Origin of the sequence: Bradyrhizobium iriomotense (assembly GCF_018129405.1) — a bacterium.
Lineage (GTDB): Bacteria > Pseudomonadota > Alphaproteobacteria > Rhizobiales > Xanthobacteraceae > Bradyrhizobium > Bradyrhizobium iriomotense_B.
Genome location: NZ_JAFCLP010000003.1, coordinates 340001 through 397310 on the forward strand (window position 1 = coordinate 340001; position 57310 = coordinate 397310).

49 protein-coding genes, 2 tRNA genes, 2 rRNA genes and 1 riboswitch (2 of these 54 cut by a window edge) are annotated in these 57310 nt (G+C 64.7%); of the genes, 24 read left to right on the plus strand and 29 right to left on the minus strand.

The window, feature by feature from the left end:
- The 4 genes from JQ592_RS10720 to JQ592_RS10735 all read right to left on the minus strand — a co-directional run.
- Nucleotides 1-1139 (minus strand): 23S ribosomal RNA (locus tag JQ592_RS10720); it reaches 1707 nt to the left of the window's first position.
- A gap of 406 nt (nt 1140-1545) precedes the next feature.
- Nucleotides 1546-1621 (minus strand) — tRNA-Ala (locus JQ592_RS10725).
- A gap of 33 nt (nt 1622-1654) precedes the next feature.
- Nucleotides 1655-1731, minus strand: a tRNA-Ile gene (locus tag JQ592_RS10730).
- A 190-nt stretch (nt 1732-1921) separates the two neighbouring features.
- A 16S ribosomal RNA gene (locus tag JQ592_RS10735) occupies nt 1922-3410 on the minus strand.
- Together the 16S and 23S rRNA genes with 2 tRNA genes alongside form the textbook arrangement of a ribosomal RNA operon.
- A gap of 1026 nt (nt 3411-4436) precedes the next feature.
- On the opposite strand from JQ592_RS10735, the gene JQ592_RS10740 reads away from it, so the two are divergent.
- The 3 genes from JQ592_RS10740 to JQ592_RS10750 all read left to right on the plus strand — a co-directional run bounded on the left by JQ592_RS10740 (nt 4437) and on the right by JQ592_RS10750 (nt 8618).
- A complete protein-coding gene (locus JQ592_RS10740) occupies nt 4437-6500 on the plus strand; it encodes a M23 family metallopeptidase (protein WP_211402824.1) in 2064 nt (687 codons plus the stop codon).
- A 142-nt stretch (nt 6501-6642) separates the two neighbouring features.
- Nucleotides 6643-8262, plus strand: a complete 1620-nt coding sequence (locus JQ592_RS10745) for an SMP-30/gluconolactonase/LRE family protein (RefSeq protein WP_211402825.1) — start codon at nt 6643-6645, stop codon at nt 8260-8262.
- Nucleotides 8263-8351: 89 nt separating this feature from the next.
- Nucleotides 8352-8618, plus strand: coding sequence for a hypothetical protein (locus JQ592_RS10750; RefSeq protein WP_211402826.1), 267 nt, complete (start codon nt 8352-8354; stop codon nt 8616-8618).
- Nucleotides 8619-8704: 86 nt separating this feature from the next.
- Here JQ592_RS10750 and clpB read toward each other — a convergent pair whose 3' ends face one another.
- A complete protein-coding gene (clpB, locus tag JQ592_RS10755; protein WP_211402827.1) occupies nt 8705-11344 on the minus strand; it encodes an ATP-dependent chaperone ClpB in 2640 nt (879 codons plus the stop codon).
- Between the two features lie 240 nt (nt 11345-11584).
- Here clpB and JQ592_RS10760 point away from each other — a divergent pair, with 240 nt between their 5' ends.
- Nucleotides 11585-12388, plus strand: a complete 804-nt coding sequence (locus JQ592_RS10760) for an MOSC domain-containing protein (RefSeq protein ID WP_211402828.1) — start codon at nt 11585-11587, stop codon at nt 12386-12388.
- A 209-nt stretch (nt 12389-12597) separates the two neighbouring features.
- On the opposite strand, the gene JQ592_RS10765 is transcribed toward JQ592_RS10760, so the two are convergent.
- Nucleotides 12598-13257, minus strand: a complete 660-nt coding sequence (locus JQ592_RS10765; RefSeq protein ID WP_211402829.1) for a TIGR02594 family protein — start codon at nt 13255-13257, stop codon at nt 12598-12600.
- A gap of 214 nt (nt 13258-13471) precedes the next feature.
- Here JQ592_RS10765 and JQ592_RS10770 point away from each other — a divergent pair, with 214 nt between their 5' ends.
- Nucleotides 13472-14335, plus strand: a complete 864-nt coding sequence (locus JQ592_RS10770; protein ID WP_211402830.1) for an alpha/beta fold hydrolase — start codon at nt 13472-13474, stop codon at nt 14333-14335.
- Nucleotides 14336-14456: 121 nt separating this feature from the next.
- On the opposite strand, the gene metW is transcribed toward JQ592_RS10770, so the two are convergent.
- A complete protein-coding gene (gene metW, locus JQ592_RS10775) occupies nt 14457-15119 on the minus strand; it encodes a methionine biosynthesis protein MetW (protein ID WP_018646552.1) in 663 nt (220 codons plus the stop codon).
- A gap of 1 nt (nt 15120) precedes the next feature.
- Nucleotides 15121-16323, minus strand: a complete 1203-nt coding sequence (gene metX / locus JQ592_RS10780) for a homoserine O-acetyltransferase MetX (RefSeq protein ID WP_211402831.1) — start codon at nt 16321-16323, stop codon at nt 15121-15123.
- Nucleotides 16324-16413: 90 nt separating this feature from the next.
- A riboswitch (SAM riboswitch) is annotated at nt 16414-16493 on the minus strand.
- Between the two features lie 217 nt (nt 16494-16710).
- Here metX and JQ592_RS10785 point away from each other — a divergent pair.
- From JQ592_RS10785 to JQ592_RS10795, 3 genes are read left to right on the plus strand one after another with little or no spacing between them, the layout of a single operon-like run.
- The gene (locus JQ592_RS10785) at nt 16711-17559 is read left to right on the plus strand and encodes a chorismate mutase (RefSeq protein ID WP_211402832.1); all 849 of its coding nucleotides are present in this window, start codon (nt 16711-16713) and stop codon (nt 17557-17559) included.
- Between the two features lie 35 nt (nt 17560-17594).
- Complete coding sequence (gene hisC, locus JQ592_RS10790) at nt 17595-18692, plus strand: histidinol-phosphate transaminase (RefSeq protein ID WP_211402833.1); 1098 nt, start codon at nt 17595-17597, stop codon at nt 18690-18692.
- On the plus strand, nt 18689-19624 hold the full coding sequence (locus tag JQ592_RS10795) for a prephenate/arogenate dehydrogenase family protein (protein ID WP_211402834.1): 936 nt from the start codon (nt 18689-18691) through the stop codon (nt 19622-19624). Before hisC ends, JQ592_RS10795 begins: the two co-directional genes overlap by 4 nt.
- A gap of 119 nt (nt 19625-19743) precedes the next feature.
- Here the strand turns inward: JQ592_RS10795 and JQ592_RS10800 are convergent, their stop codons facing one another.
- Complete coding sequence (locus tag JQ592_RS10800) at nt 19744-20928, minus strand: DUF2125 domain-containing protein (protein WP_211402835.1); 1185 nt, start codon at nt 20926-20928, stop codon at nt 19744-19746.
- 110 nt (nt 20929-21038) lie between these two features.
- On the opposite strand from JQ592_RS10800, the gene JQ592_RS10805 reads away from it, so the two are divergent.
- Nucleotides 21039-21647, plus strand: a complete 609-nt coding sequence (locus JQ592_RS10805; protein ID WP_211402836.1) for a gamma-glutamylcyclotransferase — start codon at nt 21039-21041, stop codon at nt 21645-21647.
- A 118-nt stretch (nt 21648-21765) separates the two neighbouring features.
- Here the strand turns inward: JQ592_RS10805 and JQ592_RS10810 are convergent, their stop codons facing one another.
- The 4 genes from JQ592_RS10810 to ftsE form a co-directional block, all read right to left on the minus strand.
- Nucleotides 21766-22539, minus strand: a complete 774-nt coding sequence (locus JQ592_RS10810; RefSeq protein ID WP_211402837.1) for a lysophospholipid acyltransferase family protein — start codon at nt 22537-22539, stop codon at nt 21766-21768.
- A gap of 34 nt (nt 22540-22573) precedes the next feature.
- Entirely contained in the window at nt 22574-23278 is a 705-nt protein-coding gene (locus JQ592_RS10815) for a YdcF family protein (protein ID WP_211402838.1), read from the minus strand.
- Between the two features lie 334 nt (nt 23279-23612).
- A complete protein-coding gene (locus tag JQ592_RS10820) occupies nt 23613-24581 on the minus strand; it encodes a cell division protein FtsX (RefSeq protein ID WP_211402839.1) in 969 nt (322 codons plus the stop codon).
- Complete coding sequence (gene ftsE, locus JQ592_RS10825; RefSeq protein WP_018646542.1) at nt 24574-25233, minus strand: cell division ATP-binding protein FtsE; 660 nt, start codon at nt 25231-25233, stop codon at nt 24574-24576. Before ftsE ends, JQ592_RS10820 begins: the two co-directional genes overlap by 8 nt.
- Before the next feature lie 170 nt (nt 25234-25403).
- On the opposite strand from ftsE, the gene JQ592_RS10830 reads away from it, so the two are divergent.
- Both JQ592_RS10830 and JQ592_RS10835 read left to right on the plus strand, forming a co-directional pair.
- Nucleotides 25404-26282, plus strand: coding sequence for an MJ0042-type zinc finger domain-containing protein (locus JQ592_RS10830; protein WP_211402840.1), 879 nt, complete (start codon nt 25404-25406; stop codon nt 26280-26282).
- A gap of 35 nt (nt 26283-26317) precedes the next feature.
- Nucleotides 26318-26692, plus strand: a complete 375-nt coding sequence (locus tag JQ592_RS10835) for a response regulator (protein ID WP_211402841.1) — start codon at nt 26318-26320, stop codon at nt 26690-26692.
- Nucleotides 26693-26930: 238 nt separating this feature from the next.
- Here the strand turns inward: JQ592_RS10835 and JQ592_RS10840 are convergent, their stop codons facing one another.
- Together JQ592_RS10840 and JQ592_RS10845 are read right to left on the minus strand one after the other, a co-directional pair.
- A complete protein-coding gene (locus JQ592_RS10840) occupies nt 26931-28082 on the minus strand; it encodes a DUF4175 family protein (RefSeq protein WP_211402842.1) in 1152 nt (383 codons plus the stop codon).
- Complete coding sequence (locus JQ592_RS10845) at nt 28070-30001, minus strand: TIGR02302 family protein (protein WP_211402843.1); 1932 nt, start codon at nt 29999-30001, stop codon at nt 28070-28072. Before JQ592_RS10845 ends, JQ592_RS10840 begins: the two co-directional genes overlap by 13 nt.
- Nucleotides 30002-30169: 168 nt before the next feature.
- On the opposite strand from JQ592_RS10845, the gene JQ592_RS10850 reads away from it, so the two are divergent.
- Nucleotides 30170-30553, plus strand: coding sequence for a carboxymuconolactone decarboxylase family protein (locus JQ592_RS10850; protein WP_211402844.1), 384 nt, complete (start codon nt 30170-30172; stop codon nt 30551-30553).
- Between the two features lie 262 nt (nt 30554-30815).
- Nucleotides 30816-31724, plus strand: a complete 909-nt coding sequence (locus JQ592_RS10855; RefSeq protein WP_211402845.1) for an NAD(P)-dependent oxidoreductase — start codon at nt 30816-30818, stop codon at nt 31722-31724.
- A gap of 202 nt (nt 31725-31926) precedes the next feature.
- Here JQ592_RS10855 and lysA read toward each other — a convergent pair whose 3' ends face one another.
- The 3 genes from lysA to argH form a co-directional block, all read right to left on the minus strand.
- Nucleotides 31927-33192 (minus strand): diaminopimelate decarboxylase, encoded by a 1266-nt coding sequence (gene lysA / locus JQ592_RS10860; protein WP_211402846.1) that lies wholly within the window; start codon nt 33190-33192, stop codon nt 31927-31929.
- A 23-nt stretch (nt 33193-33215) separates the two neighbouring features.
- Nucleotides 33216-33497, minus strand: a complete 282-nt coding sequence (lptM, locus tag JQ592_RS10865) for an LPS translocon maturation chaperone LptM (RefSeq protein ID WP_211402847.1) — start codon at nt 33495-33497, stop codon at nt 33216-33218.
- A gap of 93 nt (nt 33498-33590) precedes the next feature.
- Complete coding sequence (argH, locus tag JQ592_RS10870; protein ID WP_211402848.1) at nt 33591-34988, minus strand: argininosuccinate lyase; 1398 nt, start codon at nt 34986-34988, stop codon at nt 33591-33593.
- A gap of 105 nt (nt 34989-35093) precedes the next feature.
- Here argH and tlpA point away from each other — a divergent pair, with 105 nt between their 5' ends.
- The gene (tlpA, locus tag JQ592_RS10875) at nt 35094-35759 is read left to right on the plus strand and encodes a thiol:disulfide interchange protein TlpA (protein WP_211402849.1); all 666 of its coding nucleotides are present in this window, start codon (nt 35094-35096) and stop codon (nt 35757-35759) included.
- On the opposite strand, the gene JQ592_RS10880 is transcribed toward tlpA, so the two are convergent.
- From JQ592_RS10880 to JQ592_RS10905, 6 genes are all read right to left on the minus strand, one after another.
- Nucleotides 35756-35950, minus strand: coding sequence for a putative motility protein (locus JQ592_RS10880; protein WP_027562813.1), 195 nt, complete (start codon nt 35948-35950; stop codon nt 35756-35758). The two genes, tlpA and JQ592_RS10880, sit on opposite strands and share 4 nt — an antisense overlap.
- Before the next feature lie 195 nt (nt 35951-36145).
- Nucleotides 36146-37027 carry a 3-hydroxybutyryl-CoA dehydrogenase gene (locus JQ592_RS10885; RefSeq protein ID WP_211402850.1) on the minus strand — a complete coding sequence of 294 codons (882 nt, stop codon included), beginning with the start codon at nt 37025-37027 and terminating at the stop codon, nt 36146-36148.
- A gap of 209 nt (nt 37028-37236) precedes the next feature.
- Nucleotides 37237-38181, minus strand: coding sequence for an electron transfer flavoprotein subunit alpha/FixB family protein (locus JQ592_RS10890; RefSeq protein ID WP_211402851.1), 945 nt, complete (start codon nt 38179-38181; stop codon nt 37237-37239).
- Nucleotides 38181-38930: an electron transfer flavoprotein subunit beta/FixA family protein gene (locus JQ592_RS10895; protein WP_130363342.1), complete on the minus strand. Its 750-nt coding sequence runs from the start codon at nt 38928-38930 to the stop codon at nt 38181-38183. Before JQ592_RS10895 ends, JQ592_RS10890 begins: the two co-directional genes overlap by 1 nt.
- 126 nt (nt 38931-39056) lie before the next feature.
- Nucleotides 39057-39629: a cob(I)yrinic acid a,c-diamide adenosyltransferase gene (locus tag JQ592_RS10900; protein ID WP_211402852.1), complete on the minus strand. Its 573-nt coding sequence runs from the start codon at nt 39627-39629 to the stop codon at nt 39057-39059.
- A gap of 2 nt (nt 39630-39631) precedes the next feature.
- Nucleotides 39632-39826: a twin transmembrane helix small protein gene (locus tag JQ592_RS10905; RefSeq protein ID WP_183246976.1), complete on the minus strand. Its 195-nt coding sequence runs from the start codon at nt 39824-39826 to the stop codon at nt 39632-39634.
- 345 nt (nt 39827-40171) lie between these two features.
- Between JQ592_RS10905 and JQ592_RS10910 the strand changes: the two genes are divergently transcribed.
- Nucleotides 40172-41065 carry a YihY/virulence factor BrkB family protein gene (locus tag JQ592_RS10910; protein WP_211402853.1) on the plus strand — a complete coding sequence of 298 codons (894 nt, stop codon included), beginning with the start codon at nt 40172-40174 and terminating at the stop codon, nt 41063-41065.
- Here JQ592_RS10910 and JQ592_RS10915 read toward each other — a convergent pair.
- Both JQ592_RS10915 and gluQRS read right to left on the minus strand, forming a co-directional pair.
- On the minus strand, nt 40992-42251 hold the full coding sequence (locus tag JQ592_RS10915; RefSeq protein WP_211402854.1) for an ATP-binding protein: 1260 nt from the start codon (nt 42249-42251) through the stop codon (nt 40992-40994). The two genes, JQ592_RS10910 and JQ592_RS10915, sit on opposite strands and share 74 nt — an antisense overlap.
- Before the next feature lie 103 nt (nt 42252-42354).
- Entirely contained in the window at nt 42355-43224 is an 870-nt protein-coding gene (gluQRS, locus tag JQ592_RS10920) for a tRNA glutamyl-Q(34) synthetase GluQRS (RefSeq protein WP_211402855.1), read from the minus strand.
- A 126-nt stretch (nt 43225-43350) separates the two neighbouring features.
- Between gluQRS and JQ592_RS10925 the strand changes: the two genes are divergently transcribed.
- Nucleotides 43351-44001 carry a DNA-3-methyladenine glycosylase family protein gene (locus tag JQ592_RS10925; RefSeq protein ID WP_211402856.1) on the plus strand — a complete coding sequence of 217 codons (651 nt, stop codon included), beginning with the start codon at nt 43351-43353 and terminating at the stop codon, nt 43999-44001.
- Nucleotides 44002-44056: 55 nt separating this feature from the next.
- Here the strand turns inward: JQ592_RS10925 and JQ592_RS10930 are convergent, their stop codons facing one another.
- Nucleotides 44057-44944 carry a LysR family transcriptional regulator gene (locus JQ592_RS10930; RefSeq protein ID WP_211402857.1) on the minus strand — a complete coding sequence of 296 codons (888 nt, stop codon included), beginning with the start codon at nt 44942-44944 and terminating at the stop codon, nt 44057-44059.
- A 182-nt stretch (nt 44945-45126) separates the two neighbouring features.
- Between JQ592_RS10930 and JQ592_RS10935 the strand changes: the two genes are divergently transcribed.
- From JQ592_RS10935 to JQ592_RS10965, 7 genes are all read left to right on the plus strand, one after another.
- On the plus strand, nt 45127-46101 hold the full coding sequence (locus JQ592_RS10935) for an NAD(P)H-dependent flavin oxidoreductase (protein ID WP_211402858.1): 975 nt from the start codon (nt 45127-45129) through the stop codon (nt 46099-46101).
- Between the two features lie 51 nt (nt 46102-46152).
- Nucleotides 46153-47337, plus strand: coding sequence for an ABC transporter substrate-binding protein (locus JQ592_RS10940; RefSeq protein ID WP_211402859.1), 1185 nt, complete (start codon nt 46153-46155; stop codon nt 47335-47337).
- The gene (locus JQ592_RS10945; protein WP_283816119.1) at nt 47249-48877 is read left to right on the plus strand and encodes an acyl-CoA synthetase; all 1629 of its coding nucleotides are present in this window, start codon (nt 47249-47251) and stop codon (nt 48875-48877) included. The genes JQ592_RS10940 and JQ592_RS10945 overlap by 89 nt, the downstream gene beginning before the upstream one ends.
- A gap of 89 nt (nt 48878-48966) precedes the next feature.
- Nucleotides 48967-50052 (plus strand): DUF2855 family protein, encoded by a 1086-nt coding sequence (locus tag JQ592_RS10950; RefSeq protein WP_211402861.1) that lies wholly within the window; start codon nt 48967-48969, stop codon nt 50050-50052.
- A 78-nt stretch (nt 50053-50130) separates the two neighbouring features.
- Nucleotides 50131-51918: a flavin-containing monooxygenase gene (locus JQ592_RS10955; protein ID WP_211402862.1), complete on the plus strand. Its 1788-nt coding sequence runs from the start codon at nt 50131-50133 to the stop codon at nt 51916-51918.
- Nucleotides 51919-52091: 173 nt separating this feature from the next.
- Nucleotides 52092-53069: a peptidyl-alpha-hydroxyglycine alpha-amidating lyase family protein gene (locus tag JQ592_RS10960; protein WP_211402863.1), complete on the plus strand. Its 978-nt coding sequence runs from the start codon at nt 52092-52094 to the stop codon at nt 53067-53069.
- Between the two features lie 202 nt (nt 53070-53271).
- Nucleotides 53272-53829 carry an HNH endonuclease gene (locus tag JQ592_RS10965; RefSeq protein WP_027522133.1) on the plus strand — a complete coding sequence of 186 codons (558 nt, stop codon included), beginning with the start codon at nt 53272-53274 and terminating at the stop codon, nt 53827-53829.
- A 9-nt stretch (nt 53830-53838) separates the two neighbouring features.
- Here JQ592_RS10965 and JQ592_RS10970 read toward each other — a convergent pair whose 3' ends face one another.
- Together JQ592_RS10970 and JQ592_RS10975 are read right to left on the minus strand one after the other, a co-directional pair.
- Nucleotides 53839-55299, minus strand: a complete 1461-nt coding sequence (locus JQ592_RS10970) for a GH1 family beta-glucosidase (protein ID WP_211402864.1) — start codon at nt 55297-55299, stop codon at nt 53839-53841.
- A 2-nt stretch (nt 55300-55301) separates the two neighbouring features.
- Complete coding sequence (locus tag JQ592_RS10975) at nt 55302-56303, minus strand: glycoside hydrolase family 16 protein (RefSeq protein ID WP_211402865.1); 1002 nt, start codon at nt 56301-56303, stop codon at nt 55302-55304.
- A gap of 320 nt (nt 56304-56623) precedes the next feature.
- Between JQ592_RS10975 and JQ592_RS10980 the strand changes: the two genes are divergently transcribed.
- Nucleotides 56624-57310: the 5' portion of a glycosyltransferase family 87 protein gene (locus JQ592_RS10980; RefSeq protein ID WP_211402866.1), read on the plus strand. It continues 576 nt past the right edge of the window; 687 of the gene's 1263 nt are visible here — the first part of the coding sequence; the start codon lies at nt 56624-56626; the stop codon falls past the right edge of the window.

Genomic DNA, 57310 nt, shown 5'->3' on the forward strand with positions numbered 1-57310 from the left:
CTCCTGGTTGTTTTGGGATTTCCACATCCTTTCCCACTTAGCCACGAATTAGGGGCCTTAGCTGTAGGTCCGGGTTGTTTCCCTCTCCACGACGGACGTTAGCACCCGCCGTGTGACTCCCGGATAGTACTCTCAGGTATTCGGAGTTTGGTTGGGTTTGGTAAGACGGTAAGTCCCCCTAGCCCATCCAGTGCTCTACCCCCTGAGGTATTCATCCGAGGCGATACCTAAATATCTTTCGCGGAGAACCAGCTATTTCCCAGTTTGATTGGCCTTTCACCCCTAACCACAAGTCATCGGAGCCTTTTTCAACAGGCACCCGTTCGGTCCTCCAGTGAGTGTTACCTCACCTTCAACCTGCTCATGGCTAGATCACTAGGTTTCGGGTCTAATACAACGAACTTGGCGCCCTATTCAGACTCGCTTTCGCTACGCCTTCGCCTATCGGCTTAAGCTTGCTCGTTAAATTAAGTCGCTGGCCCATAATACAAAAGGTACGATGTCACCCAGAACGAATCTTGGGCTCCATCTGTTTGTAGGTGTCCGGTTTCAGGTCTATTTCACTCCCCTCGTCGGGGTGCTTTTCACCTTTCCCTCACGGTACTGGTTCGCTATCGGTCGCTGAGGAGTACTTAGGCTTGGAGGGTGGTCCCCCCGTGTTCAGACAGGATTGCACGTGTCCCGCCTTACTCGTGGATACATCATCGCATTACTCGTACGGGGCTATCACCCTCTGAGGCCCAGCTTTCCTGACTGGTTCCGATTGTCTTTGATGTATCACTGGCCTGGTCCGCGTTCGCTCGCCACTACTAACGGAGTCTCTGTTGATGTCCTTTCCTCCAGGTACTTAGATGTTTCAGTTCCCTGGGTTTGCTTGAAACCTCCTATGTATTCAGAAGTCTCATACCTTCTCTTGATAACCGGAAATCCAAAACCTCGCGGTCATGGTCCCGATCATTTCTGGTCGAACACCAAGACACAAGGTCTTGGAGTTCCGGCTATCGAAGGTGGGTTTCCCCATTCGGAAATCCGCGGATCAAAGCTTCTTCGCAGCTCCCCACGGCTTATCGCAGCGTAGCACGTCCTTCATCGCCTCTCAGCGCCAAGGCATCCACCGAACACCCTTAAGGCACTTGATTGCTCTCATTATCAATGTCCACACACTCGGCAGAATGTTGTCTGCAGAATTGCCTTGCGGCACGCGCCCTCGATGAACGCTATCTGCAGCCGGACATTGACTAGAAAGACCAGCTTGCTTCGTAAGATCGTTCCGATAGCGAGGCGGTCAAGCTTCGCTAAAAGGATCATTTTACAACTCGCTCGTTCTTCAGATGCAGCCTTGTGAGCCACACTTGAAAAGCGTGCGAGCGCCGAAAATGATCCGGAGATAATGAAGGCCCGCGCAACGATATGCTGCACGACCCAACTCGGATCGATCTCCTCTTTACGATGTCAGAAAACACGCAGTTCACTGTCTATCCAGACTAGTGAATGCGAAGTGATGTTTCGCGGACGACGGTACATGACCTCGGTGATCAAACCATCTGGTGGAGCCAGACGGGATCGAACCGACGACCTCATGCTTGCAAAGCACGCGCTCTCCCAGCTGAGCTATGGCCCCGTAACCAGAAGACGAATGCTCACTCGATGTAAGTGGTGGGCCTGGGAAGACTTGAACTTCCGACCTCACGCTTATCAAGCGCGCGCTCTAACCAACTGAGCTACAAGCCCCTAACGCATATCCCGTTAAGGACCCTGGATCCTGCCGTAACAGGCCCAGCGCGTGTTCGTCCGCGAAGAAAGAGAAACGAAGACGGCGAAATCCCGCCAATGCAGCTCAACGATCTGGCGATCTGTTGGCCACTGATGTTTCTAAAACGATCCGATAGTGAGCCGAAGCTCGCTGAAGGATCATCCTTAGAAAGGAGGTGATCCAGCCGCAGGTTCCCCTACGGCTACCTTGTTACGACTTCACCCCAGTCGCTGACCCTACCGTGGCCGGCTGCCTCCCTTGCGGGTTAGCGCACCGTCTTCAGGTAAAACCAACTCCCATGGTGTGACGGGCGGTGTGTACAAGGCCCGGGAACGTATTCACCGTGGCGTGCTGATCCACGATTACTAGCGATTCCAACTTCATGGGCTCGAGTTGCAGAGCCCAATCCGAACTGAGACGGCTTTTTGAGATTTGCTAGGACTTGCGTCTTCGCATCCCATTGTCACCGCCATTGTAGCACGTGTGTAGCCCAGCCCGTAAGGGCCATGAGGACTTGACGTCATCCCCACCTTCCTCGCGGCTTATCACCGGCAGTCTCCTTAGAGTGCTCAACTAAATGGTAGCAACTAAGGACGGGGGTTGCGCTCGTTGCGGGACTTAACCCAACATCTCACGACACGAGCTGACGACAGCCATGCAGCACCTGTGTTCCAGGCTCCGAAGAGAAGGTCACATCTCTGCGACCGGTCCTGGACATGTCAAGGGCTGGTAAGGTTCTGCGCGTTGCGTCGAATTAAACCACATGCTCCACCGCTTGTGCGGGCCCCCGTCAATTCCTTTGAGTTTTAATCTTGCGACCGTACTCCCCAGGCGGAATGCTTAAAGCGTTAGCTGCGCCACTAGTGAGTAAACCCACTAACGGCTGGCATTCATCGTTTACGGCGTGGACTACCAGGGTATCTAATCCTGTTTGCTCCCCACGCTTTCGTGCCTCAGCGTCAGTATCGGGCCAGTGAGCCGCCTTCGCCACTGGTGTTCTTGCGAATATCTACGAATTTCACCTCTACACTCGCAGTTCCACTCACCTCTCCCGAACTCAAGATCTTCAGTATCAAAGGCAGTTCTGGAGTTGAGCTCCAGGATTTCACCCCTGACTTAAAGACCCGCCTACGCACCCTTTACGCCCAGTGATTCCGAGCAACGCTAGCCCCCTTCGTATTACCGCGGCTGCTGGCACGAAGTTAGCCGGGGCTTATTCTTGCGGTACCGTCATTATCTTCCCGCACAAAAGAGCTTTACAACCCTAGGGCCTTCATCACTCACGCGGCATGGCTGGATCAGGGTTGCCCCCATTGTCCAATATTCCCCACTGCTGCCTCCCGTAGGAGTTTGGGCCGTGTCTCAGTCCCAATGTGGCTGATCATCCTCTCAGACCAGCTACTGATCGTCGCCTTGGTGAGCCATTACCTCACCAACTAGCTAATCAGACGCGGGCCGATCTTTCGGCGATAAATCTTTCCCCGTAAGGGCTTATCCGGTATTAGCACAAGTTTCCCTGTGTTGTTCCGAACCAAAAGGTACGTTCCCACGCGTTACTCACCCGTCTGCCGCTGACGTATTGCTACGCCCGCTCGACTTGCATGTGTTAAGCCTGCCGCCAGCGTTCGCTCTGAGCCAGGATCAAACTCTCAAGTTGGACTTGAACTTTGAACCGGCTGATCACAACGTTTGACGAGGTCCCACCATTTTTCATCGACCGAAATCGACGAGCTGCCTGCGATTCACATCGCGGGCAACGATGGTGTTTCCTTTAAAACGTGTACCGCCGAAGTCTTTCGTCCGGTCTCGATCAGAAAAGCCGAAGCTTTTCAGAAGCGAGACCCGCAAGGACTCCGCCGTCCACGTTTCTCTTTCTTCATCTTCACTTGTCAAACAGCCCGGAACCGGAGAGGTCCCAACCTTCCTGAGAGGAAGGGTTCCGACACCCTTACCGACGATGGATGAACTCCAACCGACTGGTGTCGGCTGTTGTGTTCACTCAACAAGGTGAGGAGCATCAGTGGCGCGTTCGCTCGCCTTGGTCAGTGACCCGGCGGCGCCGCGCTCAGTGGTTGGGGTTATAGGCCCCACCTTCCGGGCTGTCAACGCCAATCGTCAACAAATCGTCGCACAGTGGATCAGCTAAGAAAATCACGCGTTTCCAGACAGTTAGCGGACCGCAGAGCGCACCAGATCGACCGACCCGGCAAAAAAACTGAAAAAAAGTTTGGTCCCCGGCGGCCTCCTAAGGGGCTCCGGAGGGGCCCTGGGGACAGCTTCCGGCGCCCCCCTCCAGGGAGGTCCCGGGGCCCGGCCGTTCAGGAAACTTTTTCCATATTAGGCGCCGTACTTGAGCCACAATCCCGCGGCGTTCTGATAAGAGACAAGCTTGAATCGCGGGATGCCAGTGGGGGCTGCCGGCGATTTTCGTGGGGTCAGAGGAAGGCGATCAGACGATGAAGCGGCCTTCTTCGGACATTCGAGAGACATCGAGAGATCTTTTTCCGCTTAGCTGTTCGTAATTTCGGCCGGCCCGTCATCGGGCCTTCTGACCGCGGACGCCTGTGCGGCTTGCCCATTTCTGCGATGCCCCTCGAAGAGGGCGGTCAGGAAGGGGCTCGAAACCGGGCTCTTGGAATGGGGCTCTTGGAATGCTCTTGGGTCGTTGATTGGGGGACTTAGGTTGAACCACAGGACGTCACGCGGCGCTTATGGGCGTGAGACCGGGATCATCGATCTCGGCCACGAGCCGCCGCTGTCCGTTGATGGTTCGGAAGCTGCCGTCATCGACCGCCGTCGCGTCTCGGTACAATGGTTCAGCGGGACAATTCTGACCGGACTTTGCGGCGCGGCCCTGATCGGCGGCGCCGTTTTCGCGTCGCTCGACGGCGAGATGACCTTCGCCAAGGTTCCGGAACGGGTCGAAGGCGCGCTGCGTGGGGCGTTCGGCGCAGCTGATCGCGCCGCCACACTGCACAAGAGCGATCGCCTGCCGCCCCCCAGCGAATCCACGGCCTCGCGCAACATCATGCGCGTCTCGACGGTCGCCCGCGTCGGCAACCGCGACGTGATGCGGGTGCGCCCCTTCGTCCGGATCGCCGGCAATCTGTCGATGACGACGAGCGATCTGTCGGCGAAGATTCCGCCGTTCAACGCCCAGCGTCTTCTCACCGACGTCGGCTCCGATCCGAAGACGGCATCGGACGATCCGAACAATCCGGAAGCCGTCGAGCCCGACGCCGAGGTCTCCTTCGTGACCAAGGATTTGTCGCCGGTGCTGCCGAAAGCCAAGATTTCCGCGGTGGTGGCGCTCGACGACATCCTGATGCGGGTGCGCGATGCCGCCAACTGGCGCGGCAATGGCGGGGTGCGCTACGCCTCGCTGGCCAATGCCGCCGCCGACGTCTCCGGCGCGACCGGCCCCTCCGACATCAAGATGGCCTACGCCACCGAGGTGTCGCCGTCCGATCCCTATGCCGGCTTCGAGACGCGCGTGGTACCGGAAAACGTCACGCTGCTACCGAAGACCAAGGAACAGATCACCGGCGGCAATCCCAATGGCGAACGCGTCCATCTGGTCAAGAAGGGCGACAGCGTCGGCTCCGTGCTGCGCGACCTCGGCGCCACCGCTGACGAGATCAAGGCGATCACCGCGACGCTCGGCCCGCGCGGCCGCGACGGCGGCCTGAAGGAAGGCGAAAAACTCCGCATCCTGATGGCGCCCGCAAGCCCCGGCGCCCGTCTCCAGCCCTATCGCGTCGTGGTTGCAAACGACACCATGGTGGAAGCCATCGCGGCGCTATCCGATCTCGGCAAATACGTCGCGGTCGACGTCTCCAGCATGAACACCGTCGCGGATACCGCGGCCAACGCCAACAGCGACGACGATGACGACGATGACGGCACTGGCGTCCGGCTCTACCAGAGCATCTACGAGACCGCGATGCGCAACAAGGTGCCGATGCCGGTCATCGAGGACATGATCAAGATCTACTCCTACGACGTCGATTTCCAGCGCAAGGTGCAGCCGGGCGATTCCTTCGACGTCTTCTATGCCGGCGAAGAAGAGGGCGTGACGTCGAGCGAGAAGAACGACGTGCTGTTCGCCTCGCTCACCGTCGGCGGCGAGACCAAGAAATACTACCGCTACCAGAGCCCCGACGACGGCGTCGTCGACTACTATGACGAGACCGGCAAGAGCGCGAAGAAGTTCCTGGTCAGGAAGCCCGTCAACAACGCCATCATGCGCTCCGGCTTCGGCGGCCGCCGCCACCCGATCCTCGGCTTCGTGAAGATGCATACGGGCGTCGACTGGGCCACCGCCTATGGCACGCCGATCTTCGCCTCCGGCAACGGCGTGATCGAAAAGGCCGGCCCCGAAGGCGGTTACGGCAAGTACATCCGCATCAAGCATTCCAACGGCTACGAGACCGCCTACGGCCACATGTCGGCCTTCGCCAAGGGCATGGAGCTCGGCAAGAAGGTGCGGCAGGGCCAGGTGATCGGCTTCGTCGGCTCGAGCGGCATGTCGACCGGTCCGCACGTCCATTACGAGATCCTGGTCAACGGCCGCTTCGTCGACCCGATGCGCGTCAAGCTGCCACGCGGCCGTTCACTGGAAGGTCCGATGCTCGCCGGCTTCGAGAAAGAGCGCGATCGGCTCGACGGCATGATGAGCGGCCGGGGTGCTGCCATCGCCCGCATGTCAGACGCAACCGGCGGGCCGTTGCAGGTCACCAACCGCTAAGTCCGACGCCAACCAACATCATCAAACGCGATCGAACGGAACACTGCGAGGCGCAGCCCGCTTCGCCGCGATACAATTTCAAGTTTCGTTTGCCAAAGCCGCATGACGGGCGAATACTTTCCAAAAAACGGGAGGTCTCGCCATGAAGAACAGGCTCGCCTGCGCGGCCCTGATTGCTGCGGTTTTCTGCATTCCGCGTGTATCCGCAGAGAACTGGGAGGTGAGCAAGCTCGTTCCGGGCTCGGCATTCCATGGCGTGCACGGGCTTGCGATCGACAAGGGCGGCCATTTGTTTGCCGGCAGCGTCGCGGGCGCCGCGCTCTACGAGGTCGATATCGCCGCTGGTACCGCCAAGGTTGCAATCCCCGCCCCGGTCGGAATGGCCGACGACATCGCGTTCGCGCCCGACGGCACCATGGCCTGGACCGGTTTCCTCGCCGGCGATCTCTATGCGCGCAAGGGCGACGGCCCGATCAAGAAGCTGGCTTCCGGCCTTCCCGGTATCAATTCCCTCGCCTTCCGCAAGGACGGCAGGCTCTACGCCACCACCGTCTTTCTCGGCGACACGCTCTATGAGATCGACGTCGAAGGCGTCAAGCCGCCGCGCCAGATCATGGAGAAGATGGGCGGCCTCAACGGCTTCGAATTCGGTCCCGACGACAAGCTCTACGGTCCGCTCTGGTTCAAGGGACAAGTCGCAAAGGTCGACGTCGACAAGGCCGAGCTGACCGTCGTCGCCGACGGCTTCAAGGTCCCGGCCGCGGTGAATTTCGATTCCAAGGGCAACCTCTTTGTGGTCGACACCGCGCTCGGCCAGCTCGTGCGGGTCGATCCCAGGTCGGGCGCCAAGACTGTGGTCGCGCAGCTGCAGCCGTCGCTCGACAACCTCGCGATCGATGACAAGGACCGCATCTACGTCTCCAACATGGCTGACAACGGCATCCAGCAGGTCGATCCCGCGACCGGACAGGCCAGGCAGATCATCATCGGCAAGCTCGCCCTGCCCGGCGGCATCGGTGTCACCTCGGAGAATGGCAGGGACACCATCCACGTCGCCGACGTGTTTGCCTATCGCACGGTGGACGGTGCAACCGCCGAGGTCAGCGAGAAGGCGCGCATGCATGCCGCCGACGTCACGCTCGAATATCCGATGAGCGCGACGGCGAAGGGCAACGACGTGGTCCTGTCGAGCTGGTTCACCGGCACCGTGCAGGTGATCGACGGCAAGACCGGCGCAACGCGCAACATGCTGCACGACTTCAAGGCGCCGCATGACGCCATCGTGCTCGCGGACGGCAGCATCCTGGTGGCCGAGCTCGGCACCAAGTCGCTGGTCCGTGTCAGCGGCGAGCACGGCAAGGATCGCACCACGCTGATTGGCGACCTCGAGGGACCGGTCGGGCTCGTTGGTGGGAAAGCCGACGAGGTCTATATCACCGAGGCCTTTGCAGGCGCCGTGTCCAGGATCGACAGCAACGGCGAGAAGACCGTGCTCGCCAGGGAGTTGAAGATGCCCGAAGGCATCGCGCGAAGCCGCGACGGCAAGCTGATCGTGGCGGAAGTCGGCGCCAAGCGGCTGATCGAGATCGAGCCGGAAACCGGCAAGATCACCGAGATCGCGGCCGATCTCCCGATCGGGCTGACAGGCGCGCCGGGCGGCCTGCCGACGCATATTCCGACGGGGGTGGCGATCGGCGCGAGCGGCGTCATCTACTTCACCTCCGACATCGAGAATGCGATCTACAAGGCGACGAAGAAGTAGCGTCTGCCAGCGGAATCCGGCGCGAGGGAACCGGTCCGCCGGTTCCCCGGTTAGAGGCTAACGGGACCGACCAGCAGGAGGATCGCCCCATGACGCGCCTCTCACGCGACGATGTCATCAAGGCCGTGGACCGGGCCGACGACGTCACCATTGCCCAAATCATCGGGACCGGCGCGACCGTCGAGGAACTTGCCGAAGCCCAAGCCTGGCTCGCCAATGACGAGCCGATGATCAACGATTTGCGACCGCTGGCGCAGGGACGGGTGCGCGAGCTGGTGGATATTCTTTCGGAGCTGGAGGAGGACGACGAGGAGGTTGGACCGGCCGAGCCCGGCTCCACGTCCGCCGTCGGCTAGGACGTCAGCCGGATCCGACGAAAACAATTCGCCCCGGAGAAGCAAACTTCTCCGGGGCGATTTGTCGTTTCAGGCCGCGATGACGCTCAGTTCAGCTTCCGCTTCGACACCGGCGCCTCGAACTGAGCGATCTCGGCGGTCTGCGGCGCCTTGCCGTTGAAGGTCAGCACGTTGCCTTCGGAGGAGATCGCGACCTTGTCGCCGTCCCTGACGTCGCCGGCCAGGATCATCTCGGCGAGCGGATCCTGGAGGTAGCGCTGGATCACCCGCTTCAGCGGCCGTGCGCCGTAGGCGGGGTCCCAGCCCTTGGCAGCTAACCAGTCGCGGCCGGCCGCATCGAGCGCCAGCACGATCTTGCGATCGGTCAAAAGCTTCTGCAGCCGCGCGAACTGGATCTCGACGATCCGGCCCATCTCGCTCTTCTGCAGGCGGTGGAACAGGATGATCTCGTCGACACGGTTGAGGAATTCGGGGCGGAAATGCGCCCGCACCGTTCCCATCACCTGCTCGCGCACGGCGGACGTATCCTCGCCCTCGGGCTGGTTCACCAGGAATTCCGAACCGAGGTTCGAGGTCATGATGATCAGCGTGTTGCGGAAGTCGACGGTGCGACCCTGGCCGTCGGTCAGGCGGCCGTCGTCGAGCACCTGCAGCAGAACATTGAAGACGTCGGGGTGCGCCTTCTCGATCTCGTCGAACAGCACGACCTGGTAGGGCCGGCGCCGCACCGCTTCGGTGAGCGCGCCGCCCTCGTCATAGCCGACATAGCCCGGAGGCGCGCCGATCAGCCGCGAGACCGAGTGCTTCTCCATGTATTCGGACATGTCGAGGCGGACCATCGCGGTCTCGTCGTTGAACAGGTACTCCGCGAGCGCCTTGGTCAGCTCGGTCTTGCCGACGCCGGTGGGCCCTAAGAACATGAACGAGCCGGTGGGGCGGTTCGGGTCCTGCAGGCCCGCACGCGAGCGGCGCACGGCGGTTGCGACCGCACGCACGGCCTCGGCCTGGCCGACGACGCGGGTGCCGAGCTGCTCCTCCATCTTCAGGAGCTTCTCCTTCTCGCCCTCCAGCATCTTGTCGACGGGCACGCCGGTCCACCGCGAGACCACCTGCGCGATGTGGTTGGCGGTGACCGCCTCCTCCATCATCTCGCCGGAGCCTTCACGCGCCTCGATGTCCGCGAGCTTCTTCTCCAGCTCCGGAATGCGGCCATAGGCCAGCTCGCCGGCCTTCTGGAATTCGCCGCGACGCTGCGCATTGGCGAGCTCGACACGAAGGGCGTCGAGTTCGGACTTCAGCTTCTGGGCGTTGGAGAGCTTGTTCTTCTCCGCGCTCCAGCGTGATGTCAGCGCCGCCGACTTCTCTTCCAGCTCAGCCAGCTCCTTCTCGAGCGATTCGAGACGGGTCTTGGAGCCCACATCGCTTTCCTTCTTGAGCGCCTCCTGCTCGATCTTGAGCCGGATGATCTCACGATCCAGCGAATCCAGCTCTTCCGGCTTGGAATCGACCTGCATCTTCAGCCGCGCCGCCGCCTCGTCCATGAGATCGATCGCCTTGTCGGGCAGGAAGCGGTCGGTGATGTAGCGGTTGGACAGCGTCGCGGACGCCACCAGCGCGGAATCGGTGATCCGCACGCCATGGTGCTGCTCGTACTTGTCCTTCAGGCCGCGCAGGATCGAGATGGTGTCCTCGACCGAGGGCTCGCTGACGAAGATCGGCTGAAAGCGCCGCGCCAGTGCCGCATCCTTCTCGACGTGCTTCTGGTACTCGTCGAGCGTGGTCGCGCCGATGCAGTGCAGCTCGCCGCGGGCGAGCGCGGGCTTGAGCAGGTTGGAGGCGTCCATCGCGCCGTCGCCCTTGCCGGCGCCGATCAGCGTGTGCATCTCGTCGATGAAGAGGATGAAGGTGCCTTCGCTTCCGGTCACCTCCTGGAGCACGGCCTTCAGCCGCTCCTCGAACTCGCCGCGGTATTTCGCACCGGCAATCAGTGCGCCGAGGTCGAGCGACAGCAGCTTCTTGTCCTTGAGGCTCTCGGGCACGTCACCGTTGACGATGCGCAGCGCGAGACCTTCCGCGATGGCGGTCTTGCCGACGCCGGGCTCGCCGATGAGCACGGGATTGTTCTTGGTCCGGCGCGAGAGCACCTGGATGGTGCGGCGGATCTCCTCGTCGCGGCCGATGACCGGGTCGAGCTTGCCGTCGCGCGCAGCCTGGGTCAGGTCGCGGGCATATTTCTTCAGCGCGTCGTAGGCGTTCTCGGCGGTCGCGGAATCCGCGGTCCGGCCCTTGCGCAGCGCCTCGATCGCCGCATTGAGGTTTTGCGGGGTGACGCCGCCCTTGCTCAGGATCGCACCCGCCTCGCTGGTCTTCTCCAGCGTGAGGCCGAGCAGCAGCCGCTCGACGGTGACGAAGCTGTCACCGGCCTTCTCGCCGGCCTTTTCGGCCGCATCAAAAGTGCGGGCGAGCTCGGGCGCGAGATAAATCTGGCCGGCACCGCCGCCGGAGACCTTCGGCACCTTGTTGAGGGCCTCCTCGGTCGCCTTCAGGATCGCGCGGGAGTTGCCGCCGGCGCGGTCGATCAGGCCGGCCGCGAGCCCCTCATTGTCGTCCAGCAGCACTTTGAGGACGTGCAGGGTGGAAAACTGCTGGTGCCCCTCGCGCACTGCGAGCGACTGCGCGGACTGGATGAAGCCCCTGGAGCGTTCGGTATATTTGTCGATATTCATGTCTTTTCTATCCCTCGGCCTGCCCCTGGGGCCCCTAAGGCACCCCAAACGGCATCTTCATTGGGTTTCCGATTACCGCATTGACGTTTCTCAACCGGTAACGGTCGTCGTGGACCGGCGTGGCCGCCGGCCTGAGGCAGATGTGGGAAGCGGGTTGCGGATGCGAAAGAGGCGACTTCACAATTTCGTGCGCTGATCCGCCGGCTTGGCGGAGCTGCGTCGAATCCCCTAAGTAGCGGCATGACCCTTAGTGCAAAGTCAGCCAGCCAGACCGCCGAGATCACCGGCCTCTACCGCTACCCGATCAAGGGCCTGACACCGGAGCCACTGCCCCGCGTCCCCTTGCGGCGAGGGGAGACGCTGCCCGCCGACCGCCGCTACGCCATCGAGAACGGCCCGAGCGGCTTCGACCCCGATGCGCCCGAATGGAAGCCGAAAATCCTGTTTCTGATGTTGGCGCGCAATGAGCGCCTGGCCTCGCTCGACAGCCGCTTCGAGGACGCGACCAACCGCCTGACCATCCGCAAGGACGGCCAGATCGTCGCCAGCGGCGATCTCGAGACCGCGGCGGGGCGCTCCGCCATCGAGAGCTATTTCGCCGAGAACTTCCAGCCGGAGTTGAAGGGCCCGCCAAAAGTCCTGTCCGGCCGCGACCACAGCTTTTCCGACGTCGCCCGCAAGGTCGTGTCCATCATCAATCTCGACAGCGTCCGCGCCATCGAGGCCATGCTCGGCGGCACCGCCGTGCATCCGCTGCGCTTCCGCGCCAATCTCTACGTGAACGGCTGGCCGGCCTGGTCCGAGCTCGACCTCGTCGGCCAGACGCTCGCGATCGGCGAGGCCCGGCTGAAAGTCGTCAAGCGCATCGTCCGCTGCCCGGCCACCAATGTCGATCCCGTGACCGCCAAGCGCGATCTCGAGATCCCACCGACGCTCTCGCGCCATCTCGGCCATATGGACTGCGGTATCTATGCCGAGGTGATCGCCGATGGCGAGATCGGCGTCGGCGATGCGGTTGCGGTGGAGCAGCCGCGATTGGTGTGAGCCCTCTCTCGTCGTCCCGGACAAGCGCGCCCTAAGCGCGCGCCGATCCGGGACCCATAGCCACAGGGAGTGGTTTGGCGAAGACTCGTGGTCACCGGCTCGCGCGACGACACGCGCCTGTGGTTATGGGTCCCGGATCCGCGCTAACGCTTGCCCGGGACGACAACCTCACATGACGCGAGGGTCCACCCACCCCACGCACCGTCACCTCAATTCGGCATCACATAGGCATAGATCCGGCCGCGCGAGACCGGCGCCTCGCGGACGCGGTTGCCGTTGTTGCCGGAAATCATGATCGGATTGCCCTGCGCATCCATGCCGGTGATGATGCCGACATGGCCGCCGCGGCGACCGCGCGACATCACCGCGATGGCGCCGACCTGCGGGCCGGAGACGCGCGTGCCGTAATGCGCGAACGAGCTGGCCATGTCGGAGCCGGTGCCACGGTGGCCGCTGTGCTCCAGCACCATGTTCATGAAGCGCGCGCACCACAGGCTGCCGCGCCCGGTCGGATTGCCGCCGAGATAGCGGCGCGCCTCGGACACGAGGCCCGATCCGCCGCCGAAGCCGCCGCTCGCAGCCATGCCGTTATTGCCGATGCCGACGCTGTTGGCGTTCGGATCGTAGCTGGCCTGGGTGTCGGCGAAGCCGCTCGCCCGCAACTGCGCCGCGCTGCGCTCGAAGCGCGAGCTGCGTGCATGATGGCGGGAGTGATGATGTCTGGCATGGTGCACGTAAGTGTGCCGCTCTGCGCTATGACGATGATGCGGCCGCGCCGAGGCCGGAGAAACGAATGCGGCGACCGCCGCGAAGAAGACCGCCAGCGCGACAACACAACGCGACAGGCGAAACGCAAACAACTCAAACATTCTTCATCCTTGGTTGACACCCCACTTCCCGTCGGCCCGTGCAATGGCCGACATCCGCCGGGGCGTAAAGCTTCCGGATGTGGCGAGAAAAAGACGCAACGTCGGCGAATGGCTGCGATGATTTTGTGTTGGTGCTGGTGCGATGCTGCCGCATTGCGGACATCAGCATTAACTGCGATCCTGCAAAGGCGGCTCGAAGAGAGGGAAACAGTTAATGCCCCACGCCACGACCTGGGATGACGTCCGCATCTATTTCGAAGAGGCGGGTCAGGGAACGCCGATTATTTTTCTGCACGAGTTCGCGGCCGACTACTCCAATTGGGAGCCGCAGATGCGCTACTTCTCGCGCGGCCACCGCTGCATCACCTATTCGGCGCGCGGCTATACGCCGTCGGACGTGCCTGATGGCGATGTCTACACCTACACGCATTTCTATACCGACGCGCTCGCCGTGCTCGATCATCTCAAGATCGAGCGCGCGCATCTCGTCGGGCTCTCGATGGGCGCCTACTCCTCGCTCCAGATCGGATTGAACGCGCCGCATCGCGCGCTGTCGATGACGCTGGCCGGCGTCGGCTCTGGCTCGGAGCTCGAAAGTCTCGACAATTGGCGCAAGCAGTGCCGTGCCAATGCCGAGCAGTTCGAGTCGCTGGGCTCAGCCGAGGTCGCCAAGGTCACGCGCGAGGCGCCGAGCCGGATTCCCTTCCTGGTGAAAGATCCGCGCGGCCACGCCGATTTCTACGCCGCGCTGGCGCGGCACGATGCGAAGGGTTCGGCCAACACGATGCGCGGCTTCCAGGGCGGCCGCCCGTCGATCTACACGATGGCGGATGCGATCGCGAAGGTGGCAACGCCCGCGCTGATCATCTGCGGCGATGAGGACGATCCTTGCGTCGGTCCGAGCCTGTTCCTGAAGAAGCATCTGCCGGCCGCAGGGCTCGCGATGTTTCCGAAATCGGGCCATGTGCTCAATCTCGAGGAGCCCGCGCTGTTCAACGAGAGCGTGGAGCGGTTCGTGACGCTGGTGGAAGCCGGCCGCTGGCCGGTGCGCGATCCCAGGTCGCTGGCTGCGCATTAGAGCGAAGGCGTAGCCAAACGCTCCGTCTCGTAGCCCGGATGGAGCGCAGCGTAATCCGGGATTCTCGAGCGCGGCACGACCTGCCCCGGATTGCGCTGCGCTCCATCCGGGCTACGGAGAGCTATTTCCCCCCACCCCGACTGAGCAGAAACACGCCCTGTTCGCCGAACATGTTCCACACCCACCAGGGCAGGTTCAGCGGCACCGGGCGACCGTAGAGATCGAGTGCCACCGAGCGCTCCATCTTGACGTTGATCGCGTCGCAGAGCTCGACGAAATCCTTGATGGTGCAGAAGTGGATATTGGCGGTGTCGTACCAGGTCGCGGGCAAATTCTCCGTGCGCGGCATGTGGCCGCCGATCAGGAGCTGCAGCCGCATCTTCCAGAAGCCGAAATTCGGGAACGACACGATGGCGCGGTGGCCGATGCGCAGCAGGTTCTCCAGCACGACCTTCGGCTGCCGCGTCGCCTGCAGCGTCTGCGACAGGATCACATAGTCGAAGGCATCGTCGGGATAGTTGACGAGGTCGGTATCGGCGTCGCCCTGCACCACCGCGAGGCCCTTGGCGACGCAGCGGTTGACGCCCTCGCGCGACAGCTCGATGCCGCGGCCGTCGATGCCGCGGGCCTCGAGCAGCTGAAGCAGGTCGCCGTCGCCGCAGCCGACGTCGAGCACTTTCGAGCCTGGCTTGACCATCTCGGCCACCAGCAGATGGTCGGCGCGAACCTGGCCGGACTGCCCGGCCGCAACGCCGCCCAGCGGCAGCACTTCCTGCACTGACATCCTAGCCACCCCCGCTGTTCAGTCCGCGTGCCTTGCCGGCCGATTGCAGGAAGGCGCGGGAGATATCGAAGAACTCGGGCACGTCGAGCAGGAAGGCATCGTGGCCGCGATCGGTCTCGATCTCGGCGAACGACACCCGCGCGCTCGAGGCGTTCAGCGCATGCACCAGCGCGCGCGATTCCGAGGTCGGAAACAGCCAGTCGCTGGTGAAGGAGACGACGCAGAAGCGGGTCTTAATGCCTGCGAACGCCTTCGCCAGCACGCCGCCATGGTCGGCGGCGATGTCGAAATAGTCCATCGCGCGCGTCAAATAGAGATAGGCGTTGGCGTCGAAGCGCTCGACGAAGGACGAGCCCTGGTAGCGCAGATAGGACTCGACCTGGAAGTCGGCATCGAACGAGAAGGTCGGCAAATCGCGATCCTGCATGCGCCGGCCGAACTTGCGATGCAGCGCGGCGTCCGAGAGATAGGTGATGTGCGCCGCCATGCGCGCCACCGCGAGGCCGCGATGCGGATGGATGCCGCGATCGGCATAGCCGCCATTGTGCCAGTCGGGATCGGCCATCACGGCCTGGCGGCCGAGCTCGTGGAAGGCGATGTTCTGCGCCGAGTGCCGCGTCGAGCAGGCGATCGCCAGCGCGGAGAACACGCGCTCGGGATAGGCCGCGGTCCATTGCAGCACCTGCATGCCGCCCATCGAGCCGCCGACGACGGCGAACAGCGTGTCGATGCCGAGCCGGTCGATCAGCATCGCCTGCGCGCGCACCATGTCCGGAATGGTGATGACGGGGAATTTCAGGCCCCACACCTTGCCGGTGGCGGGATTGATCGAGGCGGGGCCGGTCGAGCCCATGCAGCCGCCGATCACGTTGGAGCAGATGATGAAGTACCTGTCGGGATCGAGCGGCCGGCCCGGGCCGACCAGGGTCTCCCACCAGCCCGGCTTGCCGGTGACGGGATGCACATTGGCGACGTGCTGATCGCCGGTCAGCGCATGACAGATCAGGATCGCGTTGGAGCGATCGGCGTTGAGCTCGCCATAGGTCTGGTAGGCGATCTGGAACGGGGTGAGATCGACGCCGCAATCGAGCGGCAACGGCTGCTCGGTGCCGAAATGCGCGATGAGCGAGCTCGGATGATCAACCTCATGCGACCGATCGTCGGCACTGATCGCAGGGCTCGGAATCGACTTGACGCCAACCATCTGACCATCGACCTCGTTTGCGATCGGACTTCGGACCGCATTGACATCAGGCCATGAAAAACCCGGCCTGAACGATAGGTTCGGCCGGGATCGGAAGCGTCCCCGGCCTGTTTAGCGAGTTTTTTAACGTGGCTGCAAGCCGGCCGGCTCAAATGACCACGGAACAGGCAAAAACCTACCGGCTTGGGCGGTTTTCGTCAAGTCGCGGTCCGGATCAGCCAAATTCGTCCCTGCCTCGCCGGCCCAACAGGCCTAATTTCCCTTTGCATTTCTCTTTGCTTTCGTCGCCCTGACTGCCTAATCAGGACGTTGATCGCAGCGGATCGGACCTTACCAGTCTCTTTGGCCGGCCCGCATTGGAACGCCTCTCAACAACCACCGCCAGATATGTCCCAACGTCCGCCCGCGCCACCATCATTGCAGGAATTGCGCAAGGAGATCGATGCGATCGACGAGGCAATGCATCGCCTGCTGATGCAGCGCGGCGACATCATCGACCGCCTGATCCAGGTGAAGCAGACCCAGGAGGTCGGCTCGGCCTTCCGCCCGGCGCGCGAGGCCTCCATGATGCGCGAGATCGTGCAGCGTCATCGCGGCATCCTACCGCTCGACACCGTCGAGAGCATCTGGCGCGTCATCATATCGACCTTCACCTATGTGCAGGCGCCGTTCTCCGTGCATGCCGACATCTCGGTGAGCGAGCCCGCGATGCGCGATTCCGTCCGCTTCCATTTTGGCTTTACGGTGCCGTATGTCGCGCATTTCAGCGCGCAGGCTGCGGTCGAGGCGGTGGCGAAGTCCAAGGGCGATCTGGCCCTGGTCTCGGCGACCTCCAGCCGCACACCGTGGTGGCTGGAGCTGGAGGCAGAAGGCGCACCGAAGATCATCGCACGGATGCCCTTCGTCGAGCGCGCCGACCATCCGGCCGCGCTGCCCGTGTTCGCGATCTCGCGCGTCGCCGACAGCGCCCTGGTGACGGAGGTCGAGACCTTCAGCGTTCGCGTGTCGGGGTGGAATGCCGAGGTCGCGCGCACCCTGTCGCCGCTCGCCGACATCGTGGCGGTGCCCGATACCGCCTTCGACGGCGCGGCGCTGCTGGTCTCGGTCACGGCTGCGAGCAGCATCGACAAAATCAAGGCTGCCCTGATCGAGGCGGGGGCCTCGGTGCGCTCCACGGCCCTCGTCGGCAGCCACGCAACGCGCTATACGGTGGCCCCGACCGGGTCGAAATCGTAAATCGCGTACCGCCTAAAGCCTATCCGGAGTTGAAGATGTCCCGCCCCGTGCCGAACCCCGGCATTCTCGATATTGCGCCCTACACGCCCGGCAAGACCCCGGTGCCGGAGCCGGGCCGCAAGGTGTTCAAGCTCTCGGCCAACGAGACGCCGTTCGGGCCCTCGCCCAAGGCGATCGAGGCCTTCAAGCGCGTGGCGGATCATCTGGAAGACTATCCGGAAGGCACCTCGCGCGTGCTGCGCGAAGCGATCGGCCGCTCGTTCGGGCTCGATCCGAACCGCATCATCTGCGGCGCCGGCTCGGACGAGATCCTCAACCTGCTCGCCCACACCTATCTCGGTCAAGGCGACGAGGCGATCTCCACCACGCACGGCTTCCTGGTCTACCCGATCGCGACCATGGCGGTCGGCGCCAGGAACGTGATCGCGGAGGAGACCAACCTCACCTGCAACGTCGACGCCATCCTCAAGGCGGTGACGCCGAAGACGAAGCTGGTCTGGCTCGCCAATCCGAACAACCCGACCGGCACCTATATTCCGTTCGACGAGGTCAAGCGGCTGCGCGCCGGCCTGCCCTCGCACGTGCTGCTGGTGCTGGACGCCGCCTATTGCGACTACGTCTCGCGCAACGATTACGAGATGGGGATCGAGCTCGTCGCCACCACCGAGAATACGGTGGTGACCCACACCTTCTCCAAGATCCACGGCCTTGCCGCGCTGCGCATCGGCTGGATGTTCGGCCCCGAGCACATCATCGACGCGGTCAACCGCATCCGCGGTCCCTTCAACGTGTCGACGCCGGCGATGTACGCCGCGGTTGCCGCGATCGAGGACACCGCGCATCAGGCGATGTCGAAGCAGTTCACCGAGACCTGGCGCAACTGGCTGACCGAGGAGATCACCAAGCTCGGCCTGAAGGTGACGCCGAGCGTTGCCAATTTCGTGCTGATCCACTTCCCGACCGACAAGGGCAGGACCTCGGACGATGCCGACGCCTTCCTCACTAGGCGGGGCCTCGTGTTGCGCGCGCTGAAGAACTACGGCCTGCCGCATTCCCTGCGCATGACCATCGGCACCGAGGAGGCCAACCGCCTCGTCGTCGATGCCTTGCGCGACTTCATGGCCGGCAAATGAGCGCGAACCCGCATTTCCAGCGCGTTGCCCTGATCGGCTTCGGCCTGATCGGCGGCTCGATCGCGCGCGCTGCGAAGCTCCAGGGCCTGGCTTCCGAGATCGTCACCACCGCGCGCTCGGAGAAGACGCGCGCGCGAGTGACCGAGCTCGGCATTGTCGACCAGGTCGTGGCCACCAATGCGGAAGCGGTGAAGGATGCCGACCTCATCATCCTCTGCATTCCCGTCGGGGCCTGCGGACCGGTCGCGCAGGAGATCGCGCCGCATTTGAAGCCCGGCGCCGTTATCTCCGACGTCGGCTCGGTCAAGGGTGCAGTCGTCAGGGACATGGCGCCGCATCTGCCGCAGGGCGTCCATTTCGTGCCGGCACATCCGGTCGCGGGCACCGAGCATTCGGGTCCGGATTCCGGCTTCGCCGAGCTCTTCATCAACCGCTGGTGCATTCTGACGCCGCCGGAGGGCACCGATGCCGACGCCGTCGCTCACTTGCGCGCCTTCTGGGCCGCGATGGGCGCCAAGGTCGAGGTAATGACGCCGGATCATCATGATCTCGTGCTCGCGATCACCAGCCATCTGCCGCATCTAATCGCCTACACCATCGTCGGCACCGCCGACGAGCTGGCGCAGGTGACGGAATCGGAAGTGATAAAATTCTCCGCCGGCGGCTTTCGCGACTTCACCCGCATCGCCGCCTCCGATCCGACGATGTGGCGCGACGTGTTCCTCGCCAACAAGGAAGCCGTGCTGGAGATGCTCGGCACCTTCACCGAGGATCTCGCCAAGCTCACCCGCGCCATCCGCCGCGGCGACGGCGACGCACTGTTCGATCACTTCACCCGCACCCGCGCCATCCGCCGCGGCATCGTCGAGATCGGCCAGGATTCGGCGGCAGCAGATTTCGGCCGGCCCCATGCGGCGCTGAAGAAGCCGTGAGCTTGTAGCCCGGACAAAGCTGCGTAGCCCGGATGGAGCGCGAGCGTAATCCGGGAGAGTGCCAGCTATGATCAAGAACCCCGGATTGCGCTTCGCTCCATCCGGGCTACGGGAGCCAACTAATACAGCGGCGGGATCTGCCCGACCTTGACCGGGCCGAGCAGCACGGCACCGTCGACGAACTTCAGCGGGAAGCTTCTCGCTTTCTTGCCCTCAAGCGTGCTCTCGGTGCCGATCGAGTTGATGCCGGCGGCAACGCCGGCGTTGGCGTTCTGCTTGATGACCTTGCCGAGGCCGGGAACGGCGCGGTCGAGCGCGCCAAAGAGATTGTTGAGGTCCTGCGACTTCACGCCGGGCGCGACGCGATCCAGCGTTGCCTGCGGCACGCCCTCCTCCAGCATCTTCTCGATGCCGAGCGCCGGGATCACGCGCTCAAGGCCGGTCACCGTCATCTGCAGCTCGCCGTCCAGTCGGCCATTGGCCGAGAGGCCGAGCGTGCCGGCCGCGACCGCGATCATCTCGCCCTGCTGGATCCGCGACTGCACGATCTCGATATGACCGCCGGCGGCCTGGATCTCGCGGAAGCGCTGCGGCCAGGGCTTCGGCGTGAGGTCGGAAAGGCCGGTGACCTTGGCGCGCGTATCGGCCTCGAACGGCTCGGCGAGCAAGGGATGAACGCCCTGGATGCTGCCCTGCGCGATGTGGAGCACGGTCTCGATCACGGGATGATCGGCAGGCGAGCCCTCCGCGAGGCGGCCATGCAGCTCGATCTGCTTGGCGCGCGCGAGCGGCACCTGCACCGAGCCATCAACGCGATTGATGCTGGGATCGTCGAACACGATCGAGGCGCGGTCCGGCACGGCCGGCAGGCCGACCACGCTGCTGCGGCCCTTGCTCCAGTTCACCACGAAGGTGTTCTGCGTGACGCCGTCGATCAGCGTCGCCGGCGCCGAGAACTCGGCGATGACGAGCTTGGGATCGTAGACCTGGGCGACGACCAGGATGTTGTCGAGCTTCGCCGTGAACGGCGTCTTGCTGGCGTTCTGCGAGACCAGGGCGACGCTGGCGCCGGAGCACTGGACCTCGAAGCGGAACGGGAAGCCTGCGATCGAGCGCTTGGCGCAGTCATAGATGCGGCCAGACTTGGCCTCCTGCGCGCGCCAGGCGTCTGCGGCCACCTCGGCCTGCGAAGCGGCATAGAACCAGAAGCCGGTCCACGCGAGGGCGAGGATCAGCAGGAGAACGGGTGCAATGAAAAGGCCCCAACGGGAGCGGCGGCCTGTGGCAACGGTCATATCGGACATGCGGCGACCCTTTGGCCCCAGATTCAGGCAAATGTAAGCGGGGCCGGCCCCCGACGAAAGACTGAGAAATCGCTTCGCTTGGAGCCTTCATTCTGGTAGCCGTGCCCGAAATGTCGGAAATCACCCTCCCCTCCGTCACCACAGCCAAGGACGACCTCTGGGTGTTCGGCTACGGCTCGCTGATGTGGCGGCCGGGCTTCGAATTCGAGGAACGCGTCCCGGCCCGGCTGGTCGGCGAGCATCGCGCGCTCTGCGTCTATTCCTTCGTGCATCGCGGCACGCCGGAAAAGCCCGGCCTGGTGCTCGGGCTCGATCGCGGCGGCGCCTGCCGCGGCATCGCCTTCCGCGTCGCCGAGAAGAACCGCACCGACGTCGTCGCCTATTTGCGAGAGCGCGAGCAGGTGACGTCGGTCTATCGCGAGGTGATGCGCTCGGTGTGGCTGGAAAACGATGCGCGGCAGCGCGTCTCCGCGCTCGCCTATGTCGTCGACCGCGGCCATGTGCAATATGCCGGCCGCCTGTCGCTCGCCGATCAGCACCGCCATGTCGTCCAGGGCCATGGCCAGTCCGGCGCCAACCGCGACTACGTCACGGCGACGGTGAAAGCCATCGAGGCCGAAGGTTTTCGCGACACGCAATTGCATCAGCTCGCGACGATGCTGCATAGGGAGGCACATTCGCTGCACGCGCCGGCTCCCGAAGATCGAGAGAGCCGCTAAAGCGCGATGAGATTTGGATGAATTGTCATCGCGCTTTAGGTTGTTGTTTGCGCATGATCTTTCCGGAAAACCGCTTCGCACTTTGCGCTAACGCGGCCCTGCGGGTCCGGATCATGCTTTAGCTCTCCGACGGCGCGTAGCTCGGCGCGGTGCCGATCAACTGCTCCTGCTCTTTCCGCCCCGCTTCGACGAGGCGACCGGTCGCATCTTCGATGACCGTTTGCACGCGGGAAAGAAACTCGTCCTTCGGCAGGCCTGATGGCAGCGGATCGAGGAACTCGACCACCAGCGTGCCGGGATAGCGCATGAAGGTGCGGCGCGGCCAGAACAGGCCGGAATTGAGCGCGATCGGCAGGCACGGCACGCCGCAGGACGAATAGATCTGGGCGAAGCCGGTCTTGTAGTCGGGCGGCGCACCCGGCGCGCGGCGCGTGCCTTCCGGAAAGATCACGAGCTGCTTTCCACTGCGGACCGCTTCGCGCGCGCGCCGCGTCATGTCCAGCAGCGCCTTCACGCCGGCATTGCGATCGATCGCGATCATCCCGGTCTTGACCAGGAACTGGCCGAACACCGGAATCTGCACGAGCTGGCGCTTGAGGATGAAGATCGGGCGGTTGAAGAAACCCGGCAGCACGAACGTTTCCCAGAACGACTGGTGCTTCGCTGCGATCACCAGCGGCCCCTGCGGGATCTTCTCGACACCCCGGAATTCCACCTTGATGTTGCAGATCACGCGCATCAGGACCAGCGTCGCCTTCGCCCACCATTCGGCAACCGTGAGCATGGCGCGCGGCGGCAACGCGAAGGTCGGCAGCGCCACGATCGCAAGGCAGACCAATACGGCGTAGAACAGCACGTTGAACACGAGCGAGCGCAGGAAAATCAGAAACATCGACGGTCCGATCAATTTGCCGATCAATAGCCGGTCAATTGGCCTGGGCGGTGGCGGGCCGCCTCGGCTGCTGGCCTGCAGGCTGCTCCGACATCTCGGGCGAAAGGTCAATCCCGAAATCCTCCAGCCGCACCCTGAGCTCGGCCGCGATGTACTTGACATATTCGGACAACAGCAGCCGCAGGGTGGACGCCGAGGTCCACCACGGCTCCTCGCGCCATTTATCGCCGACCACCGCGAACGGGATCAACGTCGTCTCCGGCATCGCATGCGAGAATTCCACCAGCGCGCGCGGCATGTGGTAATTCGAGGTGACCACGATCAGCGACTTGAATCGTCGCCCCTCGGCCCAGCGCCGCGCCTCCGCGGCGTTGCCGCGGGTCGTCAGCGCGGTACGGTCGAGATCGACGCAGCAGGTCATGAAGGACTGGTTCTCCGGCAAGGTTCGCGAGATGTCGCTGGCCGTCGAGGTCGGATGCACGCCGGAGATCAGCAGCCGCTTGCCATAGCCGGCGGCCAGCAGCTCCATCGCGTCCGACACCCGCGAGGAACCGCCGGTCAGGACCACGATGCCGTCGGCCTTGCGGTCCGGCGTGATCTCGGCGCCGCGCATCTGCGACAGGAACGCGACGAAACCCGCCGCCGCGCCGACGAAAGCGAACGCAATCGTCGACACGATTGTCGCGCGCAGCCAGCCGCGCGGCAGTTTCGGCGATCGATCGTCGGTCGGCGAGGTCATGCGATGTCGGTGATCCCTTCCCTGGATGATTTTATGACGTTTTGAGGCGAAGTGGAGTCCGGTTTGTTCACCCTCTCCCCTTGTGGGCCCCCTTGTGGGAGAGGGTGGCTCGCCGCGAAGCGGCGAGACGGGTGAGGGGTCTGTCTCCGCACATTCGCCTCAACGTTCGTGCGCGCGGATAGATACCCCTCATCCGGCGCCGTAGCCGAAGCTTCGCTTCGGCGTTCTTTAAGAACGGCGGCCGAAGGCCGCCTATGCCACCTTCTCCCGCAAGGGGAGAAGGGAAAGGAGGGAGTCCGTCGCGAGTATTTCGTCTAACTCAATCACACGACACTCAATCAACATCATTCAGCGTCGCGAACAGTGTCTGGCGCGAGGCAACCGCGGTGATGGCGCCGATCAGGACCGCCTGCACCGCGAGCACGACATAGCCGGACGGCCGCAGCGAGAAGGTACCCAGCAAGGCTGCGAACTGGTCGCCGACCGGGGTCCCCGAAAACCAGCCGGCAACCGACTCGGAGAAGCCGAACACCAGCATGGCGGCGCCGCCGCCGATCACGCCGCCTTCGAGGCCGAGCCTGAGGAAATGCCGCAGGAAACGGTTGGCGATGTAGCGGTCGCCGGCACCGACGAAATGCAGCACCTCGACGATCGGGCGGTTCGCCGCCATGGCGCCGCGGGTCGCGAACGACACCGAGATGATGGTCGCGATGATGACGAGCGCGAGAATGCCGAGGCCGGCGAGCACGGTGGCATTGGTCATCGAGCGCATGCGCTCGATCCAGGCGCGATGATCGTCGACGCTGGCGCTCGGAGCCACTTGCGTCACGCGGGCGCGCAAGGCGCCGAGATCGAACGGCGTGCCCGGCTGCACGCGCGCGATGATCATGCGCGGCACCGGCAGATCGTCCATCGACAGGCCGGTACCGAGCCAGGGCTCGAGCAGCTTGCCGCTCTCGTCCTTGCTGAACGGCTTGACCTCGACGATGCCGGCCTGCGCGCGCATCGCCTCGGTCACCGCGGCGGTGTCGCGGTCGAGATCGCGCCCCGCCTGCGGACGGACCTGGATGGTGATCTCGCTCGCGACCTCCGACTGCCATTCCGCGGCGGAAGCGCTGACCAGCAGCACCGTGCCCGTGGTCATCGACGCCAGGAACGTCATGATGGCGACGACGGCGACCAGCGCGCGGCCGTGGATCGAGGCGCGCGGCACGATCGGCGACATGTTGCGCGCCTTGGCCGGAAGCTGCGGACGCTCCTGTCCGAGATCGACCAGCACGCCGCGCTCGTCGGTCCTATTCATAGACGTGCAGCCGTCCCTGATGCAGCACCAGCCGCCGCGCCTCGTACTGGTCCATCAGGCCGATGTCGTGGGTCGCGATGATGACGGCGGTGCCGGATTTGTTGAGCTCGATGAAAAGCCGCAGCAGGCGGCGGCCGAGCGTCGGATCGACGCTGCCGGTCGGCTCGTCCGCGAGCAGCAGCTGCGGCCGCGAGATCACCGCGCGCGCGATCGCGGCGCGCTGCTTCTCGCCGCCCGACAGGATCGGCGGCAGCGCGTCCATGCGGTCGCCGAGGCCGACCCAGCGCAAGAGGTCGATGACCTCCTTGCGATAGCTCGACTCGCTGCGGCCCATGACGCGGAACGGCAGCGCGACATTCTCGTAGGTCGTCATGTGGTCGAGCAGGCGGAAATCCTGGAGCACAATGCCGATGCGCTTGCGCAAATCGGCGATCTCGTCCTTGCCGAGCTGCGAGATATCGTGGCCGAACAGATTGACGAGGCCGCGCGTCGGCCGGTGCGACAGGAACAACAGACGCAGCAGCGAGGTCTTGCCGGCGCCGGACGGGCCGGTGAGGAACTGGAAGGAATGCGCGGGGATCTGGAAGCTGAGGTCGCGCAGGATCTCCGGCCCCAGTCCGTAACGCAATCCGACATTTTCGAACCGAACCAAGCTCAGCTCCGTTCGAGAGGGGGCGATAGAAGCGACGCGGCGCGCTGCCATGCGCGATCAACGGTTTTTGCGACCGTTATGGTTTCCGGTTCGTTAACGGTCGCCTTGTAGCATTCAGGGCAACCGGCTCTCCGGGTCATCAAGACCAGTCCATGCATCAAGGCTCGTCCATGCATATCGTCTGCCCCCATTGTACGACATCCTACGCCATCAAGCCCGCGAGCCTGGGGGCGAACGGACGGACGGTCCGGTGCTCCCGCTGCAAGGAGACCTGGGTCGCCTATGCCGAGGATGCCATCGAGGAGGCGTCCGTGCCGGCCATGGCCGCGGCCAGCCGGGCCGACGACCAATCCGACCTCGCCGAGCAGTGGAACTCCTATGCCAAGGACGATAACGCCGCCGATACGCCCGTGGTCGACAGCCCGTCGATTGCCAGCGACTGGCCGGCCGAAGGCGCCCAGGAGATCGAGGACGAGTGGTCAGCGGCGGCCCGGGCCGCCGAGGAAGAAGCCGTCGGCGCGCAGCACCAATCCTGGTTCCGTGGCCTGTTCAGCCGACGCGGAGCGCGGGTGAAGCGTCCGGCACCCGCTGTGGCGCCGCGAAAATCCTATTTCGGCCTGCCGACCGCCTGCGCCGCCATGGCCGCGCTTGTACTGGCCCTGATCATGTGGCGCGCCGACGTGGTGCGCCTGCTGCCGCAGACGGCGGCCTTCTACAAGATGGTCGGGCTCGAGGTGAATGTGCGCGGGCTGGCCTTCAAGGACGTCAAGCTGTCCAGCGAGACCGTCGACGGTAAGCAGGTGCTGGTGATCGAGGGCGTGATCGTCGGCCAGGGCAAGAAGCCGCTCGATATCCCGCGGCTGCGATTTGCCGTGCGCGATGCGCAGGGCGCGGAGATCTACGCCTGGAATACCGTGCTGGAACAGACCGTGCTGCAGCCTGGCGAGCGCGCCTTCTTCCGCTCACGCCTGGCCTCGCCGCCGCCGGAGGGCCGCAATATCGACGTTCGCTTCTTCAACCGGCGCGACATCGCCGGCGGCAGCGTATAGTCGTCGCACGGGAGGTTGGTCCCAAGGTTGATCTCATGCCGAAAATCCTGATCGCCGACGACGAGGATTCGATGCGCACGCTGGTGGCGCGCGCCATCGCCATGGACGGCCACGAGACCGTGACCGCACAGGACGGCGCCGAAGCGCTGGAAATCCTGACCCGCGAGGACGGCGCGTTCGATCTCTTGCTGACCGACATCCAGATGCCCGTCATGGACGGCATCGCGCTGGCGCTCTCTGCCGCGCGCGATTTCCCCACCCTCACCATCTTGCTGATGACCGGCTTTGCCGACCAGCGCGAGCGCGCCTCGAACTTGAATGCGCTGGTGCATGATGTCGTGACAAAACCGTTCTCGGTTGCGGATATTCGCACGGCGGTGGCCGATGCGCTGGCGGCGAAGAAAGGGTAGCCGGCGGCGGCCGCGGTTGCGTCGGCTATGCCTCTATGATGCGACGCCGCCGCTACACATTCGCCGTCGTCCTGGCGAAAGCCAGGACCCATACCGCGTGATGCATCTGTCGGAAATGGAAGTCGTACCGGGCAACCGGCCTGCGCCAAACGCCTCCTTGGGGTAATGGGTCCTGGCTCCCGTGCGCAATTGCGCACTAGGCCAGGACGACATTGGGGAGGCATCGAGGCTATCGCCTCTAAAAATCCTTCAGCAGCCGCTCGATGTAATCGAGCTCGATCTGCGGGCGGGAGGGATCGCCCAGGCGGCGGCGGAGCTCTTCGAGGATGCGGCGGACACGCTGGGCGTCGATCTCGCCGGGGATCTTGACCGTGTAATCGTCGCCGAACTCACGGCCGTGCAGCGGACGGCCGAGCGGGTCGGTCTGATTGCCGCCGCTCTGCTGGCGGCCGGCCCGGTTGCCGGGACCATCGCCCTGCCCGTCGCCATCGCCCTGCTGCATCGCCTCGGCCATCTTCTGCGCACCCTTGCGCAGGGCGTCGAGCGCCTTGCCCTGCGAGTCCACGGCACCATCCGCATTACCCTCGCCGAGCTTCGAGCCGGCATCGCCCATGGCGCCGTCGGCGGCATCCAGGCTGCCATCGTCGTCGCCCTGATCGCCATCCTGATCGCCATCCTGGCCGGACTGTCCCGGATCGCCCTGCTGGCCCTTCTGCCCTTGCTGACCTTTCTGGCCCTTTGGCGCCTTCTGCGTGAGGCCGCGCTTGGCGAGTTCGTCCTGCAGCTTCTTCAGACGATCGCGCAGCGCCTGCTGGTCCTGCTGGAGGTCCGACATCGACTGGTCGCCCTGCTTGCCGCGCGAGCGGTCACGCCGGGAATCCTGGCCCTGCTTGAAGGTCTTGTCGCGCAATTGCTGCTGCTTGCGGATCATGTCGCTGAGCTCGTTCAGCGCCTGCTCCATGTCGCTGTCGCCGGATTGCCCCGGCTGCGCCATCTGGAGATTTTCCATGATCTGCGCGAGCTGCTCGAGCATGCGCTGGGCCGCCTCGCGATTGCCCTCGCGCGCCGCCTTCTCGATCTGCTTCAGCAGCTCGTCGAGATCGCGTTGCGTGATGACGTTCCGATCGCGGCTGGAGGACTGGCTCCGTTCCGTCGCCCGCTTGTATTCCTCGAGCTTCTGGATCGCGTCGGACTGGTTGCTCAGGCTCTTGCCGGATTCCTTCTGCCTGAGGCTGTCGCCGGAATCCTGCATTGCCTTTTCGGCGCTGTCGAGCAGCGCATCGGGATCCTGATCCAATTGGGCAGCGACCGGTGAGACGCCGCCCAACAGCAGGGCGAAGCAGGCGATCGGGATCGCCTTGAAGACTGGCACGCGCGCTAGCTTCCGCATTTCCGGTCCCGCGTAAACTGGTTGGCCCCGTCGTTGCCCGCCTTCCCCCGGTTGCTCGCCGACTTCCGATAGGCCTGAAGCTGCTGGCGAAGTGCGTCCTGCTGCTGCGCCAGCTCCTCGAGCTGTTCCGCCGTCGCATGCTGGGTCTTCTGTCGCAGCTCGATGGCCTTGTCGAGGATGAGCTGGACCTCCGCCGGGAATGGCTGCCGGGGGCCGAGCGGATTCTGCTCGGCGCGGCGGGCGAGATCGCGCACCTTGCCGGCCATCGCCTCGCGGAGCTTCTGCGTCAGCACCTTGATCTCGTCCTCGCTGGCGCCGCGTTCCAGCGCGCGCTTCAGCGCGTCCTGCGCCGAGCGCAGAGCGGCGTTGACGCTGCCGGCGACACCGTCATCCTCGATGGTGACCGCGAACGCCCACATGCTCGCCACCACGTCACGCAACGCATCGTCGGTGCGGGCCGCCTCGAGCTGGGCAGCGAGGCTCCGGAGGCCGAGATAGCAGCCGGCATCCGGCGTGAACAATTCAGGCGCGATCATCAGCGCATCGAGCGCGGCGTAGACGTCGGAATTCTTGTTGGCGTCGAGCGCGAGGATGCGGCGCTGCTCGATCAGCGCGCGCGCGAGCGAGTTGGTGAACAGGCGCTCGGGCAGGCGCATGTTGAACGGCTCGCTTCTCGCCTCGTTGCCGGCCTCGTCCTTGGCGGTGAGCGTCAGCGTGACGTCGGCACCGGCATAGGGATCCTCGCTGAGGTCCTTGACCGTCTGCCCGACGCCGTTGCGGGTACGTGCATTCGGCAGCACCAGCGGGAATTGCGGCGGCTGGAACAGCGGCCGCGCGGCGGCCTTGGTGTCGTTCTTGCCGGAATCCTTGGCATCGGCGGCGCGCAGGCCGATTTGCGCCTCGGCGCCGGTGACGCCGTAATCGTCCTCGATCTTGTAGGAGAGCTGGAGTCCGCCGCGGGCCTGGCGCTCGGGATCCTTGGCGAGCGCGATCGTCGGCGCGCGATCGGGCGTCGCCGCAAACGCCCATTGCGGCTGGCCGGAGGGCGCACGGACATGCGCGGTGCCGTCGGCGGTGATGGCGAAATGCTTTTCGTTGGTGCCCTTGGGCGTGGCTTCAGTGGGAGCGACCTCCTTCAGGCCGCCGGAGACGACGACATCGAGGTTGCCGCCGGAAGAGCGCACGATCAGGGTCGAGCCGGCGGGAACGGCGAGCGGACCGCTCGCCGGCAGCGCTGCGGCTTCCTTGTTCGCCGCCGACAGGATCACCGGCGGCTTGCCGGTGTAGAGCGGCGGGGTGACCCAGGCATCGACGCGAACGTTGGTCGGCGCCAGCACGCCGTTCCAATCGAAGGCAGCACCGAGGCGCATCGCGCGCTCGTCGCCGGCGGCGAAGAAGGTCGCAACCAGCATCACCATGACCAGCGCCCGCAGCGCCCAGGGATCGTGGAGCGCGAGCCGCGGGCGCGGCAGACCGGCACGGATGCGCTTGAGCGAAGCCAGCGTGCGCTCACGCTGCGCCTGCCACAGCGCCTTCGCGATGGGGTCCTGCGAGGTCAGGGTGTCCGTGAGAGTGGTGGCCGGGCGGTGACGGATGCCGGATCCGCGGTCGAGCCGGCCCAGCGCTTCCTCGCGGCTCGGCCAGCGGAACCGAAGCAGGGGAAACAGCGCGGCGATCGCAATGCCGGCAAAAATGACGAGACCGACGGCACGGGCCAGGAACGGCAGCGCCAGCCAGAGACCCGCCCAGGACACCACCAGGAACAGGCCGATGACGGTCAGCAGCCGCGCGAGATTTGGCCAGGCACGCTCCCACGCGATGGCATAGATGGCCCTGTCGAGGGCCTGCGCCAGCTTCAGCCGCGACAGAGCGTCGCCATCGCGGATCGGGTCTGACGGGTCGGGGGTGACGCCGTTCAATCAGCTCTCCAGGTTGCCCGGTAGAGTGAAGCGTACCACAACGGCAGCACTGAGGCATCCGTTCCTGTACGGGAGACACCCCTTTTCCCGCATAACACGAGGACGTGACTGGCCCGCCGCAACCCCGTAATTTCCGCGCCGCCACCTGAGGGAAATGAAGGAAACGCCATGGACAAGAAGATGCACGACAAGGGCCTCGAGGTCCGCAATGCGGTACTCGGAGAAGCCTATGTCAACAATGCCCTGAAGAACGTCGACGATTTCAACCGTCCGTTCCAGGAGATGCTCAACGAATATTGCTGGGGCACGGTGTGGGGCCGCGAGGAGCTGCCGCGCAAGACCCGCAGCATGCTCAACATCGCGATGATCGCGATCCTCAATCGCCAGCACGAGTTTCGCGCGCATCTCAAGGGCGCACTGACCAACGGCGTCAGCCGCGAGGAGATCCGCGAGATCCTGATGCAGGTCGCCATCTACGGCGGCATGCCGGCCGCCGTCGACAGCTTCCGCATCGCGCGCGAGGTGTTCGCGGAGATCGATGGGAAGGCGTGATGAGGCGCGTGAGTGAGGGACACAACGCCCTCACCTCCGTCGTCCCGGACAAGCGAAGCGCAGCGTAGCGCTGATCCGGGACCCATAACCACAGGACCACGTGGTTGCGGGGACTCGGAGTGACCGCTTTCGCGCTGCGACTCCTCCCTGGGGTTATGGGTCCCGGATCTGCGCGCGCTTGAGGCGCGCTTGTCCGCGACGACACGGGGGATGGAGCGCGGATTTTCACGACCACAACGAATAACAAACACAAGGAAACACCATGGACATCGGATTCATCGGGCTCGGAAACATGGGTTTCCCGATGGCGCGGCGGCTGATCGAGGCCGGCAACCGGCTCGTCGTGTTCGACACGCGCGAGGAGGTCGTCGAAAAGCTGGTGGCGCGCGGTGCCGCTGCTGCGTCATCGCCGAAGGACGTCGCCGACCAGGTCGAGACCGTGATGGCGAGCCTGCCTTCGCTGCAGGCTTCGCTCGAGGTTGCCACGGGCGCGAACGGCGTGATCGAGGGCAAGCGTGCCAAACGCTTCATCGATCTCTCCACCGTCGGCTCGGCGATGGCCGCGAAGATTCACGGCCTCCTGGCCAAGCGCGACATCGTGCAGATCGACTCTCCCGTCTCCGGCGGCGTCGGCGGCGCCGAGAAGGGCACGCTGGCGGTGATGGTCTCTGGGCCGAAGGCGGAGTTCGAGCTGCTCAAGCCCGCGCTCGACGTGATCGGAAAGGTGTTCTTCATCGGCGAAAAGCCGGGCGCGGCGCAGACCATGAAGCTCGCCAACAATTTCCTGTCGGCCACGGCGATCGTGGCGACGTCGGAAGCCGTGGTGATGGGCGTGAAAGCCGGGCTCGATCCCGCCGTGATGATCGACGTCATCAATGCGGGCTCGGGCATGAACACCGCAAGCCGCGACAAGTTTCCGCGCTCGGTGCTGCCGCGCACGTTCGATTTCGGCTTCGCCACGGGGCTGATGGTGAAGGACGTGCGGCTGGCGCTGCAGGAGATGAAGCAGCTCGGCCTGTCGATGGAGGTCGCCGATGCGGTCGGACGGCTGTGGGAGACCGTGATCAGCGCGGAAGGCGCGGAGTCGGATTTCACCGCGGCGATCAAGCCGATCGAGAAGAAGGCGGGGGTCGTGGTGGGTGGAGCAAAGGGCGGATTGGCGGGGAAGTAGTTTCTCGCGCATCCCCCATCCACGTCGTCCTGGACAAGCGAGCGGAGCGAGCGCTGATCCAGGACCCATTACCCCAGGGAGAGGTTTGGCGAAGACTCGTGGTTACCAGCTTCGCGCCAAATTACTTCCCGGGGTTAATGGGTCCTGGCATTCGCCAGGACGACGCCGAAATTGTTGAAGCGCCGTCGCGCCCCTCACCGCCTCACAGCCACGGCGCGGGCTTATCCATCGCGATCAGCTGCTCGACCTCGATGCGCGGGCGCACCACGGCGTACTGGTCGCCCTTCACCAGCACCTCGGGCACCAGCGGACGCGTGTTGTAGGTGCCGGCCTGCACGGCGCCATAGGCGCCGGCGGTCATGATGGCGAGGAGATCGCCTGCCTTCGGCGTCGGCAGCGTGCGGTCGAGCGCGAGATAGTCGCCGGTCTCGCAGACCGGGCCGACCACGTCGGCCGTGATCGTGGCGGCATCCTTCGCCTGCTGCGTCACCGGCAGGATGTCATGATGGGCTTCATACAGCGTCGGGCGGATCAGATCGTTCATGGCGGCGTCGATGATGACGAAGTTCTTGCCGTCGCCGTGCTTCACATAGATCACCTTGGCGACCAGGATGCCGGCATTGCCGACGATCATGCGGCCCGGCTCGAACATCAGCGTGCAGCCGAGATTATGGCTGACGCGCTTGACCATGGCGGCATAGGCGGCGGGCGCCGGCGGCGCCTCGCGATCCATGTAATAGGGAATGCCGAGGCCGCCGCCGAAATCGACGTGGCTGATGTCGTGGCCGTCGCTGCGCAGCGTCTGCACGAATTCGGAGAGAATGCGGAACGCGGTCTCCATGCCGGAGAGGTCGGTGATCTGGCTGCCGATATGCACGTCGGTGCCGGTCACTTCGATACCCGGCAGCTTTGCGGCGCGCGCATAGACCTCGCGGGCATGCACGATCGGGATGCCGAACTTGTTCTCGGACTTGCCGGTGGAGATCTTGGCATGCGTGCCGGCATCGACGTCGGGATTGACGCGCAGCGAGATGCGCGCGGTCTTGCCCATCTCGGTCGCAAGGCGCGACAGCAGTTCGAGCTCCGGCTCGGATTCGACGTTGAGACAGAGGATGTCGGCGGCGAGCGCAGCGCGCAGCTCGTCTTCCGTCTTGCCGACGCCGGAGAACACGATCTTGCTGGCGGGAATGCCGGCCGCCAGCGCGCGCTTCAACTCGCCGCCCGAGACCACGTCGGCGCCGGCGCCAAGCTTGGCCAGCGTGCGCAGCACCGACTGGTTGGAGTTCGCCTTCATGGCGTAGCAGACCAGCACCTTCTCGCCGGCGAACGCCTCGGTGAAGACGCGGTAGTGCCGCTCCAGCGTCGCGGTCGAATAGCAATAGAACGGCGTGCCGACAGTTGCGGCGAGCTCGGACAGGTTCACCGCCTCGGCGTGCAGCACGCCGTTGCGATAATCGAAATGGTTCATGGCGTTGGCTCGGTTGCCCCAGCCTACCGGCTGGGCTTGTCGTCCAGGAGCGGGTCGAGAATAAACGGTTTCTTCTTGCCTTTGGGCGCCGCGGGCGGGGCATCCGCACCATAGGTCGGATTGAATACGCTCGGCGTCTTCTGGGCTTCGGTCTCGGTGTCGGTCGGCGCGACGCCATTGGCCGTGGACGCGGTCGGCGGCAAGTCGAGCGGACCTTTGCGGCCGCAGCCGGCAAGCGCGAGCGCCGTCAGGCTCAAGACAATGATGGCCCACCCCGAGCCGGCCGGGCGAAACTTTGACGTCACGACGAAATCCCCACTACGCGGGCCGCACCATACAGAGATTGGCACGCTCTGGCGAGAGCCGGATGACCATGAAACATAAGCGAAATTTTGCCTTCAGCCCAATTTTCGCTCTTTTTCCAGCCGCTTCGCCCAGGCCTTGGCCTGCGACGCCACGTTCTTCGGCGCGGTGCCGCCAAAGCTGGTGCGGCTCTTCACCGACGATTCGACCGAGAGCACGCCGAGCACGTCCTTGGTGATCTTGGGCTCGATCGCCTGCATCTCCTTCAGCGGCAACTCGTGCAGCGCCACGCCGCCCTCGGCGGCCTTGGCTACGATGCGGCCGGTGACATGGTGGGCCTCGCGGAACGGCATCTTCAGGGTCCGCACCAGCCAGTCGGCGAGATCAGTCGCAGTGGCATAGCCCTCGCCGGCTGCTGCCTTCATCTTCGCTTCATCGGGCACGAGATCGCGGACCATGCCGGTCATGGCACGGATCGCCAGCGACAGCGCGGCAAAGCCCTCCATGGCGCCCTGCTTGTCCTCCTGCATGTCCTTTTGATAGGCGAGCGGCAGGCCCTTCATCACGATCAGCAGCCCGTTCAGTGCGCCGATGACGCGGCCGGTCTTGGCGCGCACGAGCTCGGCGGCATCCGGATTGCGCTTCTGCGGCATGATCGAGGAGCCGGTGGTGAACTTGTCGCTCAGCCGGATCAGACCGACCAAGGGCGAGGTCCAGATCACGATCTCCTCGGCAAAGCGCGACATGTGCACGGCGCAGATCGAGGCCGCCGAGAGCGTCTCCAGCACGAAGTCGCGGTCGGAGACGGCATCGAGCGAGTTCGCCATCGGGCGGTCGAAGCCGAGCGCCTTCGCGGTGGCATGGCGGTCGATCGGGAACGAGGTGCCGGCGAGCGCGGCGGCGCCCAGCGGCGACTCGTTGAGCCGCTTGCGTGCGTCCTGGAAGCGGCCGCGGTCGCGCGCGGCCATCTCGACATAGGCGAGCAGATGATGACCGAAGGTCACGGGCTGCGCGGTCTGCAGATGCGTGAAGCCGGGCATCACGGTGCCGGCATGCTCCAGCGCGCGCTCGACCAGCGCCTGCTGGAACGCGGCGAGCGCGGCGTCGGTCTCGTCGAGGACGTCGCGGACATAGAGACGGAAATCGGTTGCGACCTGGTCGTTGCGCGAACGTGCGGTGTGCAGGCGGCCGGCGGCGGGGCCGATCAGCTCCGACAGGCGGCTCTCGACATTCATATGGATGTCCTCGAGCGCGCGCTTGAATTCGAAGCCGCCCTTGCCGATCTCTGACAAAATCGTGTCTAGACCCTTGCCGATATTTTTCGCATCAGAGGCCGTGATGATGCCTTGGCTGGCGAGCATCGCGGCGTGGGCCTTGGACGCGGCAATGTCCTGGGCAAAGAGGTGACGATCGACGTCGATGGAGACGTTGATCTCTTCCATGATCTCATCGGGACGCTCCGAGAACCGGCCGCCCCACATCTTGTTGCTCATGATCCCCTGCTCACGCCTTGCCTGTCGCTAGCCACGTTTGCTGGCCGCAGCCAGCCGTATTAAGAGGCCCCTGATAGCCATATCTGCGACCGGATGACAAACGATATGCTCGACCCAAAGCCCTCCGCCACGCGCCGGATCCCCCTCGTCATCGCCACCGTGGCGATCGGCGGGCTGGCCGGCTTCGCCGCGCTGTACGGGCTGGGCCTGAGCCGGGCTCCTGGCGGCGATCCGAACTGCAAGCCGGCGGTGGCGACGGCGCAGAAAATCGCCCCGCTCGCCCATGGCGAGGTGGCAGCGCTGACCATGGCGACCGCGCCGTTGAAGCTGCCGGACCTCGCCTTCGAGGACGCCGACGGCAAGCCGAAGAAACTGTCCGATTTTCGCGGCAAGACGCTGCTGGTGAACCTCTGGGCCACCTGGTGCGTGCCGTGCCGCAAGGAGATGCCGGCGCTGGACGAGCTCCAGGGCAAGCTGTCGGACCCGAATTTCGAGGTGGTGGCGATCAACATCGACACCCGCGACCCCGAAAAACCCAGAACCTTCCTGAAAGAGGCCAATCTGACCCGGCTCGGCTACTTCAACGACCAGAAAGCCAAGGTTTTCCAGGACCTTAAGGCCATAGGCCGAGCGCTGGGCATGCCGACCTCGGTGCTGGTCGACCCGCATGGCTGCGAGATCGCGACGATCGCGGGGCCGGCGGAATGGGCGAGCGAGGATGCGCTCAAGCTGATCCGGGCGGCGACGGGCAAGGCCGCCGCGTCGCTTTAAGCTGTGACGTTGAGATTGCCGCCGACGCCGGGGCCGACATTGGCGAGGGAAGGCTGACCGGCACCGAGCAGGGTCAGGACGGTGGATTTCTCCATATCCATGTTCTGCTTGGTCAGCGTCGCCGCAATATTCGACTGCAGCGCGCCTTGCTGAGCGGCCAGCATGGTGCTGACCATTGCCATCATGTCCATTACGCGAACCCTCGTACCGGCCGTAACCTAGAGGCGAGCGGTTAATGGGACATGAATTGTCACACGGTCGACCCACGGCCGAGGTGCCGTAGGGGGGGCAAAGGCGCGCTTGCGCCGTGCCCACCACCTCACCATGGTCGCAAAAAAAGCGTGGGCACGCTTCGCTTTGCCCACCCTACGGCACCGGGGAATGTATCAGCGCGTCGGAACCGGCTTGGCGCCGCGATAGTCGTAGAAGCCGCGCTGGGTCTTGCGACCGAGCCAACCGGCCTCGACGTATTTCACCAGCAGCGGGCACGGGCGGTACTTGGAGTCGGCGAGGCCCTCGTGCAGCACCTGCATGATCGACAGGCAGGTATCGAGACCGATGAAATCGGCGAGTTCCAGCGGGCCCATCGGATGGTGCGCGCCCAGCTTCATCGCCGCATCGATCGCCTCGACGTTGCCGACGCCTTCGTACAGCGTGTAGATCGCCTCGTTGATCATCGGCAGCAGGATGCGATTGACGATGAAGGCCGGGAAATCCTCGGACACCGCGACCTGCTTGCCGAGCCTGGCGACGAATTCCTTGGCCGCCTCGAAGGTCGAATCATCCGTGGCGATGCCGCGGATCAGCTCGACCAGCTCCATCAGCGGCACCGGATTCATGAAGTGGATGCCGATGAAGCGCTCGGGCCGGTCGGTGGCGGCGGCGAGCCGCGTGATCGAGATCGAGGATGTATCGGAGGCGACGATCGCCTCGGGCTTCAAGATGGCGCAGAGCTCGTGGAAGATCTTGCGCTTGACCTCTTCCTTCTCGACCGCGGTCTCGATCACGAGATCGCAGTCGGCGAGGTCGTCGAGCTTCTCGGCGGCCACGATGCGCGACAGCGCCTTGGTCTTGGCCTCCTCGGTGACGACCTTCTTGGAGACTTGGCGGGCCAGATTGCCGTTGATGGTGGCCATGCCCGACTTGAGGCGGTCGGCCGAAACGTCGTTGAGCACCACGTCGAGGCCGGCGAGCGCCGCAACATGCGCGATGCCATTGCCCATCTGACCCGCGCCGATCACGCCGACCTTCTTGATCACTGCCGCCATAATGTCATCCACCGGAACGGCGCGCATATCGCGCCCTGCCTATCCCCTGAGCCGGGAGGTCTGATTTGACCAGAAGCCTGATTTAATCAGAACCTTGGCTCGAAACCTAGATTGGATCGCTTCGAAGGCGTGCCCCACGCCAAAGAAAACGCCTCAAAAATGAAACACCGGCCGGAGTTTATACCTCCGGCCGGCGTTTTGTACGGCTTTTACTTGCCGAGCTTGGCGAGTTCGTCCGTCAGCTCAGGAACCGCCTGGTAGAGGTCGGCGACCAGGCCGTAATCGGCCACCTGGAAGATCGGCGCGTCCTCGTCCTTGTTGATCGCGACGATCACCTTGGAGTCCTTCATGCCAGCCAGATGCTGGATCGCGCCGGAAATGCCCACAGCGACATAGAGCTCGGGAGCCACGACCTTGCCGGTCTGGCCGACCTGCCAGTCGTTCGGGGCATAGCCGGCGTCCACTGCCGCGCGCGAGGCGCCGACGCCGGCACCCAGCTTGTCGGCCAGCGGCTCGATATACTTGGCAAAATTCTCGCGGCTCTGCATGGCGCGGCCACCGGAGACGATGATTTTCGCCGAGGTCAGCTCGGGCCGGTCGCTCTTGGCGACCTCCTCGCCGACGAAGGACGACAGGCCGGGATCGGCCGCCGCCGCCACGGTCTCGACCGGCGCGCTGCCGCCTTCGCCTGCTGCGGCAAAGGTGGAGGTCCGGACCGTGATGACCTTCTTGGCGTCCTTCGACTTCACCGTCTGGATGGCGTTGCCGGCATAGATCGGACGCTCATAGGTATCGGGGGCGACCACCTTGATGATCTCCGAGACCTGCATGACGTCGAGCAGGGCGGCGACGCGCGGCATCACGTTCTTGAAGCGCGAGGTCGCGGGCGCGACGATCGCGTCATAGGACGAGGCCAGCGAGACGATCAGCGCGGCCAGCGGCTCGGCGAGATCGTGCGCGTAGAGCTCGCCGTCGGCGAGCAGCACCTTCTTCACGCCGGCAAGCTTGGCAGCGGCATCCGCCGCGGCCTTGGCGTTCTGGCCGGCCACCAGCACCTCGACGTCCGCGCCGAGCGCGGCAGCCGCGGTCAGGGTCTTGTTGGTCGCATCCTTGAGCGACGCATTGTCGTGTTCGGCAATCAGAAGCGTCGTCATCAGAGCACCCCGGCTTCGTTCTTGAGTTTCGACACCAGCTCGGCGACGTCCTTGACCTTGACACCCGCCTTGCGGCCCGCCGGTTCAGTGGTCTTGAGAACCTCGAGGCGCGCGGCGACATCGACGCCGTAATCGGCGACGGTCTTCTCCGCGATCGGCTTCTTCTTGGCCTTCATGATGTTGGGCAAGGAGGCGTAGCGCGGCTCGTTGAGACGAAGGTCGGTGGTGACGATCGCCGGTCCCTTCAGCTTGACGGTCTGCAAGCCGCCGTCGACTTCGCGGGTGACCTTGAAGTCAGAGCCTTCGACCTCGAGCTTGGAGGCGAAGGTTGCCTGCGACCAGCCGAGCAGCGCGGCCAGCATCTGGCCGGTCTGGTTGCTGTCGTCGTCAATCGCCTGCTTGCCGAGAATGATGAGGCCGGGCTGCTCTTCCTCGGCAACCTTCTTCAGGATCTTGGCGACGGCGAGCGGCTCGACGGTACCCTCGGCCTTCACCAGGATGCCGCGATCGGCGCCCATGGCAAGACCGGTGCGGATCGTCTCCGACGCCTGCGCAGGTCCAATGGAGACCACCACGACTTCGGTTGCCTTGCCGGCTTCCTTCAGGCGCAGCGCTTCCTCGACCGCGATTTCGTCGAACGGGTTCATCGACATCTTGACGTTGGCGAGTTCAACGCCCGATCCATCGCCCTTGACGCGGACCTTGACGTTGTAATCGACCACCCGCTTTACCGGCACTAAGACCTTCATCGATCCTCTTTCACTCAATTTGGGAGGGGAGTTATCAACTGGCGCGGAACCTAAAGGCCTGATCCGGCCCGGTCAACGCGCGAAGCGGCCAATTTTTAGACCTTAGAAATGCGCCGCCCAAATGGGTCAGCGGTTCTGGCCCGGAACCCAGAGCACGTCTCCGGCGCCGTTATGGTTAGCGGCACGGCTCGCCACGAACAGGAAGTCCGACAGGCGATTCATATACTGGATGCCAGCCGCGCTGACCGGCTCGCCCGGCCGAGCCGCCAGTTCCACGATGACGCGTTCCGCCCTGCGGCATATCGTACGCGCGACATGGAGGCAGGCAGCGGCAGGCGTGCCGCCGGGGAGCACGAAGGAGGTCAGCGGCGCGAGCTTGTCGTTGAGCGCGTCGATGTCGCGCTCGAGCCGCTCCACCTGGCTCGCGACCACCCGGAGCCGCTCCGCCTTGCCATCCCGCTCGGGTACGGCGAGATCGGCGCCAAGGTCGAACAGGTCGTTCTGAATGCGGCCGAGCATCGCGTCGAACTCGGGCATGTCGTGGGTATGGAGCCTGACAACGCCGATTGCGGCATTGGTCTCGTCGACGGTGCCATAGGCCTCGATGCGCAGATCGTATTTCGGCCGGCGCTCGCCCGAGCCGAGCGCCGTCGTGCCGTCGTCACCGGTCTTGGTATAGATGCGGTTCAGCACGACCATATTCAGCGTCCCATCGCCCAGACTGCGGCCATGGCGATGACGATCGCCACGAACTGCAGCAGCACCCGCCAGCGCATCAGCTTCTGCGAGGTGTCTGGCGAGCCGCCGCGCATCATGTTGACGAGACCGAGCAGCAGCACCAACGCCACGGCGCCGACCGCGATCGGCAGGATGAAAGTACTCAGGATAGATGCCATCTGAGGGTAGATAACACCGTGTGCGGCGGTTCGCCATGGCGTTCCCGATCTGGCTTTTAGGCCAATAATATCAGAAGCTAGCTGGATGAATATCGAGCCGATGCAGCCGTCCTTCACCTCTCCCCGCCTGCGGGGAGAGGTCGAATTCGATCGCAGATCGAATTCGGGTGAGGGGGACTCTCCGCGAATCCGGCTCTCACCGTCCCCGCGGAGACTCCCCCTCACCCGCCGCGCTCAGGCGCGCAAATGCGCTGCCGAGCGCGTCGGCCTCTCCCCGCAAGCGGGGCGAGGCGAACCACGCCGCAAGCAGGGTACGAAAGCATCGGCCGCCAACACGGGTGCCACGTGAAAGCGATCCGCTACATCTACGTCGTGGTGGAGGATGCGTTCTACACGTTCCTGGCCGACGACGGCTGGGCGATCGCGAGCCATATCGCGCTGTCGACGCTGATGGCGCTGTTCCCGTTCCTGATCGTGCTGACCTCGCTCGCCGGCTTCTTCGGCTCCAAGGAACTCGCCGACCAGGCCGCCAGCCTGATGCTCCAGGTCTGGCCCAAGCAGGTTGCCGATTCGATCTCGGGCGAAATCCACGATGTGCTGACCACCACCCGCACCGGCGTGCTGACGATCGGCGCGGCGCTGTCGGTCTACTTCGCATCGAACGGCGTCGAGGCGCTCCGCGTCGCGCTCAACCGCGCCTACGCGGTGGTGGAGATGCGGCGCTGGTACTGGCTGCGGCTGGAATCGATCGGCTACACGCTGGTCGCGGCCTTCACCGCGCTCGCCATGGCGTTCCTGATCGTGCTCGGTCCGCTCTTCATCGAGGCGGCGCGGCGCCATATCCCGCTGTTCGTCGAATCCAACGAAAGCATCCTCACCTGGCTGCGCTACGGCATCACCGTGGCTGCGCTGGTGGTCGCGCTGTTGATCCTGCATGCCTGGCTGCCGGCGGGCCGGCGCGGCTTTCTCCAGATCCTGCCCGGCATCGTCTTCACCATCGTGGCATCGCTGATCTCGGGCGTCGTCTTTGGACAATATCTGGCGCGCTTCGCCAACAATTACGTGACGATGTACGCGGGGCTCGCCTCGGTGATCATCGCGCTGGTGTTTCTGTATTTCATTGCCGCGATCTTCGTTTACGGCGGTGAACTCAATGCCGCGATCATCAAGTCGCAGCTTCCTCACGGCGTGTCGCTTCAAGCAGCGCAGTCGCTAAAGCCCGCGGAGACACAGGCTTGACCAGGAAGGCGTCCGCGCCGGCTTCACGCGAGGCCGCCTCGTCCTCGCCGCGCCCGGAGACCCCGATGATGGGGATCTGAGCCAGCGGCGCCGGCATGGTGCGGATCCGCCTGATCGCCTCGACGCCGTCGATCCCCGGCAGCACCATGTCCATCAGCACCGCATCGAAGGCGCCCTGCTCCAGCCGGTTCACGGCATCCTCGCCGCGCCCGATGAACTCGGCATGATGGCCAAGCTCGGTCAGGATGGTGTTGAGCACGACACGGCCGAACGGGTTGTCCTCGACGCTGAGCACGCGCAGCGCAGCGACCGCGTCCACCCCGGCTTCGCCTTTCGATTTGCGGGACCTGGCCGGCCCTGCCGCATCCAGCGACACAGTCAGTGTAAAGGTCGCGCCGCCGCCACCGCGCGGCGCGACCGAGATGTCGCCGCCCATCGCGCGCGCCAGTTGCTTCACCGAGGACAGTCCGAGGCCGGCGCCGCCGAAGCGCGAGGCGATGGTGACATTGGCCTGGGTGAAAGGGCGAAACAGCCGCTTGATCTCGGCCATGGTCAGGCCGATGCCGCTGTCGGACACCGCGAAGGCGACGCCGACCCTGCCTTTGCCCTTTGCCCTGCCCTTCTTGGCGGGATGCCAGGGCGCCACCGCAAGCGCCACGCCACCCTGCTCGGTGAACTTCACGGCATTGTCGATCAGGTTCTCGAGCGCGGCGCGCAGGCGGACGGGATCGCCGACCACGAGCCCCGGCAGCTTTTCGGATAGCTCGACCCGGGCCTGGAGCCCTTTGGCCGCCGCGCGCCCGGCGAGCGAATCGCCGGTGCTGCGCGCGAGCGCCCGCAGGTCGAACAGATCCTGCCGCAACGTGCTGCCGCCCTTGCCCGTTCTGGCAGCGTCCACGAACAGCGTCGCAAGGCTCGCCAGATGCTCGGCGCCGGCCTTGATGGTGTCGGCCCAGCGCCTCTCCCGCTCCCCGAGATCGGAGGTCGCGAGCAGATCACTGATCGCGAGAATACCGGTCAGGGGGGTGCGGACCTCGTGGGCAAAAGCGGCGAGAGCGGCCTGGACCACATCTGGCGCGGCAGCTTTGGTGGCGCGCTTGCGCGACCGCCCGGCCGCCCCGGACCGTTTCCGAGGCGGTCGCCTGGACGTCCGCGTGGTGCGCACTGCGCGCGTTTTCGCCGCCATAATTCCCCTTCGAAGTATCCGCTTCGAACCCGGGCCGTCACGCAAGCATGGCATGACGGAACCCCCGGAGTCACGGCAGCGTTTCGCTAACCCCCAGAGAAACTTAACCTAATCCCACGAGCCGGCGGACACTGGCTGGTGTGGCGCCAGCGGTGCGCAACGCCCGCAGCCCCGTCGAGCGGCTGGATTTCGACAGCTTCCGCCCCTCGCCGTCACGAATCAGAGCATGGTGGCGGTAGGCCGGTTCCGGCAGGCCGAGCAGAACCTGGAGCAGGCGGTGCACCGCGGTTGCGTGAAACAGGTCCTGCCCCCGCACGATCTCGCTGACGCCCTGGAGCGCGTCGTCCACGACCACCGACAGATGGTAGCTGGTCGGCGTCTCCTTGCGCGCCAGGATCACGTCGCCCCAGGCCTCCGGCCGCGCCGGGACAGTGCCGCGCTCGCCGTCGGGTCCCTCGCCGAGCTCGTTCCAGCTCAGGCCGCCGACGCGGTGGCAGGCGGCCGCCATGTCGAGCCGGAGCGCGTAGGGCGCGCCCGAGGCGATCAGTCGTATCCGCTCGTCGGCAGGGAGCGACTTCGCATCACCCGGATAAAGCGGTGCGCCGTCGGGATCGCGCGGCCACGCTCCGTCGGCCTCGCGCACGGCCACCAGCCTTGCGATCTCGGCCCGGCTTTCGAAGGCGGGATAGACGAGGTCCAGCGCCGAGAGTCTTTCGAGCGCGGCGCGATAGTCGGACAGATGTTCCGACTGCCGCCGCACCGGCGTCTCCCAGGCGATCCCGAGCCAGGCGAGGTCTTCATAGATCGCCGTCTCATATTCCGGCCGGCAGCGCGTCGCATCGATGTCTTCGATCCGCAGCAGCAGCCGCCCGCCGCTCTCACGCGCGCGGTCGAAGTTCAGCAGCGCGGAATAGGCGTGGCCGAGATGCAGGAGACCGTTCGGACTGGGGGCAAATCGGAAAACGGGTGGCATGAGTTCTCGGTGTATCCGTCATTGCCGGGCTTGACCCGGCAATCCATCCTCCATGACTCTGTTACGATAGGAGATGGATGGCCAGGTCAAGCGGCCATGACTCCGGAGAGAGCTTACCGAGCCCCCATGACCATCCACCTCGAAACCCAGTCTGACCTCGAAGAAGCGGTCCACGCGCTGATCAAGCGCGACCCGCGGCTCAAGCCCGTGCTCGCGACCGCGGGCATGCCGGCCCTGCGGCGGCGCGAGCCGGGCTTTACCGGGCTCGCGCACATCGTCTGCGGGCAGCAGCTCTCCACAGCCAGCGCGTCGGCGATCTGGGGGCGACTGTCGGCTGCGTTCGATCCGTTCGACCATGAGGCCGTGCGCCGCGCCCGCACCGACCGCCTGGGGCGGCTCGGCCTGTCCGCCGCCAAGATCAAGACGCTGAAGCATCTGGCGCGCGAGATCAATGCGCAGCGGCTGAACCTCGAGGTGCTGGCGGAGGAAGATGCCGATGCCGCGCACCACACCCTGATCTCGCTGCCCGGCATCGGGCCGTGGACCGCGGACGTCTATCTCTTGTTCTGCCTCGGCCACGGCGATGCCTGGCCGGCCGGCGATCTCGCCGTGCAGGAGGGCATCAAGATCGGGCTCGGCCTCAAGGCGCGGCCGACGGAGAAGCAGATGGCGCCGCTCGCCGAGCCCTGGCGCCCGCTGCGCGGCGCCGCGGCGCATCTGTGGTGGAGCTATTATCGCGCAGTGAAGAAGCGCGAGGGCGTGCTCGCCGGGAACTGAATTTTTTGCGCATGATCTTTCCGGAAAACCGCTTCGCACTTTTCCGGATCATGCTTTAGCCCCGCAGCCGTTCGCGATCGGCGCGGGCGCATTCGGCCACGAAGTCGATCACGGCACGCACCGCGGACAACTCGACCAGATCGGGATGGGCGAGCAGCCAGAGGTCGGCGACGCTGACGAGCTTTTGCGGCGCGACGCGCACGAGGTCCGGATAGCTCTCCGCAACGAAGCAGGATAGCGCGGAGATGCCAATCCCCGCGCGCACCGCCGCCAGCATGTCGCCCTGCGAGGAGCAGCGCATCACGACGGTGCCCTGCCGCGTGATCGCATCGCTCCAGCGTGCCAGCTGCGCGTTGGAATCCTGATCGGCAAAGCCGATGACGCTGTGCCCCTTCCACTCGCCACTGCGCTCCGGCAGGGACCGGCCGGCGGCATAGTCGCGTGAGGCATAGAAGCCGGTGCCGAGACGGCCGATCTTGCGACCGACCAGGTTTTCCTCGCCGCTGTCGACCGGCCGCAGCACCACGTCGGCCTCCCGGCGACGCACACTGGCCGGAAACGGATGGGTGATGATCTCGAGCCGGATGTGGTCATGCGCGCCGAGGAAGGATCGCAGCCGCGGCATCAGCCAGTGCGAGGCCAGCGTCGCGCCGATCGACAGCTTGACCGTGCCGCGCGCCTTGCGCCCGCCGGCGCCGACCGCGGCCTCGGCCCGGAGCGCGGCAACCGCCATTGCTTCCGCATGTTCGCGCAGCGTACGGCCATCGGCGGTGAGCACGAAGCCGTCCGCGGCGCGCGCCAAGAGTTTAGTGCCGAGCTGCGCCTCCAGGGCCGCGATCTTGCGGCTGACGGTCGGATGGCTGGCGTGCAGCCGCTTTGCCGCGGCGGTGAAGCTGCCGGTATCGGCGACCGCGACGAAGGTCTTGCAGAGATCCCAATCCACCGTCGGCTCCGTTCAAACATGAATATCTGCTTGTTCAATATTGAACGATCCGCTCCCCGCCGTCCAACCCTATAGTGTCGGTCAAACCGCCAGGCGGGACACTCCGCCAGCGCGACAAATCGACATGGAAGCGCTCACAATCGGCCGCAAGGACCGGCGATGCGCGTTGTCAGGAGGATCGGATGACACTGCCTGCCTTGCTCAAGAACAATCTGGAGCTGCCCGTCGTCGGCTCGCCGCTCTTCATCGTCTCCGGGCCGGAGCTGGTGATCGCCCAGTGTAAGGCGGGAATCGTCGGCTCGTTTCCCGCGCTCAATGCCCGTCCGGTCGAGAAGCTCGACGAATGGCTGAGCCGCATCGAGGACGAGCTCGGCGAATACAAGTCGCGCAATCCCGGCAGGAAGGTCGCACCCTACGCCGTCAACCAGATCTGCCATGCCTCCAACGACCGCCTGATGAAGGACATGGAGACCTGTGTGAAGCACAAGGCGCCGATCATCATCACCTCGCTGCGGCCGCCGGCGGAGATCGTCGAGGCCGCGCATTCCTATGGCGGGCTGGTGTTCCACGACGTCATCAACGTCAAGCATGCGCGCAAGGCCGCCGAGCAGGGCGTCGACGGCCTGATCCTGGTCTGCGCCGGCGCCGGCGGACATGCCGGCACGCTGTCCCCCTTCGCGCTGGTGCGCGAGGTCAAGCAATGGTTTGGCGGCGCCATCCTGCTGTCGGGCGCGATCAGCGACGGTTTCGGCATCGCCTCCGCGCTGACGCTGGGCGCCGACCTCGCTTATATGGGCACGCGCTTCATCGCCACGCAGGAAGCCAACGCCGACGAAGCCTACAAGTCGGCGCTGACGCAGCATGCCGCGCACGACATCGTCTACACTAACCTGTTCACCGGCGTGCACGGCAACTATCTGGGCCCCTCGATCGCCGCCGCCGGGCTCGATCCGGACAATCTTCCCGCCGCGGACAAGTCGAAGATGAATTTCGGCTCCGGCGGCAACATGAAATCGAAAGCGTGGCGCGACATCTGGGGATCGGGCCAGGGCATCGGGCAGATCACCGACGTCCCTCCGGTCGCCGAGCTCGTCGAGCGGATGAAGGGCGAATTCGATCAAGCCCGACAGGATTTCCTGATGCGCGCCAGCGCCTGACGGCTTGGTCCGACAAGAAATTTGGACTGACAAGAACAACGGGAGGACATCATGAAGCTGGCGGCCGCACTGATCGGCTTGTCCCTGCTGACGCTCGCCGCCGGGACGGCCCATGCCGAAGGCAACGACGAGATCCGCATCGGTCAGACCCTGCCCTACAGCGGCCCGGCCTCCGGCTTCGGTGCGATCGGGCGGACGCAGGAGGCGTTCTTCGAGAAGGTCAATGCCGAAGGCGGCATCAACGGCCGCAAGGTCAAGTTCATCACACTGGACGACGCCTACTCGCCGCCCAAGACCGTCGAGCAGACCCGCAAGCTGGTCGAGCAGGACGAGGTGCTGATGATATTCGGCTCGCTCGGCACCGCCACCAACAGCGCCGTGCAGCGCTACCTCAACGGCAAGAAGGTGCCGCAGCTGTTCGTGCTCTCGGGCGCGACGAAATGGGCCGATCCGCAGAAATATCCGTGGACCATGCCCGGCATGGCCGCCTACGAGTCCGAGGGCGTGGTCTATGCCAAGCACGTGCTGCGCACCAAGCCCGGCGCCAAGATCGCGATCCTGTCCCAGAACGACGATTTCGGCCGCGACTATGTCGCCGGCTTCAAGCGCGCGCTCGGCGAGAAAGCCGCCAGCATGATCGTCGCGGAGCAGACCTACGAGACCAGCGCGCCGACGATCAGCTCGCAGCTCTCGACCCTGAAGGCGTCGGGCGCCGACGTGCTGTTCGGCGTCGTGCTCGGCAAGTTCACCTCGCAGATGATCAAGGGCGTGGCCGAGATCGGCTGGAAGCCCGAGCTGTTCTTCGTGCCGACCTCGGCCTCGTCGATCTCGTTCCTCGAGCCGGCCGGGCTCGACAACGCGGTCGGCCTGATCTCGTCGAGCAATCAGAAGGACACGATGGATCCGCAATGGGCCGGCGATCCCGGCGTGAAGGAGTATTTTGCCTTCATGAAGCAATACATGCCGACCGCAGACCTCTCCAATTCCAACTACGCGGCCGGCTACCATTATGCGACGCTGCTGATGACGGTGCTGAAAGCATGCAAGGATGATTTCAGCCGCGACAACATCATGCGCCAGGCCGCCTCGCTGAAAGAGGTGAAGCTGCCGCTGCTGCTGCCGGGCATGGCTGTCACCACCGGCCCCAATGACTATCTACCGTTCCAGCAGCTGCAGCTCCGCCGCTTCAACGGCAAGAGCTGGGTTGGGTTCGGTGACGTGCTGGACGACCGCTAGACTCGCGCGCGAAAAGGGACACGCCATGATCATCAGCGGCGAACGCCGGATCGGCTACGACGAGATCCAGGCCCGCATCCGGCGCGCGGCGAGCGGGCTGTGCGCCCTGGGCCTGACGGAGGGCGCGCCGGTCGCCATGATGCTGCGCAACGATTTTGCGCTGTTCGAGGTGGTCGCGGCCTCTGCCGCGCTGGGCAGTCCGGTGGTGCCGATCAACTGGCATCTCAAGGCCGAGGAGGTCCGCTACATCCTGACGGATAGCGGCGCGAAGATCCTGGTCTGTCACGCCGACCTGCTGCCGCAGATTCGCGCCGGCCTGCCCGAGGACGTGCGCCTGCTCGTCGTCGCGACGCCGCCCGAGCTCGCCGCGACCTTCGCAATTCCCCCCGAGCTGACCCAAGTCCCGGCGGGATCGACTGATTGGGATGGCTGGCGCGACGGCCATCCGGAAAGACAGGAGCCGCCGCGCCGTGCCGCGGCGATGATCTACACGTCGGGAACCACCGGCATGCCGAAGGGCGTGCGGCGCATGCCGATGCAGCCCGAACAGGCGGCCGCCTCCGAGCGCGTCGGCGCGATCGCCTATGGCATCAAGCCGCGCGACAACCAGGTCGTACTGATCAACGGGCCGATGTATCACTCGGCGCCGCACTCCTACGGCATGCTGGCGTTCCGCAGCGGCTGCACCATCGTCCTCCAGGCGCGGTTCGACGCCGAGGAGCTGCTGGCCCTGATCGAGCGCCACCGCGTCACGCATATCCACATGGTGCCGACCATGTTCGTCCGGCTGCTGCGGCTGCCCGAAGAGGTCAGGCAGCGCTACGACCTCTCCTCGCTGCGCTTCGTCGTGCACGGTGCAGCGCCCTGCCCGCCCGAGATCAAGCGCGCCATGATCGATTGGTGGGGACCGGTCATCAACGAATATTTCGGCTCGACCGAGACCGGCATCCCGGTTTGGCATTCAGCCGAAGAGGCGCTGAAGAAGCCGGGCACGGTCGGCCGCGCCATCGAAGGCGGCATCGTCAAGATCTTCCGCGACGACGGCAGCCTCTGCGGCGCCGGCGAGGTCGGCGAGATCTACATGCGCCAGACGGCCGTGCCCGATTTCGACTATCACGGCAAGGCGCAGGCGCGGGCAGAGGCCGGGCGCGACGGTCTCGTCAGCGTCGGCGACGTCGGCTATCTCGACGAAGACGGCTATCTGTTCCTGTGCGACCGCAAGCGCGACATGGTCATCTCAGGCGGCGTCAACATCTATCCGGCCGAGATCGAGAACGTGCTGATCGCGATGCCCGGCGTGCGCGACTGCGCCGTGTTCGGCATCCCCGACGCCGAATTTGGCGAGCGGCTGTGCGCCTGCATCGAACCGGAGACCGGCGCGCAGCTCTCAGCCGCCGCGGTGCAGGCGTTTCTGCGCGAGCGGCTGGCCAACTTCAAGGTGCCGAAGGCGGTCCGGTTTCTGGACGCCCTGCCCCGCGAGGCGACCGGGAAGATCTTCAAACGCAAGCTGCGCGATCCCTATTGGGCCGGTCGTACCTAGCGAACAGCGTTTAAAACTATGTTGAGGTTGCAAACGGGGCGCGCATAGTCGATGAGATGCCGGTGCGGATCAAAGCCGGGATCGACATCATGACAGCCACCGACTTCATCGTTGCGCGCGACAATCTCGAAACGTGCAAGAGCATCACAACCGAACTGCCGAAGCTCGACGCGTTGCCGCAGGATGGGTTGCTGGTCAAAGTCGACCGCTTTGCGTTCACCGCCAACAACATCACCTATGCGGTGATGGGCGACGAGCTGAAATACTGGCAGATCTTTCCCGCGCCGCAGGGTTTTGGCAACATTCCGGTGTGGGGCTTTGGCGAAGTGTGCGCCTCCAAACATCCGAACGTCCCGGTCGGCGAGCGCCTGTTCGGCTATTTCCCGATGGCGACGCATCTCGTGATCGAGGCGACCGACGTCAGCAAGCGCGGTTTGCGCGACGGCGCCGCGCACCGGCAGGGCGTGGCGCCGGTCTACAATGCCTATGCGCGCGTCGGCGGCGATCCCGCTTATGCCGGGCGACAGGGCGACTACCAGGCGCTGCTGCGGCCGCTGTTCATGCTGTCGTTCCTGGTCGACGACTTCCTCGCCGAGAACGACGATTTCGGTGCGCGCACGGTCCTGCTGTCGAGCGCATCGAGCAAGACTGCGTTCGGGCTCGCCCATCTGCTGCACACGCGCGGCCGCAAGGTGATCGGCCTGACCTCCACAGGCAATACCGGCTTTGTCACCTCGCTCGGCTGCTATGACGAGGTCGTCACCTATGACCGCGTGACGTCGCTGCCGTCGGACTCGCCGGTCGCCTTCGTCGACATGGCCGGTAACAGCGCACTCCGCACCACGCTGCACCGGCATTTCGGCGACCAGATGAAATGCTCGGTGCGCGTCGGATTGACGCATCGTGCGACCGATGCCGACGAAGGCGTCCTGCCCGGCGCAAAGCCGCGCTGGTTCTTCGCGCCCGACCACATCCGCAAGCGCGCCAAGGAGTGGGGTCCGGGTGGCATCGAGCAGCGCCTTGGCGCGGCTTGGGCCGGCTTCGCGCCGACGTTGGAGCGATGCCTGCGCGTGGTCGAGGGCCACGGGCCCGACGCGGTGCGGCAGGTCTATCTCGACACGCTGCAGGGCCGCATTCCGCCCGAGCAGGGCCATATGCTGTCGCTGCTCGGGTAAGGCGCTTTCGACGCCTATCGAACCGGTATAGCCTTCGATCTCAGAGGAAACGCCGCGAAGACGGCCATGAGGTCGCGCATGCTGGACAGGACGAAGGATATTTCCGTCGCCGCACAGGCCTGGCTCGACGCGTTCGAGCACGCGCTGGGCAAGCCTGATCCCGCCACGCTGGAGCGCCTCTTCCTCACCGACGGCTTTTGGCGCGATGTGCTGGCGCTGAGCTGGAACCTGCAGACGGTCGCGGGTCGCGATACGATCACGCAGGAGCTGGCGGCGCGCGCGCCCAAGGCGGCGCCGGCCAATTTCAAGATCACTCCGAACCGGGCGCCGCCGCGCTGGGTGACGCGCGCCGGCACGAACAACATCGAAGCCATCTTCAGCTTCGAGACCGCGATCGGCCGCGGCAGCGGCATCGTGCGGCTCGTTCCTGATACTGCCGACGGCGACCGCCTGAAGGCATGGACGCTGCTCACCGCGCTCGACGAATTGAAAGGCTTCGAGGAGCAGCTCGGCACCTCGCGCCCGCGCGGCCAGGCCTATTCGCGCGATTTCCGCGGGCCGAACTGGCTCGACCTGCGCAACGCCTCGCGCGACTATTCCGATCGCGATCCGGCCGTGCTGGTGGTCGGCGGCGGCCAGGCCGGGCTCGCGATTGCGGCGCGGCTGAAGCAATTGAAGGTCGACACGCTGATCGTCGATCGTTGGATGCGGATCGGCGACAATTGGCGCAAGCGCTATCACGCGCTCACCCTGCACAATCAGGTGCAGGTCAATCACCTGCCCTACATGCCGTTTCCGCCGAACTGGCCGGTCTATATCCCCAAGGACAAGCTCGCCAACTGGTTCGAAGCCTATGTCGATGCCATGGAGCTGAACTTCTGGACCGGCACTGAGTTCGAGGGCGGCTCTTACGACGAGACCAAGGGCCACTGGACCGTCACGCTGCGCCGCGCCGACGGCAGCAGGCGCACCATGCATCCGCGCCATGTGATCATGGCCACCGGCGTCAGCGGCATCGCCAACATTCCTGACATTCCGACCCTCGACAATTTCAAGGGAACGCTGGTGCACTCCAGCCGCTACGAGGACGGCGAGAACTGGACGGGCAAGCGCGCCATCGTCATCGGCACCGGCAACAGCGGTCACGACATCGCGCAGGACCTCCATTCCAGCGGCGCCGAGGTGACGCTGGTGCAGCGTTCGCCGACGCTGGTCACCAATATCGAGCCGTCGGCGCAGCTTGCCTACGCGACCTACAATGAGGGTACGCTCGAGGACAACGATCTGATCGCGGCCTCGATGCCGACGCCGCTCGCCAGGAAGACGCATGTGATGCTGACCGAGCAATCGAAGCAGCTCGACAAGGACCTGCTCGACGGCCTTGCCGGCGTCGGCTTCAAGCTCGACTTCGGCGAGGCCGGCACCGGCTGGCAGTTCAAATACCTCATCCGCGGCGGCGGCTATTATTTCAACGTCGGCTGCTCCAATCTGATCGTCGAGGGCAAGATCAATCTCACGCAGTTCTCCGACATCGAGAGCTTTGTCCCCGAGGGCGCGCGGATGACGGACGGCACGATCATTGCCGCCGATCTGATCGTGCTCTCGACCGGCTACAAGCCGCAGGAATACCTGGTGCGAAAGCTGTTCGGCGATGGCATCGCCGACCGCGTCGGCCCGGTCTGGGGCTTTGGCAACGGCTTCGAGCTGCGCAACATGTATGCGCGCACCCTGCAGCCCGGCCTCTGGTTCATCGCGGGCAGCCTCGCGCAATGCCGGATCAACTCGAAATATCTCGCGCTGCAGATCAAGGCGATCGAGGAAGGGATGCTGGAACGGGCTGTCGCTATGCCGTTGAGCGCGGCTTGAGCAACACCGTCATTGCGAGCCACCGGGTCCGCGCATAGCGCGGCCCGATGACAGGCTCCGCGAAGCAATCCAGACTGTCTCCGCGGAAGGATTCTGGATTGCTTCGCTGCGCTCGCAATGACGACGCGGATGCGGACGTGCACGACAGAGACAGTTAAGGGAAAGGACCACCCATGCCAGCCATCCTCGGCAGCGGCGAGCACCGCTACCGCGTCGTCGAAAATTTCGCGAAACTTCCCGACGGCTGGACGCTGACCGACGTCGCCTCGGTCGCGGTCGACAGCCGCGACCGCATCTATGTCTTCAACCGCGGCGCCCATCCGATGGTGGTGCTGGACCGCGAGGGCAACTTTATGCGCAGTTTTGGCGAGGGCCTGTTCTCCCGCGCGCACGGCCTGCATATCGATACCGACGACAATCTCTACTGCACCGACGACGGCGACCACACCGTGCGCAAATGCACCACCGACGGCAAGGTGCTCCTGACGATCGGCATCCCCGCAAAGCCGGCGCCGTTCATGAGCGGCGAGCCGTTCCACCGCTGCACCCACACCGCGCTGTCGCCGAAGGGCGAGATCTACGTCTCCGACGGCTATGGCAATGCGCGCGTGCACAAGTTCACGCCCGACGGCAAGCTGATCAAGAGCTGGGGCGAGCCGGGCACCGACCCCGGCCAGTTCAACATCGTGCACAATATCGCGACCGATGCCGACGGCTGGGTCTACGTCGCCGACCGCGAGAACCATCGCGTGCAGGTATTCGACGGCGAGGGCAGATACGAGACGCAGTGGAACAATTTGCACCGGCCCTGCGCGTTGTGCTGCTGCGGCGGGGCCAAGCGTCCGACCTTCGTCATCGGCGAGCTCGGCCCTGGCCTCGACATCAACCGCAATGTGCCCAATCTCGGCCCGCGGTTGTCGATCGTCGATGCGCTGGGCAAACGCATCGCACGGCTCGGCGGCGAAGCAGGCCCAGGCGTCGCCAGCGGCAAATTCCTGGCGCCGCACGGCATCGCGCTGGATTCGAGGGGCGACATCTATGTCGGCGAGGTCGGCGTCACCAACTGGAAGGCGAGCTTCCCGGACGAGGAGATGCCGGCCGCGGTAGCCGCGACGCGGTGCCTACAGAAGCTGGAGCGGGTACCGGAATGAGGCATCGGCGACCACCGGCGGTTCCGGGCCGGCCTCGCCCACCCGTCCCCGAATCACGGCGTTTTTGGGCGCTTCGCCACCCCGCCGCCGCATTGGCTGCGGTTGAATAAGTCGCTCAACGGGCTTCACAATCCCGTCACGCTGCATGTAGTATGTCAGTACATGCTGCTTCGCAGCGTATATTGGAGGCCGGGAGCGTTACTTGAACGCACATGTCTCGCAAGGCAGTTGGCCGGTGTTGGTGCTGAATGCGGACTTCCGGCCGCTGAGTTACTACCCACTGTCTCTGTGGTCGTGGCAGGACGCGATCAAGGCGGTATTCCTCGACCGCGTCAACATCGTCGCCCATTACGACCAGGCGGTTCGAAGTCCGACGTTAGAGATGCAATTACCGAGCGTCGTCTCGCTCAAATCCTTCGTCAAGCCGACCACCCATCCCGCCTTCACCCGGTTCAACGTCTTCCTGCGCGATCGCTTCAACTGTCAATATTGCGGCTCGCCCGAAGATCTCACCTTCGATCACATCATTCCGCGCAGCAAAGGCGGCCAGACCACCTGGGAGAACGTGGTCGCGGCGTGCTCGCCGTGTAATTTGCGCAAGGGCAATCTCACCCCGGCGCAGGCAAAAATGTTTCCGCGCCAGACCGCGTTTGCCCCGACCGTGCACCAGCTCCACCGCAACGGCCGGCTGTTCCCGCCGAACTATCTGCACGACAGCTGGCTGGACTACCTGTACTGGGATACGGAACTGGATCCGTAGGATCTGGTCTCACATCCCGATCGCATTCCGCGCCACCACGTCGCGATAGAACGCCGCGCTCAGCTTCGGCACCCTTGCCTGCGTCTCGAAGTCCACGCGATAGAGCCCGAACCGTTTCCCGTAGCCAAAGATCCATTCAAAATTGTCCATCAGGCTCCAGAGGAAATAGCCGCGGATCGGCACGCCTTCCGTGATTGCGCGCTGCATCTGGGTCAGATAGTTGCGCAGGAACATGATGCGGTCGAGGTCGTAGACCTGGCCGTCGGCGGCGATCCTGTCCTCGGAGGAGGTGCCGTTCTCGCTGATGTAGATCGTCTCGATGTTCCAGATCTTTGCGGCAAGGCGCGGGGCCCAGTAGATCACTTCGGGGCCGACCCGCAGCCATTCCGAATTCATGTGCGGGAACGAGGTCGGGAACGGCAGCACGTGGAAGCCCGGCGCGCGGTCGGAGGCGGTGACGTAGTACTGCGGCGCGTAGATGTTGAGGCCGACGAAGTCGTTCGGCGCGCCGATGATCTTCAGCTCCTCGGGCGTGAACTTTGGCGCGTTCGCGCCGGCATAGGCGAGGAAGCCGTCGGTGTATTTGCCCTCCAGCACCACGCCGAGGAAGCCGGCATTGAGCTCACGCGTTGCGATCTCGGCGGCGCGAATGTTGTCCGGCGTCGCGATCGCCGGCACGCAAGCGGCGATGTTCTCGGCTGCGCCGACACGGGTGCCGGCTCGCCCTGAGGCGCGGATCGCCTGCACGGCGAGCCCGTGCGCCAGCGCGACGTGATGGCGGGCCTGGTTGAGCTGCGCGGTCGGCAGCTTCAGGCCGGGCGCATCGATGCCCCAGCCATAGCCGAAATTCAGGAAACGCCCGACCTCGTTCACGGTGAAGATGGTCTTGACGCGATCGGTCAGGCGCGCGGTGACGTAAGCTGCGTAATCGGCAAAGGCCTTCGAGGTATCACTCGACTGCCAGCCGCCGACGCGGTCCTGCAGCGCCTGCGGCAGGTCCCAGTGATAGAGCGTGGCGTAGGGTTCGATGCCGCTCGCGAGCAACTCGTCAACGAGGCGGTTGTAGAAATCGAGCCCTTTTGGATTGGGCTGGCCCGATCCTTCCGGGAACACGCGTGGCCATGCGATGGAGAAACGATAGGCCTTGACGCCGAGCGCCCTGATCAGCGCGACGTCCTCCTTGTAGCGGTGATAGTGCTCATTGGCGCGATCGCCGGTCGAGCCGTCCTCGATCTTGCCGGGCGTATGGCTGAAAACGTCCCAGATCGATTTGCCGCGGCCGTCCTCGTTGACGGCGCCTTCGATCTGGTAGGACGAGGTCGCCGTGCCCCACAGAAAGTCCTTCGGGAAAGGCGCGGGCGCGTGTCGGTCGGCCGGCGTGGTCTCCGCGGCCCTGGCGCCTATTGCCGCGCCAAGCGCGGCGAGACCCGCAAGCCCTGCAAATTCGCGCCGCGAGACATCAGCTGACATCGCTATCTCCGCGCCTGCTCCATATCGATCTGATAGACGGATATCCGGTCGATCTCGAAGGCCACGCTCGGCGGCGATTCCGTATCGACTGGTCCTACGCCAAGAAAGAATTTCGATCCGATCGCCAGGTTGACGATCATGTACATGGGATCGTCGAAGCCGATCGGCACCTTGATGTCGGACACCGGCCTGCGGTCGATGAAATAGACCAGCCGGTCCTCCTCCCACAGCACACCGTAATTGTGGAAGGCGCTCGAAGCATCGCCGACCGCGAAATCGAATCCGCAGGACTGGATCTTCTGGGTCGACGGTATCCGCCAATGCGTGGTCATGACCAGGTCGCCCGGCTTCCCGCCGCGGCCTTCCAGCACGTCGACCTCCGGCGGCCAGCCGCCGTCATCCGCCAGCATCCAGAACGCCGGCCACACCGCATGGCCGACCGGGACTTTGGCACGGATCTCGAAATAGCCGCGCTTCTGCGCGAACGTGCCCTGGGTCGTCAGGATCCCGGAAATGTAGTCGTTGTTGAACAGCACCGGCTTCAATTCCGGCGGCGTGCGGCTGGCGACGATGGAGAGTACGCCGTCCCCGACCTTGAACGGATCGAGCCCGAGCGGCGCCGCCCCGCGGCCGGCGTAACGCGGATCGACATAGATCTGCTGCTCGCCATTGGCGCTGGTCTTGCGCTTGAAGTCGGAGCCGTCGCCGCCCCAATAGCGCGCCTCCGGCCACGCCGCGCCGCCGGCATAATGCGGCACCCAACGACCTGTCGCGAGCGGATGCTCGTTGAAATCGTCGTTGAACGTCCGACGCAGCGTCAGGAACGCGAGCGAAGTGGGATTGACCGTCTCCAGCCTGCGGCACTCGATCGTGGAGGGATCGGTGGTGACTTGCAGCGACATCGTGCCGGGCGCATCGCCGAGATCGTCCTGCGCAATGACAGGCGCAGGCACGACAGACAGACCGATCGCAACCAGAGCGCCCTTCGTCCAACGGTCGATCATCACCGCACATCGAACATGCCAGGAAACCTCACCGAAATTAGCTTGCCTGTCCCCGAACGGGCAAGCGCACCCATCGGGCGCCCGCGGGCGATTTCGCAAAGACGTCTCGACCGCTCACGCCACTCGGCCGGGAAGCGCGTCATCCGGCACGAGACTGGTGACGGGCCAGATCCTTGCGCCCCCACATCGCCAGGGGCGGCTCCGCCGTCGAAATCCTTCCATATTCGTTACCGTCTCTTAAGCCTCCAATGGCAGCTTTGCTGGGATCTGCGGACCTGCCCGCCCGGTTGCCAATCCGTCAGGTACGAGGTTGCCGCCGCATGCTCGCCGAAACACTGGAACGGGTTCGGTTCTCGCCGTCGAAGCGGGCGACCTATGTGCGTCTCGTGCTGGCCGCGCTGGCGGCGGTCATAGCTTTCAAGACCTTCTGGTTCGCCCGCTTGGGCGGCTGGACGGACCGCGGGCTTGCCGATTTCGACGCCTTCCACATCGTCGCGCAGCGCGTCTGGCGCGGCGACCTCGACCAGGTCTATCACTTCGAAGCACTGCTGAAGCTGCAGATGGAGGCCGCCGGCGGCGCGACCGGCTTCATGCCCTGGACCTATCCGCCGCAATACGGTCTGCTGCTCGCGCCGTTCGCGTTCCTCCCCGTCGGCGTCGGCTATCTCCTGTTCGCGACCGCAACCCTCACGCTCTATCTCACGGTGTTGCGAGCGATCGCGGCCGCGAATTTCGCGCTGGTGCTGGTGATCCTGTTTCCGGCGCTGGCGATCACCATCGGCTCCGGACAGAACGGCTTTCTCACCGGCGCGCTGATCGGGCTCGTCTGCCTCAACGTCGAACGGCGGCCGCTTCTGGCAGGCCTTGCGCTCGGCGCCATGGTGATCAAGCCGCACCTTGCGATCGCCGTCGGCGTCTATCTGCTGGCGACGCGGCGCTGGGTCGCGCTAGCAACCGCAGCAGTCGTTGTGCTGGCGAGCTCGCTGCTCTGCACGCTCCTGTTCGGC

Coding starts and splice junctions, on each gene's coding strand:
- JQ592_RS10745 (WP_211402825.1), top strand. CDS start 6,643: ATGAAGAACAGGCTCGCCTGCGCGGCCCTGATTGCTGCGGTTTTCTGC.
- JQ592_RS10750 (WP_211402826.1), top strand. CDS start 8,352: ATGACGCGCCTCTCACGCGACGATGTCATCAAGGCCGTGGACCGGGCC.
- clpB (WP_211402827.1), bottom strand. CDS start 11,344: ATGAATATCGACAAATATACCGAACGCTCCAGGGGCTTCATCCAGTCC.
- JQ592_RS10760 (WP_211402828.1), top strand. CDS start 11,585: ATGACCCTTAGTGCAAAGTCAGCCAGCCAGACCGCCGAGATCACCGGC.
- JQ592_RS10765 (WP_211402829.1), bottom strand. CDS start 13,257: ATGTTTGAGTTGTTTGCGTTTCGCCTGTCGCGTTGTGTTGTCGCGCTG.
- JQ592_RS10770 (WP_211402830.1), top strand. CDS start 13,472: ATGCCCCACGCCACGACCTGGGATGACGTCCGCATCTATTTCGAAGAG.
- metW (WP_018646552.1), bottom strand. CDS start 15,119: ATGTCAGTGCAGGAAGTGCTGCCGCTGGGCGGCGTTGCGGCCGGGCAG.
- metX (WP_211402831.1), bottom strand. CDS start 16,323: ATGGTTGGCGTCAAGTCGATTCCGAGCCCTGCGATCAGTGCCGACGAT.
- JQ592_RS10785 (WP_211402832.1), top strand. CDS start 16,711: ATGTCCCAACGTCCGCCCGCGCCACCATCATTGCAGGAATTGCGCAAG.
- hisC (WP_211402833.1), top strand. CDS start 17,595: ATGTCCCGCCCCGTGCCGAACCCCGGCATTCTCGATATTGCGCCCTAC.
- JQ592_RS10795 (WP_211402834.1), top strand. CDS start 18,689: ATGAGCGCGAACCCGCATTTCCAGCGCGTTGCCCTGATCGGCTTCGGC.
- JQ592_RS10800 (WP_211402835.1), bottom strand. CDS start 20,928: ATGTCCGATATGACCGTTGCCACAGGCCGCCGCTCCCGTTGGGGCCTT.
- JQ592_RS10805 (WP_211402836.1), top strand. CDS start 21,039: ATGTCGGAAATCACCCTCCCCTCCGTCACCACAGCCAAGGACGACCTC.
- JQ592_RS10810 (WP_211402837.1), bottom strand. CDS start 22,539: ATGTTTCTGATTTTCCTGCGCTCGCTCGTGTTCAACGTGCTGTTCTAC.
- JQ592_RS10815 (WP_211402838.1), bottom strand. CDS start 23,278: ATGACCTCGCCGACCGACGATCGATCGCCGAAACTGCCGCGCGGCTGG.
- JQ592_RS10820 (WP_211402839.1), bottom strand. CDS start 24,581: ATGAATAGGACCGACGAGCGCGGCGTGCTGGTCGATCTCGGACAGGAG.
- JQ592_RS10830 (WP_211402840.1), top strand. CDS start 25,404: ATGCATATCGTCTGCCCCCATTGTACGACATCCTACGCCATCAAGCCC.
- JQ592_RS10835 (WP_211402841.1), top strand. CDS start 26,318: ATGCCGAAAATCCTGATCGCCGACGACGAGGATTCGATGCGCACGCTG.
- JQ592_RS10840 (WP_211402842.1), bottom strand. CDS start 28,082: ATGCGGAAGCTAGCGCGCGTGCCAGTCTTCAAGGCGATCCCGATCGCC.
- JQ592_RS10850 (WP_211402844.1), top strand. CDS start 30,170: ATGGACAAGAAGATGCACGACAAGGGCCTCGAGGTCCGCAATGCGGTA.
- JQ592_RS10855 (WP_211402845.1), top strand. CDS start 30,816: ATGGACATCGGATTCATCGGGCTCGGAAACATGGGTTTCCCGATGGCG.
- lysA (WP_211402846.1), bottom strand. CDS start 33,192: ATGAACCATTTCGATTATCGCAACGGCGTGCTGCACGCCGAGGCGGTG.
- argH (WP_211402848.1), bottom strand. CDS start 34,988: ATGAGCAACAAGATGTGGGGCGGCCGGTTCTCGGAGCGTCCCGATGAG.
- tlpA (WP_211402849.1), top strand. CDS start 35,094: ATGCTCGACCCAAAGCCCTCCGCCACGCGCCGGATCCCCCTCGTCATC.
- JQ592_RS10880 (WP_027562813.1), bottom strand. CDS start 35,950: ATGGACATGATGGCAATGGTCAGCACCATGCTGGCCGCTCAGCAAGGC.
- JQ592_RS10885 (WP_211402850.1), bottom strand. CDS start 37,027: ATGGCGGCAGTGATCAAGAAGGTCGGCGTGATCGGCGCGGGTCAGATG.
- JQ592_RS10890 (WP_211402851.1), bottom strand. CDS start 38,181: ATGACGACGCTTCTGATTGCCGAACACGACAATGCGTCGCTCAAGGAT.
- JQ592_RS10895 (WP_130363342.1), bottom strand. CDS start 38,930: ATGAAGGTCTTAGTGCCGGTAAAGCGGGTGGTCGATTACAACGTCAAG.
- JQ592_RS10900 (WP_211402852.1), bottom strand. CDS start 39,629: ATGGTCGTGCTGAACCGCATCTATACCAAGACCGGTGACGACGGCACG.
- JQ592_RS10905 (WP_183246976.1), bottom strand. CDS start 39,826: ATGGCATCTATCCTGAGTACTTTCATCCTGCCGATCGCGGTCGGCGCC.
- JQ592_RS10915 (WP_211402854.1), bottom strand. CDS start 42,251: ATGGCGGCGAAAACGCGCGCAGTGCGCACCACGCGGACGTCCAGGCGA.
- gluQRS (WP_211402855.1), bottom strand. CDS start 43,224: ATGCCACCCGTTTTCCGATTTGCCCCCAGTCCGAACGGTCTCCTGCAT.
- JQ592_RS10925 (WP_211402856.1), top strand. CDS start 43,351: ATGACCATCCACCTCGAAACCCAGTCTGACCTCGAAGAAGCGGTCCAC.
- JQ592_RS10935 (WP_211402858.1), top strand. CDS start 45,127: ATGACACTGCCTGCCTTGCTCAAGAACAATCTGGAGCTGCCCGTCGTC.
- JQ592_RS10940 (WP_211402859.1), top strand. CDS start 46,153: ATGAAGCTGGCGGCCGCACTGATCGGCTTGTCCCTGCTGACGCTCGCC.
- JQ592_RS10945 (WP_283816119.1), top strand. CDS start 47,249: ATGACTATCTACCGTTCCAGCAGCTGCAGCTCCGCCGCTTCAACGGCA.
- JQ592_RS10950 (WP_211402861.1), top strand. CDS start 48,967: ATGACAGCCACCGACTTCATCGTTGCGCGCGACAATCTCGAAACGTGC.
- JQ592_RS10955 (WP_211402862.1), top strand. CDS start 50,131: ATGCTGGACAGGACGAAGGATATTTCCGTCGCCGCACAGGCCTGGCTC.
- JQ592_RS10960 (WP_211402863.1), top strand. CDS start 52,092: ATGCCAGCCATCCTCGGCAGCGGCGAGCACCGCTACCGCGTCGTCGAA.
- JQ592_RS10970 (WP_211402864.1), bottom strand. CDS start 55,299: ATGTCAGCTGATGTCTCGCGGCGCGAATTTGCAGGGCTTGCGGGTCTC.
- JQ592_RS10975 (WP_211402865.1), bottom strand. CDS start 56,303: ATGATCGACCGTTGGACGAAGGGCGCTCTGGTTGCGATCGGTCTGTCT.